50 protein-coding genes and 2 tRNA genes (2 of these 52 cut by a window edge) are annotated in these 57671 nt (G+C 60.2%); 35 read left to right on the forward strand and 17 right to left on the reverse strand.

Annotated elements, in window-relative coordinates; translation table 11 throughout:
• The 9 genes from BW995_RS01425 to mce form a co-directional block, all read left to right on the forward strand.
• A protein-coding gene (locus BW995_RS01425; protein WP_076398255.1) for an NADH-quinone oxidoreductase subunit J crosses the window boundary here: on the forward strand, window positions 1-347 show its 3' portion. It extends 256 nt beyond the left edge of the window; the window shows 347 of its 603 coding nt (coding positions 257-603); its start codon lies off the left edge, out of view; the stop codon is at window positions 345-347.
• The gene (gene nuoK, locus BW995_RS01430) at window positions 347-658 is read left to right on the forward strand and encodes an NADH-quinone oxidoreductase subunit NuoK (RefSeq protein WP_076398257.1); all 312 of its coding nucleotides are present in this window, start codon (window positions 347-349) and stop codon (window positions 656-658) included. Before BW995_RS01425 ends, nuoK begins: the two co-directional genes overlap by 1 nt.
• A 9-nt stretch (window positions 659-667) precedes the next feature.
• Entirely contained in the window at window positions 668-2602 is a 1935-nt protein-coding gene (gene nuoL / locus BW995_RS01435) for an NADH-quinone oxidoreductase subunit L (RefSeq protein WP_076398259.1), read from the forward strand.
• A gap of 11 nt (window positions 2603-2613) precedes the next feature.
• Window positions 2614-4128, forward strand: a complete 1515-nt coding sequence (locus BW995_RS01440; RefSeq protein ID WP_076398260.1) for an NADH-quinone oxidoreductase subunit M — start codon at window positions 2614-2616, stop codon at window positions 4126-4128.
• Between the two features lie 28 nt (window positions 4129-4156).
• Entirely contained in the window at window positions 4157-5596 is a 1440-nt protein-coding gene (nuoN, locus tag BW995_RS01445) for an NADH-quinone oxidoreductase subunit NuoN (RefSeq protein WP_076398262.1), read from the forward strand.
• Between the two features lie 18 nt (window positions 5597-5614).
• On the forward strand, window positions 5615-6385 hold the full coding sequence (locus tag BW995_RS01450) for a biotin--[acetyl-CoA-carboxylase] ligase (protein ID WP_175616952.1): 771 nt from the start codon (window positions 5615-5617) through the stop codon (window positions 6383-6385).
• Window positions 6386-6727: 342 nt separating this feature from the next.
• Complete coding sequence (locus BW995_RS01455; RefSeq protein WP_076398263.1) at window positions 6728-7501, forward strand: type III pantothenate kinase; 774 nt, start codon at window positions 6728-6730, stop codon at window positions 7499-7501.
• Entirely contained in the window at window positions 7498-9180 is a 1683-nt protein-coding gene (locus BW995_RS01460; protein ID WP_076398265.1) for a ribonuclease J, read from the forward strand. Before BW995_RS01455 ends, BW995_RS01460 begins: the two co-directional genes overlap by 4 nt.
• 81 nt (window positions 9181-9261) lie before the next feature.
• Entirely contained in the window at window positions 9262-9666 is a 405-nt protein-coding gene (gene mce, locus BW995_RS01465; RefSeq protein ID WP_076398267.1) for a methylmalonyl-CoA epimerase, read from the forward strand.
• Between the two features lie 155 nt (window positions 9667-9821).
• On the opposite strand, the gene BW995_RS01470 is transcribed toward mce, so the two are convergent.
• The gene (locus tag BW995_RS01470; RefSeq protein WP_245821206.1) at window positions 9822-11156 is read right to left on the reverse strand and encodes a globin-coupled sensor protein; all 1335 of its coding nucleotides are present in this window, start codon (window positions 11154-11156) and stop codon (window positions 9822-9824) included.
• Between the two features lie 540 nt (window positions 11157-11696).
• Here BW995_RS01470 and BW995_RS01475 point away from each other — a divergent pair.
• From BW995_RS01475 to BW995_RS01500, 6 genes are all read left to right on the forward strand, one after another.
• Window positions 11697-11781, forward strand: a tRNA-Leu gene (locus BW995_RS01475).
• Between the two features lie 129 nt (window positions 11782-11910).
• Window positions 11911-13236, forward strand: a complete 1326-nt coding sequence (gene tig / locus BW995_RS01480) for a trigger factor (RefSeq protein ID WP_076398270.1) — start codon at window positions 11911-11913, stop codon at window positions 13234-13236.
• 333 nt (window positions 13237-13569) lie between these two features.
• On the forward strand, window positions 13570-14214 hold the full coding sequence (gene clpP, locus BW995_RS01485) for an ATP-dependent Clp endopeptidase proteolytic subunit ClpP (RefSeq protein WP_076398271.1): 645 nt from the start codon (window positions 13570-13572) through the stop codon (window positions 14212-14214).
• Between the two features lie 255 nt (window positions 14215-14469).
• Entirely contained in the window at window positions 14470-15741 is a 1272-nt protein-coding gene (clpX, locus tag BW995_RS01490; RefSeq protein ID WP_076398273.1) for an ATP-dependent Clp protease ATP-binding subunit ClpX, read from the forward strand.
• Window positions 15742-16104: 363 nt separating this feature from the next.
• A complete protein-coding gene (lon, locus tag BW995_RS01495) occupies window positions 16105-18507 on the forward strand; it encodes an endopeptidase La (protein WP_076398886.1) in 2403 nt (800 codons plus the stop codon).
• Window positions 18508-18925: 418 nt separating this feature from the next.
• Window positions 18926-19474 carry a MarR family winged helix-turn-helix transcriptional regulator gene (locus tag BW995_RS01500; RefSeq protein WP_076398274.1) on the forward strand — a complete coding sequence of 183 codons (549 nt, stop codon included), beginning with the start codon at window positions 18926-18928 and terminating at the stop codon, window positions 19472-19474.
• A 139-nt stretch (window positions 19475-19613) separates the two neighbouring features.
• Here the strand turns inward: BW995_RS01500 and BW995_RS01505 are convergent, their stop codons facing one another.
• Window positions 19614-19817: a heavy-metal-associated domain-containing protein gene (locus tag BW995_RS01505; protein WP_076398276.1), complete on the reverse strand. Its 204-nt coding sequence runs from the start codon at window positions 19815-19817 to the stop codon at window positions 19614-19616.
• Window positions 19818-19933: 116 nt separating this feature from the next.
• Here BW995_RS01505 and mnmC point away from each other — a divergent pair, with 116 nt between their 5' ends.
• Window positions 19934-21973 carry a bifunctional tRNA (5-methylaminomethyl-2-thiouridine)(34)-methyltransferase MnmD/FAD-dependent 5-carboxymethylaminomethyl-2-thiouridine(34) oxidoreductase MnmC gene (gene mnmC, locus BW995_RS01510; protein ID WP_175616953.1) on the forward strand — a complete coding sequence of 680 codons (2040 nt, stop codon included), beginning with the start codon at window positions 19934-19936 and terminating at the stop codon, window positions 21971-21973.
• Between the two features lies 1 nt (window position 21974).
• Here mnmC and BW995_RS01515 read toward each other — a convergent pair whose 3' ends face one another.
• Genes BW995_RS01515 through BW995_RS01525 form a run of 3 tightly spaced genes read right to left on the reverse strand, consistent with a single transcriptional unit; the run spans window position 21975 to window position 24205 of the window.
• Window positions 21975-22403, reverse strand: a complete 429-nt coding sequence (locus tag BW995_RS01515; protein WP_076398278.1) for an ArsC/Spx/MgsR family protein — start codon at window positions 22401-22403, stop codon at window positions 21975-21977.
• Between the two features lie 23 nt (window positions 22404-22426).
• Window positions 22427-23320, reverse strand: a complete 894-nt coding sequence (gene draG, locus BW995_RS01520; protein WP_076398279.1) for an ADP-ribosyl-[dinitrogen reductase] hydrolase — start codon at window positions 23318-23320, stop codon at window positions 22427-22429.
• Window positions 23321-23344: 24 nt separating this feature from the next.
• On the reverse strand, window positions 23345-24205 hold the full coding sequence (locus tag BW995_RS01525) for an NAD(+)--dinitrogen-reductase ADP-D-ribosyltransferase (RefSeq protein ID WP_076398281.1): 861 nt from the start codon (window positions 24203-24205) through the stop codon (window positions 23345-23347).
• A 362-nt stretch (window positions 24206-24567) separates the two neighbouring features.
• On the opposite strand from BW995_RS01525, the gene nifH reads away from it, so the two are divergent.
• The 11 genes from nifH (at window position 24568) to BW995_RS01580 (ending at window position 34811) form a co-directional block, all read left to right on the forward strand.
• A complete protein-coding gene (gene nifH / locus BW995_RS01530; RefSeq protein WP_076398282.1) occupies window positions 24568-25467 on the forward strand; it encodes a nitrogenase iron protein in 900 nt (299 codons plus the stop codon).
• Window positions 25468-25593: 126 nt separating this feature from the next.
• Window positions 25594-27042 (forward strand): nitrogenase molybdenum-iron protein alpha chain, encoded by a 1449-nt coding sequence (gene nifD, locus BW995_RS01535; RefSeq protein WP_076398284.1) that lies wholly within the window; start codon window positions 25594-25596, stop codon window positions 27040-27042.
• Window positions 27043-27070: 28 nt separating this feature from the next.
• Window positions 27071-28609 (forward strand): nitrogenase molybdenum-iron protein subunit beta, encoded by a 1539-nt coding sequence (nifK, locus tag BW995_RS01540; RefSeq protein WP_076398285.1) that lies wholly within the window; start codon window positions 27071-27073, stop codon window positions 28607-28609.
• A gap of 250 nt (window positions 28610-28859) precedes the next feature.
• Window positions 28860-30263, forward strand: coding sequence for a nitrogenase iron-molybdenum cofactor biosynthesis protein NifE (gene nifE / locus BW995_RS01545; RefSeq protein ID WP_076398287.1), 1404 nt, complete (start codon window positions 28860-28862; stop codon window positions 30261-30263).
• Window positions 30264-30276: 13 nt separating this feature from the next.
• Window positions 30277-31725 carry a nitrogenase iron-molybdenum cofactor biosynthesis protein NifN gene (gene nifN / locus BW995_RS01550; protein WP_076398288.1) on the forward strand — a complete coding sequence of 483 codons (1449 nt, stop codon included), beginning with the start codon at window positions 30277-30279 and terminating at the stop codon, window positions 31723-31725.
• Window positions 31697-32200 (forward strand): nitrogen fixation protein NifX, encoded by a 504-nt coding sequence (nifX, locus tag BW995_RS01555; protein WP_076398290.1) that lies wholly within the window; start codon window positions 31697-31699, stop codon window positions 32198-32200. The genes nifN and nifX overlap by 29 nt, the downstream gene beginning before the upstream one ends.
• A 22-nt stretch (window positions 32201-32222) precedes the next feature.
• Window positions 32223-32702, forward strand: coding sequence for a NifX-associated nitrogen fixation protein (locus BW995_RS01560; RefSeq protein WP_076398292.1), 480 nt, complete (start codon window positions 32223-32225; stop codon window positions 32700-32702).
• Window positions 32703-32717: 15 nt separating this feature from the next.
• The gene (locus BW995_RS01565) at window positions 32718-32924 is read left to right on the forward strand and encodes a CCE_0567 family metalloprotein (RefSeq protein ID WP_076398293.1); all 207 of its coding nucleotides are present in this window, start codon (window positions 32718-32720) and stop codon (window positions 32922-32924) included.
• 225 nt (window positions 32925-33149) lie between these two features.
• Window positions 33150-33440, forward strand: a complete 291-nt coding sequence (gene fdxB / locus BW995_RS01570) for a ferredoxin III, nif-specific (protein ID WP_076398295.1) — start codon at window positions 33150-33152, stop codon at window positions 33438-33440.
• 15 nt (window positions 33441-33455) lie between these two features.
• Complete coding sequence (locus tag BW995_RS01575; RefSeq protein WP_076398297.1) at window positions 33456-34088, forward strand: nitrogen fixation protein NifQ; 633 nt, start codon at window positions 33456-33458, stop codon at window positions 34086-34088.
• A 348-nt stretch (window positions 34089-34436) separates the two neighbouring features.
• A complete protein-coding gene (locus BW995_RS01580) occupies window positions 34437-34811 on the forward strand; it encodes a PilZ domain-containing protein (protein WP_076398298.1) in 375 nt (124 codons plus the stop codon).
• A gap of 257 nt (window positions 34812-35068) precedes the next feature.
• Here BW995_RS01580 and BW995_RS01585 read toward each other — a convergent pair whose 3' ends face one another.
• Window positions 35069-36751 (reverse strand): methyl-accepting chemotaxis protein, encoded by a 1683-nt coding sequence (locus BW995_RS01585; RefSeq protein WP_076398300.1) that lies wholly within the window; start codon window positions 36749-36751, stop codon window positions 35069-35071.
• Window positions 36752-37279: 528 nt separating this feature from the next.
• Between BW995_RS01585 and BW995_RS01590 the strand changes: the two genes are divergently transcribed.
• Window positions 37280-37603: a peptidylprolyl isomerase gene (locus BW995_RS01590; protein ID WP_076398302.1), complete on the forward strand. Its 324-nt coding sequence runs from the start codon at window positions 37280-37282 to the stop codon at window positions 37601-37603.
• A gap of 120 nt (window positions 37604-37723) precedes the next feature.
• Here the strand turns inward: BW995_RS01590 and gltA are convergent, their stop codons facing one another.
• Both gltA and gltX read right to left on the reverse strand, forming a co-directional pair.
• On the reverse strand, window positions 37724-39028 hold the full coding sequence (gene gltA / locus BW995_RS01595; RefSeq protein ID WP_076398303.1) for a citrate synthase: 1305 nt from the start codon (window positions 39026-39028) through the stop codon (window positions 37724-37726).
• A gap of 74 nt (window positions 39029-39102) precedes the next feature.
• Window positions 39103-40524, reverse strand: a complete 1422-nt coding sequence (gene gltX, locus BW995_RS01600) for a glutamate--tRNA ligase (protein WP_076398305.1) — start codon at window positions 40522-40524, stop codon at window positions 39103-39105.
• A gap of 264 nt (window positions 40525-40788) precedes the next feature.
• Between gltX and BW995_RS20360 the strand changes: the two genes are divergently transcribed.
• The 3 genes from BW995_RS20360 to BW995_RS01615 all read left to right on the forward strand — a co-directional run bounded on the left by BW995_RS20360 (window position 40789) and on the right by BW995_RS01615 (window position 43380).
• Window positions 40789-42840: a ComEC/Rec2 family competence protein gene (locus BW995_RS20360; RefSeq protein ID WP_076398306.1), complete on the forward strand. Its 2052-nt coding sequence runs from the start codon at window positions 40789-40791 to the stop codon at window positions 42838-42840.
• 52 nt (window positions 42841-42892) lie between these two features.
• Window positions 42893-43189: an HU family DNA-binding protein gene (locus BW995_RS01610; protein WP_281251116.1), complete on the forward strand. Its 297-nt coding sequence runs from the start codon at window positions 42893-42895 to the stop codon at window positions 43187-43189.
• 115 nt (window positions 43190-43304) lie between these two features.
• Window positions 43305-43380 (forward strand) — tRNA-Val (locus tag BW995_RS01615).
• 317 nt (window positions 43381-43697) lie between these two features.
• Here the strand turns inward: BW995_RS01615 and BW995_RS01620 are convergent.
• The 6 genes from BW995_RS01620 to BW995_RS01645 form a co-directional block, all read right to left on the reverse strand.
• The gene (locus BW995_RS01620) at window positions 43698-45005 is read right to left on the reverse strand and encodes a divergent polysaccharide deacetylase family protein (RefSeq protein ID WP_139332714.1); all 1308 of its coding nucleotides are present in this window, start codon (window positions 45003-45005) and stop codon (window positions 43698-43700) included.
• Window positions 45006-45395: 390 nt separating this feature from the next.
• On the reverse strand, window positions 45396-46139 hold the full coding sequence (gene lexA, locus BW995_RS01625; protein ID WP_076398309.1) for a transcriptional repressor LexA: 744 nt from the start codon (window positions 46137-46139) through the stop codon (window positions 45396-45398).
• A 156-nt stretch (window positions 46140-46295) separates the two neighbouring features.
• A complete protein-coding gene (moaC, locus tag BW995_RS01630) occupies window positions 46296-46772 on the reverse strand; it encodes a cyclic pyranopterin monophosphate synthase MoaC (protein ID WP_076398311.1) in 477 nt (158 codons plus the stop codon).
• A gap of 2 nt (window positions 46773-46774) precedes the next feature.
• Window positions 46775-47593, reverse strand: coding sequence for an indole-3-glycerol phosphate synthase TrpC (gene trpC, locus BW995_RS01635; RefSeq protein ID WP_076398313.1), 819 nt, complete (start codon window positions 47591-47593; stop codon window positions 46775-46777).
• Between the two features lie 4 nt (window positions 47594-47597).
• Window positions 47598-48626, reverse strand: coding sequence for an anthranilate phosphoribosyltransferase (gene trpD, locus BW995_RS01640; RefSeq protein WP_084194494.1), 1029 nt, complete (start codon window positions 48624-48626; stop codon window positions 47598-47600).
• A gap of 1 nt (window position 48627) precedes the next feature.
• A complete protein-coding gene (locus BW995_RS01645; RefSeq protein WP_076398316.1) occupies window positions 48628-49233 on the reverse strand; it encodes an anthranilate synthase component II in 606 nt (201 codons plus the stop codon).
• 814 nt (window positions 49234-50047) lie between these two features.
• On the opposite strand from BW995_RS01645, the gene BW995_RS01650 reads away from it, so the two are divergent.
• Entirely contained in the window at window positions 50048-50503 is a 456-nt protein-coding gene (locus BW995_RS01650; RefSeq protein ID WP_076398318.1) for a hypothetical protein, read from the forward strand.
• Window positions 50504-50569: 66 nt separating this feature from the next.
• On the opposite strand, the gene BW995_RS01655 is transcribed toward BW995_RS01650, so the two are convergent.
• The 3 genes from BW995_RS01655 to BW995_RS01665 all read right to left on the reverse strand — a co-directional run bounded on the left by BW995_RS01655 (window position 50570) and on the right by BW995_RS01665 (window position 55242).
• On the reverse strand, window positions 50570-52300 hold the full coding sequence (locus BW995_RS01655; RefSeq protein ID WP_076398319.1) for a carbamoyltransferase C-terminal domain-containing protein: 1731 nt from the start codon (window positions 52298-52300) through the stop codon (window positions 50570-50572).
• 127 nt (window positions 52301-52427) lie between these two features.
• Entirely contained in the window at window positions 52428-53564 is a 1137-nt protein-coding gene (locus tag BW995_RS01660) for a type I restriction endonuclease (RefSeq protein WP_076398321.1), read from the reverse strand.
• 298 nt (window positions 53565-53862) lie between these two features.
• Window positions 53863-55242: a hydroxyacid-oxoacid transhydrogenase gene (locus BW995_RS01665; RefSeq protein ID WP_076398323.1), complete on the reverse strand. Its 1380-nt coding sequence runs from the start codon at window positions 55240-55242 to the stop codon at window positions 53863-53865.
• 448 nt (window positions 55243-55690) lie between these two features.
• Here BW995_RS01665 and BW995_RS01670 point away from each other — a divergent pair, with 448 nt between their 5' ends.
• The 3 genes in view from BW995_RS01670 to BW995_RS01680 are tightly spaced (at most 18 nt apart) and all read left to right on the forward strand, a layout consistent with a single transcriptional unit that may run on beyond the window.
• Window positions 55691-56872, forward strand: a complete 1182-nt coding sequence (locus BW995_RS01670) for a Re/Si-specific NAD(P)(+) transhydrogenase subunit alpha (RefSeq protein ID WP_076398325.1) — start codon at window positions 55691-55693, stop codon at window positions 56870-56872.
• A gap of 7 nt (window positions 56873-56879) precedes the next feature.
• Window positions 56880-57305: an NAD(P) transhydrogenase subunit alpha gene (locus BW995_RS01675; RefSeq protein WP_076398327.1), complete on the forward strand. Its 426-nt coding sequence runs from the start codon at window positions 56880-56882 to the stop codon at window positions 57303-57305.
• 18 nt (window positions 57306-57323) lie between these two features.
• Window positions 57324-57671: the start of an NAD(P)(+) transhydrogenase (Re/Si-specific) subunit beta gene (locus BW995_RS01680; protein WP_076398889.1), read on the forward strand. The gene runs 1041 nt beyond the window's last position; only the first 348 of its 1389 coding nucleotides appear in the window; it begins with the start codon at window positions 57324-57326; its stop codon lies off the right edge, out of view.

A 57671-nucleotide genomic window follows, 5' to 3' on the forward strand; every position in this document is an offset into this window, starting at 1 on the left:
AGGGGCTGGCGGAATACGTTCCGCTGGGCGCCGTCATCGGCCTGATCCTGCTGGTCGAAATTGCGACCGTCGGCGGATCGTGGCTGTTGAGCCCGGAAATGGAACAGGTGCGCGGTGCCGTTGCCCGGACCGACATCACCAACACCCAGGCGCTGGGGAACCTGATCTACACCGATTATGTCTACCTGTTCCAGGCTGCCGGTCTGGTTCTGCTGGTGGCGATGATCGGGTCGATCATGCTGACGCACCGCGTCCGTCCGGGGGTCAAGAAGCAGAAAGTCGCCGAGCAGCTGGCCCGTGGCCGGACTGTCGAGGTGAAGAAGGTTCCGACCAGAGGGGGCATTTGATGCTTGAGATCGGTCTGGGTCACTATCTGACCGTCGCCGCCATCCTGTTTACGCTGGGTGTGTTCGGAATCTTCCTCAACCGCAAGAACGTCATCATCATCATGATGTCGATCGAACTGATGCTTCTTGCTGTCAACGTGAACCTGGTGGCTTTCTCCAGCTTCCTGAACGATCTGGTCGGTCAGGTGTTCACGCTGTTCATCCTCACTGTCGCCGCTGCCGAAGCAGCCATCGGTCTGGCTATCCTGGTTGTGTTCTTCCGCAACCGTGGGTCCATTGCCGTTGAAGACATCAACCAGATGAAGGGCTAAGGGGGACCGATGTACGTCGCAGCCATCTTCCTGCCGCTTCTGGCGGCCATGGTCGCCGGCTTCTTCCGTCACTGGCTCGGCGACCGGGGTGCCCAATTGGTCACTACCGGCGCGGTGTTTGCCTCGGCGGCGCTGTCAGCGGTTATTTTTTACCAGGTCGCCATTGGTGGGCAGCCGCAGACCATCGAACTCCTGAAATGGATTTCCTCGGGTGATCTGCAACTGTCCTGGGCGCTGAAGTTCGATACCCTGACCGCAGTCATGCTGATCGTGGTGACCTGGGTGTCGTCCTGTGTGCACCTGTACTCGTGGGGCTACATGCACCATGACAAGTCGGTGCCGCGCTTCATGGCTTACCTGTCGCTGTTCACCTTCATGATGTTGATGCTGGTGACCGCCGACAACCTGATCCAGATGTTCTTTGGCTGGGAAGGCGTCGGTCTGGCTTCTTACCTGCTGATCGGCTTCTGGTACGAAAAGCCGTCGGCCAATGCCGCCGCCATCAAGGCGTTCGTGGTCAACCGCGTCGGTGACTTCGGCTTTGCCCTGGGCATCTGTGCGGTGTTCTTCCTGTTCGGCTCGGTCAATCTGGATGACATCTTTGCCTCGGTGCCGCAGTTTGCGGAAACCTCGGTGGTGTTCTTCGGGATCGAGTGGCATGCCCTGACCATCATCGGCTTCCTGCTGTTCATCGGCGCCATGGGCAAGTCGGCCCAGCTCGGTCTGCACACCTGGCTGCCGGACGCGATGGAAGGCCCGACCCCGGTGTCGGCCCTGATCCACGCCGCCACCATGGTGACCGCCGGTGTGTTCATGGTATCGCGCATGTCGCCGCTGTATGAATATGCCCCGACCGCCCTGGCGATCATCACCGTTGTCGGTGCCACCACCGCTTTCTTTGCCGCGACCATCGGCTGCGTGCAGAACGACATCAAGCGCGTGATTGCCTACTCGACCTGCTCGCAGCTCGGTTACATGTTCTTTGCCATCGGCGTGTCGGCCTATCAGGCCGCCGTGTTCCACCTGATGACCCACGCCTTCTTCAAGGCCCTGCTGTTCCTTGGCGCCGGTTCGGTGATCCACGCCATGTCCGACGAGCAGGACATCCGCAAGATGGGCGGCATCTGGAAGGCCATTCCGATCACCTACACCGTGATGTGGATTGGCAACCTGGCTCTGGCCGGTATCTTCCCGTTCGCCGGGTACTTCTCCAAGGACACCATTCTGGAAGTGGCCTATGCCGCCAACAGTGGCGTCGGTATGTATGCCTTTGTGCTGGGTGTGATGGGGGCCGGGATGACCGCCTTCTACTCCTGGCGTCTGCTGATCATGACCTTCCACGGCAAGCCGCGCGCTGACGAGTACGTGATGAACCACGTCCACGAAAGCCCGTGGGTGATGCTGACCCCGCTGCTGGTGCTGACCGTTGGCGCCCTGTTCGCCGGTTGGGTTGGCTATGACTGGTTCGTTGGCGAGCTGCGCGAAACCTTCTGGGGTCATGCGATTGCCGTCCTCGAACACAACGACAGCATCCATCATGCCCACGAACACACTCCGGGCTGGGTGAAGCTGTTGCCGCTGGTGGTGTCGGTGAGCGGTATTGCGCTGGCCTACGTGTTCTACATGTTTTTCCCCGGCATTCCGGCCGCTCTGGCCCGCTGGCTGCGCCCGGTTCACCTGTTCCTGCTCAACAAGTGGTACTTCGACGAGCTGTACGACATCGTCTTTGTCCGGACCGCCCGCGCTCTTGGCCGTGGCTTCTGGCAGGGTGGTGACGGTGCGCTGATCGATGGCGTCGGCCCGGATGGGGTGGCGGCTGCGACCCGTGACATCGCGCGCCGCGTCGGCCGCCTGCAGTCGGGTATGCTCTATCACTATGCCTTTGCGATGATTATCGGGGTCGCTGCGTTCGTCACCTGGTACATGGTTCACAAGGCGGGATAAGGTAAGGACAGATGACTGACTTTCCGCTTCTCTCCGTAGTCACCTTCCTCCCGCTGGTCGGCGTGTTCTTCATCCTGTTCATTCGCGGGGCTGAAGAAACCGTATCGCGCAACGCATTCAGCGTTGCGCTGCTGACCTCGGTGGTGACGTTTGCGGTCTCCCTGTTCGTCTGGACAGGCTTCAACCCTGCAAGCGCAGACTTCCAGTTCGTCGAAAAGGCGGCCTGGATGCCTGCGTGGAACATCAACTACCATATGGGCGTTGACGGGATTTCGATGTTTTTCGTCATCCTGTCCACCTTCCTGACCCCGCTGTGCATCCTGTCCGCCAAGGGCGCGATTTCCAGGCGGATGAAGGAATACATGATCGCCTTCCTGGTCCTCGAGACCTTGATGATCGGCATGTTCTGCGCCCTCGACTACATCCTGTTCTACGTCTTCTTTGAAGGCGTGCTGATCCCGATGTTCATCATCATCGGGGTGTGGGGTGGCCCGCGCCGGGTGTACGCAGCCTACAAGCTGTTCCTGTACACCCTGTTCGGCTCGGTGCTGATGCTGGTGGCCCTGATGGCGATGTACTTCACCGCCGGGACCACCGACATTCCGACCCTGATGCAGACCAATTTCCCGCGTGACATGCAGATCTGGCTGTGGCTGGCCCTGTTCGCATCCTTCGCCGTGAAGGTGCCGATGTGGCCGGTGCATACCTGGCTGCCCGATGCCCACGTGGAAGCCCCGACCGCCGGTTCGGTGATCCTGGCTGGCGTGCTGCTGAAGATGGGGGCCTATGGCTTCCTGCGCTTCTCGGTGCCGATGCTGCCGCTGGCCACCGACATGTTCTCGCCGCTGATCTTCACCCTGTCGATCGTTGCGGTGATCTACACCTCGCTGGTGGCGCTGGTGCAGAAGGACATGAAGAAGCTGATCGCCTACTCGTCGATCGCTCACATGGGCTTTGTGACCATCGGTATCTTTGCGCTGACCCAACAGGCCATCGAAGGCGCGATCTTCCAGATGCTGGCCCACGGCGTGGTGTCCGGTGCGCTGTTCCTGTGCGTCGGTGTGGTCTATGACCGCCTGCATACCCGTGAGATCGGCCGTTACGGCGGTCTGTCGAACAACATGCCGAAGTACGCGATGGTGTTCCTGTTCTTCACCATGGCCTCTGCCGGTCTGCCGGGGACTGCCGGTTTCGTCGGTGAATTCCTGGTGCTGGCCGGTACCTTCCAGGCGAACACCTGGGTGGCCCTGTTCGCAGCGACCGGCCTGATCCTTGGTGCTGCCTACATGCTGGTGCTGTACCGTGGCATCTGCTTTGGCAAGCTGACCAAGGACGACGTCAAGGCGATGCTGGACATGAGCCCGCGTGAAATCGCCCTGTTCGTGCCGCTGATTGTTGCGACGCTGTGGATGGGGATTTATCCCTCCACCTTCCTGGAGCCGATGCATGCTTCGGTCCTGCATCTGATCGAACACTATCAGACGGCGCTGGCAGCGGTTGATCCGTCTGCCGTGGCGGCCCGCTGAGTCGGGATCTGGGAAAGGGAACAAGAGAATGACCTCACTTGCCAACCTGAGCCTTGCCGCTCCCGAGCTGCTGATGGCCGCCGCCGGTCTGGTGTTGTTGATGATCGGCGTCTATCAAAAGGGCGATGCCACCCGTCTGGTCGGCTGGCTGGCCGTTCTGGTGATGGTGGTTGCCGGTGTCCTGGTCCTGAAGGGTGCTGGCACTGATGCCGGCACCACCTTCAAGGGCATGTTTGTGACTGACGCCTTTGCGGTTTACGCCAAGGTGATGGTGCTGGGGGCCTCGGCCCTGTCGCTGATCCTGTCGCTGGGCTGGCTGGCGCAGGAAGAGATCAAGAAGTTCGAATACTCGGTGCTGGTGCTGTTTGCCACCCTCGGCATGCTGATGATGGTGTCGGCCAACGACCTGATGTCGCTGTACATCGGTCTGGAGCTGCAGTCGCTGGCCCTGTACGTGGTTGCCTCGTTCAAGCGCGACAGCGTGAAGTCGACCGAAGCCGGCCTGAAGTACTTTGTGCTGGGCTCGGTGGCTTCGGGCATGATGCTGTACGGCATGTCGATGATCTATGGCTTCAGCGGCACCACCAACTTTGAAGTCCTGGCCGAAGTCCTGTCGGAACATCAGGCAACCGGCGTGGTTGTCGGTCTGGTGTTCGTGATGGCTGGTCTGGCGTTCAAGGTGTCGGCGGCGCCGTTCCACATGTGGACCCCGGACGTCTATGAAGGGGCACCGACTCCGGTGACTGCCTTCTTTGCGCTGGCCCCGAAGATTGCCGCCATTGCCCTGTTCGTCCGTGTCATGACTGGCCCGTTTGCCGATCTGATCGGTGCGTGGCAGCAGGTGATGTGGATCATTGCCGTCCTGTCGATGATCGTCGGTTCGTTCGGCGCCATCGGTCAGCAGAACATCAAGCGCCTGATGGCCTACTCCTCGATCGGTCACATGGGCTATGCCCTGATCGGTCTGGTGGTTGGCAATGAAGAAGGCGTGCAGGGGATCCTGATCTACCTCGCCATCTACGTGTTCATGAACATCGGTGCCTTTGCGATCATTCTGTCGATGCGGCAGAAGGGTCGTGCCCTGGAAGGCATCAGCGATCTGGCCGGTCTGTCAAAGACCTCGCCGCTGATGGCTGCCGCTCTGGCGATCTTCATGTTCTCGATGGCCGGTATCCCGCCGATGGCTGGCTTCTTTGGCAAGTTCTATGTGTTCATCTCGGCGGTACATGCCGGCATGTACTGGCTGGCGGTGATCGGTGTGCTGACCAGCGTCGTCGGGGCGTACTATTACCTGCGTATCGTCAAGGTGATGTACTTCGACGAACCGACGGAAGCCTTTGATACGCCGCGTCTGGCCAACCGGGTTATTCTGCTGGTGGCTGGTGTGTTCACGCTGTTTTACATCGTGTACCCGTCGCCGCTGCTGCTGACCGCTCAGGCTGCTGCCAAGTCGCTGTTTGCCTACTAAATGAGTGATGTGACGGGAATGGTTCAACAGACCAGTTCTCTGATATCGGGCGAGGCGCTACCCCATGGGTGGCGCCTCGTTGTTCTATCAGAGGTAGACAGCACCAACGACGAATTGCGCCGCCGTGCCAGCGAAGAGCCGTTTGATGGCCTGGCGGTGGTGGCCGAACGGCAAACCGCTGGTCGTGGACGGCGAGGGCGGGTATGGGCCAGTCCACGGGGGAACCTGTATCTCTCTTTGCGCTTGCGACAGGCTGACAGTCTGGCGGAAACGGCCTTGCTATCGTTCGTCTCTGCGGTGGCTTTGGCTGATGCCATTGCCGAGCTGGCCCCGCAGGTGCCGCTGGCGCTGAAGTGGCCGAACGACGTTCTGGTGGCGGGCTGCAAGGTCTCGGGCATCCTGCTGGAAAGCGATGGACCGGCGATCATTGTGGGGATCGGGGTCAACCTGACCGAAGCGCCGGAAGCCACTCAGGCGCTCTATCCGCCGACATCGTTGCGACAGCAGGGGCTGACGATCACCGTTGCCGAGTTTGCGCCGGTGTTTCTGCGTCACTTGTCCGAAATGGTTGCCCTGTGGCGTCGTGGCGGGATGGCCGCCATCCGCCCCCTGTGGCTGGCACGGGCGCATGGAATTGGCGGCCGCCTGATTGCCCGCCTGCAGGATGGGCAGGAACTGGTCGGGGTCTTTGAAGACCTGTCACCGGATGGAGCCTTGCTGCTGCGGTTGCCTACTGGCGAACTGCGCTCGATCCTTGCCGCCGACGTGTTCTTTGAGCATCAACCGTAAGGTGCTTTTGCCGTCTGATTGCTTTAAAGTTCACTTCACATTTTTCCATCGCCGGGAGCTTATTGGTTATCATTCTTCTTGCGTCCGTGCTAATGGATGAAGCGCCAATACTCTGTTCGCTCCGCGTGTGCGACACCACGATTTGCTCCCCTGTCCAGGCCGCCTGTGGCTGGTCATGATCTGTTTCGGTGCCAGGTCTACTTTGGTGCCTCGCATGCCTCCAGAGCCTTTTTCGTTCCCCCAGGGTAACGACAAAGACTCTGGCCTCCTGTTTGTTCTGCAAATACGCCGCCGCAGATGATCTCATCTGCTCGGGATTTGCTCTAGTTGGAGTCTTCGGCCATGTTGCTGGTCATTGATTCGGGTAACACCAATATCGTTTTCGCGATCTACGATGGCGAGGAAGTCAAGGGCGAGTGGCGGTCTTCGACCCGTGCCGACCGGACTGCGGACGAATATGGTGTTTGGTTGTCGCAATTGATGACCTATCAGGGAATTGATCCGCTGGCGGTCAATGCCGCGATCATTGCCTCGGTGGTGCCGGCCAATGTGTTCACCCTGAAAACGCTGTGCCGCCGGTATTTCCGCGTCGAGCCGCTGGTGGTGGGGGAACCGTCGGTCGATCTTGGTCTGAATATCTGCATGGACCGACCGGAAGAGGTCGGTGCCGACCGACTGGTGAATGCGGTTGCCGCGCACAACAAATACCCCGGCCCGTTGATCATCATTGATTTCGGGACGGCAACGACGTTTGATGTGGTGGACGGGGAAGGGAACTATCATGGCGGGTGCATTTGCCCCGGCATCAACCTTTCCCTCGAAGCCCTGCACATGGCGGCAGCCCAGTTGCCGCGTGTCGCGGTCGGTCGTCCGAGTCAGGTGATCGGAAAAGCCACCGTTCCGGCGATGAAATCTGGTATCTATTGGGGCTACATCGGCTTGATTGAAGGGCTGGCAAAGCGCATATCAGAGGAGTTTGGCCAGCCAATGACCATCGTTGCCACTGGGGGACTGGCTCCGTTGTTCGTCGAAGCAACCGATGTCATCAAATATCTCGATCAGGACCTGACACTTCGGGGCCTCCTGGAAATCTATCGTAGAAACGTGACCTTATGAAATCATCAGACCTGCCACAGCTTCGTTCTGCTCCCCACGATCGTCTGGTCTTCCTGCCGCTTGGCGGGACGGGCGAGATCGGTATGAACCTTAACGTTTACGGCTATCAGGGAAAATTCCTGATCGTGGACATGGGCGTGACCTTCGGGGATGAAACAATCCCCGGCGTCGACGTGGTGATGCCCGACCACCTGTTCCTCGAGGAGCAGGCCGACAATCTGCTGGGTATCGTGATCACCCACGCGCACGAGGATCATATCGGGGCGCTGGCCTACCTGTGGCCGGATTTGCGTTGTCCCGTGTATTGCTCGCCTTTCGCTGCGGCGTTCCTTGAAACCAAGCTGAAAGAAGAGCGGCTGGATGGCGATGTGCCGGTCCATGTCGTCCAGCAAGGGGGCCGGGTCACGCTGGGCCCGTTCGAGGTCGAATTCGTCCCGGTGACGCATTCGATCCCGGAAGCCAACATGCTGGCGATCCGCACCGATCTGGGCACCATCGTTCATACCGGCGACTGGAAGATCGACCCCGAGCCGGTGGTGGGGCGCTTCATGGATCTGGACCGCCTGCGCGCCATCGGCAACGAAGGTGTGCTGGCGTGCATCAGCGATTCCACCAATGTGCTCAATCCCGGCCATTCGGGGTCGGAAGGCGCGGTGCGGGAAAGCCTGATCAATGTGATTGGTCAGTACAAGGGCCGGATCGCGGTCAGCTGCTTTGCCTCCAACGTTGCGCGTCTGGACAGCCTGATCCATGCCGCCCGCAAAAACGGCCGTGAAGTCTGTCTGGTCGGGCGGTCACTGTGGCGCATTGTCGATGTCTGCCATCAGGTGGGCCTGCTGGAAAACTGTGGCCGCCTGCTGGAAGCCGAACAGGCAGCTGATCTGCCGGATTCCAAGGTGATGTACATCTGCACCGGCAGTCAGGGCGAAGCCCGTGCGGCGCTGGCGCGTATTGCCTGGGGCAGCCACCCCTACGTCAAGCTGGGCAAAGGCGATGTCTGCCTGTTTTCCTCGCGCGTCATTCCGGGCAACGAAAAGTCGATCTTCAAGCTGCAGAACCAGCTGGTGCTGAACGGCGTCGAAGTGGTGACCGACCGCGAGAAATTCATCCATGTGTCCGGGCATCCGGCCAAGGAAGAAGTGGCCGAGCTGTACGGCCTGCTGCGTCCGAAGATGGTCGTTCCGGTGCACGGCGAAGCCCGCCACCTGCAGGAACACGCCGATTTCGCCCTGACTCTGGGGGCGGAAGATGCACTGGTGATTGCTGACGGCGAAGTGGTCGAACTGGCTCCGCACGGGCCCAGGGTGATTGCGACCGCCAATATTGGCCGTCTGACCATTGAGGGTGAGCGCATCGTTCCGCTTGACAGCCCGGTGCTGCGTGATCGCAAAAAGATGACCATCAATGGTTCAGCGGTGGTGACGCTGGTGCTGGATCATGGCGGGCGGGTTCTGGGTGAGCCGCTGGTGACCACCCATGGCCTGCTGGTGCCGGAAACCGAGGATGGCGAAGAGGTCGATCTCGGCGGTCTGGTGCAGGATGCGGTCGAACGGATGGATCGTCGTGCCCGCGGGAGCGATGATGATGTGCGGGAAGTGGTGCGCCGGGTGATCCGCCGGGTGTTCCACAACGATCAGGGGCGCAAGCCGGTAACGGATGTGCATCTGGTCCGCCTGTAAAAAAGACAGGCCGAAAAAAGGCCGAGGGGTATAACCACAAAGTTCCCGACCATGGGGGCTGGAACAACAAGAGAGCGAGCTATGATTGGACGTTTGAATCATCTGGCGATTGCCGTTCCCGATCTCGAAGCGGCGGCGGCGACCTATCGTGGCGTGTTGGGGGCAAAGGTATCCGAAGCGGTGCCGCAACCCGATCACGGCGTGACGGTGATTTTTGTCGAACTGCCGAACACCAAGATCGAACTGCTGCATCCGCTGGGAGACAACAGCCCGATTGCCGCTTTTCTGCAAAAGAATGCTGCGGGTGGCATTCACCACATCTGCTACGAAGTGGATGACATTCTGGCCGCCCGCGATACCCTGAAGGCCGAAGGCAAGCGCGTTCTGGGCGACGGCGAGCCGAAAATCGGTGCCCATGGCAAGCCGGTTCTGTTCCTGCACCCCAAGGACTTTAACGGGGCACTGGTGGAGCTGGAGCAGGCCTGATGCCTGTGTGCATGCTCTAAAGACAGCAAAAAGGCGCCGGGGAGTTTCCCTCGGCGCCTTTTGTTTTTGGAGCAGGTCACAGTACCGGGCAAAAAACACCAAGATCATGGAGCGCTGCTCCATACCTCGCCGGTGCCTTCTGGTATCCGCATACCTTACAGCGAGCGAATATCCTGCAGGAACAGATCGACCTTGGCGCGCAGCTTTTCAGACTGTGCGGACAGTTCGCGCGATGCTGCCAGAACTTCGTTGGCGGCATGACCGGTTTCAGAACTGGCCTCGGTTACGTTGCAGATGTTGCTGGTGACGTCGCTGGTTCCGCTGGAGGCTTCCTGCACGTTGCGGGCGATTTCGCGGGTCGCAGCACCTTGCTCTTCGACCGCTGCGGCAATGGCCGAGGCGATTTCGTTGATCTGGGTAATGGTAAACCCGATGCTCTGAATGGCATGAACGGCCCCCTTGGTGGCGCTCTGTACATTCATGATCTGGGTCGAAATTTCCTCGGTCGCACGGGATGTCTGGCTGGCCAGTGTCTTGACCTCGTTGGCGACGACGGCAAAACCCTTGCCAGCGTCACCGGCACGGGCGGCTTCGATGGTGGCGTTCAGGGCCAAAAGGTTGGTCTTGCTGGCAATGTCATTGATCAGCTTGACCACTTCGCCGATTTTGTCGGCAGCCTGGGCCAGACCGTTGACCAGCTCGTTGGTTCGGGCGGCCTCATCCACGGCACCTTGCGAGATGCGGGTTGATTCCGCCACCTGTCGGCTGATCTCGCTGATCGAGGCATGTAGCTGCTCGGCAGCAGCGGCCACCGTCTGCACGTTTCCGGCGGCGGATTCTGCCGCGTTGGCAACGACGGTTGCCTGCTGGCTGGTGGCCTCGGCCGTTGCGGCCATGCTTTGCGATGTTGATTGCAGCTCGGTCGCCGCAGCGGCAACAATTTCGACCATTGAGTGAACTTCATGCTCAAAGACGTTGGCATGCTGGTTCAGTGTGTTGGCGGCAGTGCTGCGGGCGGCGTCGATATAGACCGAGATGGCTAGGTCCATGTCAAGGAAGACGGCCTTGTTGATCGCGGTGATCATCAGGGCGGCCTTCTCCGGCTTTTTGCGATAGACCTGATGGACGATGGTGATCAGATGGTTGAGCGTAAAGACGTAACCACCCATGTACCAGCGGGGTTCCAGACCGACCTTTTCATGGACCCGACCAATGGTGGTGATCTGGGCCATGTACTGGTCGTTGAATTCGCCGGTAAAGACGTTGTTCAGCCAGTGGTGACGCTGCATGCGGCGGGCGTGATCCAGACTCTGCTGGCCACCGAAAATGCGAACCAGATTGGCATGCCGTCCGACGTATTGGTAAAAGACTTCCAGAATGCTGTCGATCTTCGGCTCAAGGATGACGCGGAACTCGCGGAGTTGCTGGCGAGTGGCCTCATCAATCTGCAGGAATGCCAAGCGGCCTGCGCGGTCCAAATCGTCGGTCACGGGAGCTCCCCCCTTGTTTTGAAAACCAGAAGTCATACCAGTCTGAGACGAGTTACGTCATAAGAGTCGCGTCCGGCCCCTGATTATACCGGCAATGCCACTCCCCTTGCATGCTGACGCATTACCTAGCAGAGCGGCTATGCTTTGCACAGGGGGAAACCACTCATAACTTAAGGGATACTACTTTCCCCAAGCGGTGATCGTGACACGCTTTTTTGTCAAAATGGAAGTGTTCTAATGGTAGGGCCCTGTGCATTTCGTGCATGGCCTGCTGCTGTGGGCTGTGCCATGGATGATTGCCATCGTGATGATCAGGGGCAAAATATGGCGGATCTGTCGCCAAAAAAGCAAAAAAGTGGGGGAAAACGGCTGGTGGTGACATTCTTCTGTTGCGAAGGTGGGGCTCTATTGTCTATGTGATAGGCCTTCAGGATGCTGGTTGCGGCGTGGTCTGCGCTGGCGTCCCGGCCCTTTGCCTTTGTGGCTGTCTGGCGCGGTGTAACGCTGCCGGACGTGACTGCAGGGTGATCGATACAGCGCGCGGGCGTGGTGAAACTGGTAGACACGCCAGATTTAGGTTCTGGTGTCGCAAGACGTGGGGGTTCGAGTCCCTTCGCCCGCACCATTGTATTCGGGGCTGACGAGTTTCCCTGACGCACGCTTGATGATCGCAGGGCTTGTTCTATTCACCGGCGGCCAGCCTGGACGGGTTGGTTGCTTGACGCAGATGACTAACACACTTTCGGGATGATCCATGCAGGTCACTGAAACCGCCGCCGAAGGCCTGAAGCGCGAATTTAAGATCGTTGTTCCGGCTGCCGATATCCAGGCCAAAGCTGAAAGCCGCCTGCAGGCGCTGTCGCAGCAGGTTCGCATCCCCGGCTTCCGTCCGGGCAAGGTGCCGATGCCGCTGATGAAGCAGCGTTATGGCGCATCCGTGCTGGGTGAAGTGCTGGAACTCGCCGTGCAGGAATCCGCCGACGCCGCCCTGGCCGAGCGTTCGCTGAAGCCGGCTCTGCAGCCGAAGATCGAAGTGACCTCGTTCGACGAGGGCAAGGATCTGGAATATACCCTGTCGGTCGAAATCCTGCCGGAAATCGCCGAGCTGGACCTGAAGACCGTGAAGCTGAACAAGCCGAAGGTCGTCGTGGCTGACAGCGAAGTCGAAGAAGCCCTCGGTCGCGTTGCGGAAAGCCGCAAGGTGAACGTGGTGGTCGAAGACGTGCGCGAAGCCGTGAAGGGTGACGTGCTGGAAATCGATTTCGTCGGCAGCGTCGATGGCGTTGAATTCCCGGGCGGCAAGGGCGAAGGCTATGACCTCGAGCTGGGCTCGGGCACCTTCATTCCGGGCTTTGAAGACCAGCTGATCGGCGCCAAGGTTGGCGACGTCGCCAACGTCTCGGTGACCTTCCCGGAAGAGTACCACTCCAAGGATCTGGCCGGTAAGGCCGCCGTGTTCGTGGTGACCGTCAAGGCGCTGAAGGCTGCTTCGCTGCCGGCTCTGGACGATGAATTTGCCAAGGGTCTGGGTCTGGAAGACCTGGACGGCCTGCGCAATGCCATCAAGGGCCAGATCGAAAACGAATACAGCTCGATGGTTCGCAATCGCGTGAAGCGCGACCTGCTGGACGCGCTGGCTGAAAAGGCTGACTTCCCGGTTCCGGCCGGCATGGTGGGCCTCGAGTTCGACGCGATCTGGAAGCAGATCGAAGACGCCAAGAAGAACGACAGCCTTGACGAAGAAGACAAGGGCAAGTCGGACGACGAGCTGAAGACCGAATACACCACCCTGGCCGAACGCCGCGTGCGTCTGGGCCTGCTGCTGGCCGATCTGGGCCAGAAGAACTCTGTGCAGGTCACGCAGGAAGACATCAACCGCGCCGTGATGCAGGAAGCCATGCGCTTCCCGGGTCAGGAACAGGCCGTGTTCCAGTACTTCCAGAACAACCGTCAGGCTCTGGATTCGCTGCGCGCTCCGCTGTACGAAGACAAGGTCATCGACTTCATCCTTGGCGCTGCCGATGTGACCGAAGTCGAGATGACTGCCGAAGACCTGGCCAAGCAGGACGACGCTGCCTGAGCCAGACAACACGACAAGGTGAAAGGTGCGATGCCCAGATGCTGTTTTTGATAAAAACAGTGCGACTGCAAAAAATTGCATCTTTTAGCCATTGAAAGAAGGGGGATACCTCGCCAAGATTGGGGTATCCCCCTTTGTTGTGTCCGGGTGCCGGATAATTGTCCCCCCTCCCTTTCCGGCACTGCCTGATGGTCCTATATCCAGAGACTGTTGCGGGTTGCCCCGGACACCCCCACCCCGATTGCCCCGGCATGCTGTTTATATGCATGGGGTCTGATATCTGTCATGGTGCCATCCTTGCGTGGCGCGTCACCCAGATTGAAAGGCGCTAGAATGAGAGAGCGGGATCCTTACGACGTTTATATGAACACTCTGGTGCCGATGGTTATCGAACAGACCAACCGTGGTGAGCGGTCGTTCGACATCTATTCGCGCTTGCTGAAGGAACGCATCATTTTCCTGACCGGTCAGGTCAATGATTATGTGTCGAGCCTGATTTGCGCCCAGTTCCTGTTCCTGGAGTCTGAAAACCCGAGCAAGGACATTGCCTTCTACATCAACTCCCCCGGTGGGGTGGTGACGTCGGGGCTGGCGATGTATGACACCATGCAGTACATCCGTTGCGACGTTTCGACCCTGTGTATCGGTCAGGCGGCGTCGATGGGGTCGCTGTTGCTGGCTGCCGGTGCGCCGGGCAAGCGCTATTCCCTGCCGAACTCGCGCATCATGATCCACCAGCCGTCCGGCGGGTTCCAGGGGCAGGCGACCGACATTGAAATCCACGCCCGCGAAATCCTCAGCCTGCGTGCCCGCCTGAATGGCATTTATGCCCAGCACTGCGGTCGCGATGTCGAAGATATCGAGCGCGCGATGGAGCGTGACAACTTCATGCCGGCAGAAGATGCCAAGGCTTTTGGTCTGATTGACGAAGTGGTTGCCGCCCGTCCGAAGGGCAGCGACGACGCTTCGGCATCCTGAGCCGGTTCGGTTGGGGCGGGCCGGTGACGGTCCGCCCTGCCGTCGCGGGGGACAGGGGGCAGTTCTCCGCTGTATGACGGCTTTTTGTCATTGTGTGTTGGTCAACGCTCCGGCTAACATTATGAAGAGAAGAAAGGGCCTCTCGGCCCGGTGTTTCTGGATGATATGCCGATCAGATCTTCGGGACGGTCCCGGATCAGCGAAACTCTTTCGCAGACTGCATATCGACAGGCCACCGCAAGGAGTGGAGATACAATGAGCAAGTCCTCTGGCGGCGACTCAAAAAACACCCTCTATTGCTCGTTCTGCGGAAAGAGCCAACATGAGGTGCGCAAACTGATCGCGGGGCCGACCGTGTTCATCTGTGATGAATGCGTCGAGCTGTGTATGGATATCATTCGCGAAGAACACAAGACGACCCTTGTGAAATCCCGCGATGGTGTGCCGTCGCCGCGCGATATCATGGCCGTCCTTGATGACTATGTGATCGGGCAATCCCACGCAAAGCGGGTGCTGTCGGTTGCGGTGCATAATCATTACAAACGTTTGTCGGCAGGCGGGAAGGGCAGCGAAGTCGAAATCGCCAAGTCCAACATCCTGCTGGTCGGTCCGACCGGTTGCGGCAAGACCCTGTTGGCCCAAACCCTGGCCCGCATTCTGGACGTGCCGTTCACCATGGCCGATGCCACCACCCTGACCGAAGCCGGTTACGTGGGGGAAGACGTCGAAAACATCATTCTGAAGCTGTTGCAGGCGGCGGATTACAACGTCGAGCGTGCCCAGCGCGGGATCGTCTATATCGACGAAATCGACAAGATTTCCCGCAAGTCGGACAACCCGTCGATCACCCGCGACGTGTCGGGCGAAGGCGTGCAGCAGGCCCTGCTGAAGATCATGGAAGGCACCGTTGCCTCGGTTCCGCCGCAGGGGGGCCGCAAGCATCCGCAGCAGGAATTCCTGCAGGTCGATACCACCAACATCCTGTTCATCTGCGGCGGCGCGTTCGCCGGTCTGGACCGGATCATCGGCATGCGCGGCAAGGGCACCTCGATCGGCTTTGGTGCCGATGTGCGTGACCCCGAACAGCGCAAGACCGGCGAGCTGTTGCGTGAAGTCGAACCGGAAGATCTGCTGAAATACGGCCTGATCCCGGAATTCGTCGGTCGTCTGCCGGTGCTGGCAACGCTGGAAGACCTGGACGAAGCCGCGTTGATCCAGATCCTGACCGAGCCGAAGAATGCTCTGGTCAAGCAGTATCAGCGCCTGTTCGACATGGAAAACACCCGCCTCAGCTTCAGCGACGACGCCCTGAAGTCGATCGCCACCAAGGCTATTGCCCGCAAGACCGGTGCCCGTGGCCTGCGGTCGATCATGGAAGCGATCCTGCTTGATACCATGTTTGACCTGCCGGGTCAGGAAGGTATCGAGGAAGTGGTGGTCAACAAGGAAGCTGCCGAACAGCGCGCCAAGCCGTTGGTGATCTATGCTGATCGGGCTGCGGACGGGGTTGGGTCGACCAGCGCCTGATGCAGAACCCCGCAAGGGGCACGCTGTTGTCAAGGACGGGGCCGTTTGGCCCCGTCATTCCCCCGAACTGGCAGCAAACGTGTGATAAAATGATTGCTTTACAGGAATGCGTTAAGGGTTTTCTGTTCTGATCACCCTACAGGCGGCAGATTAGCCCACAAGGGGGCTGCCAACTGTGAAAAATGGGGGCATACGTCGTCGCTGGGGCTTTCCTGGGACGGCATTTACAGCCGTCAAGTCTGTTGTAGCCGTAAATGCTCCCTATATCATGATCCAGTCCCCCGCACGCCGCAGGGGATGGATAGTGTAAGACAGCGCGGGCCGTTACCGTCAGGTTAAGGTCTTGCCTTAGTGACGAGGTACATTGTGACCGGCCGAACTCAAACATTCCCGGTCCTGCCGTTGCGGGACATTGTCGTTTTCCCTCATATGATCGTGCCGCTGTTCGTGGGGCGCGACAAGAGCGTGCGTGCTCTGGAAGACGTCATGGCCGATGACAAGCAGATCCTGCTGGTCGCCCAGAAGAATGCTGCGCAGGATGATCCTGGCCCCGACGACATCTATGCGGTCGGGACCGTTTCGACGGTTCTGCAGCTGCTGAAGCTGCCGGACGGGACCGTCAAAGTGCTGGTCGAAGGGGGCGAACGCGCCAAAATCGCGCGCTATACCGACCGCGAAGAATTTTTCGAAGCCGAAGCCGAACTGCTCGACGATCAGAGCGATGACAGTCAGGAGCTGGAAGCTCTCGCCCGCTCGGTGATCTCGCAGTTCGAACAGTATCTGAAGCTGAACAAAAAGATTCCGCCGGAAGTGCTGGTGTCGATCAACCAGATCGAAGACCCCGCCAAGCTGGCCGATACCATTGCCTCGCACCTGTCGCTGAAGATCGCCGAAAAGCAGGAACTGCTGGAAAGCGCGACGATCTCCGAGCGCCTGGAACGGGTCTATGGTCACATGGAATCCGAAATTGGCGTGCTGCAGGTCGAAAAGAAGATTCGCAACCGCGTCAAGCGCCAGATGGAAAAGACCCAGCGCGAGTACTATCTGAATGAGCAGATGAAGGCCATTCAGAAGGAACTGGGTGAAGGCGAAGACGGCAAGGACGAAACGGCCGAAATCGAAGAGCGGATTCAAAAGACCCGCCTGTCGAAGGAAGCCCGTGAAAAGGCCGATGGCGAGCTGAAGAAGCTGCGCTCGATGAGCCCGATGTCCGCCGAAGCAACCGTGGTGCGCAACTATCTCGACTGGATCCTGTCGATTCCGTGGAAGAAGCGCTCCAAGGTTGATACCGACCTGAAAAAGGCCAAAAAGATCCTCGATGTGGATCACTATGGGCTGGAAAAGGTCAAGGAACGCATTCTTGAATATTTAGCGGTGCAGGCGCGGACCAGAAAGGTCAAGGGCCCGATCCTGTGTCTGGTCGGCCCGCCGGGCGTGGGGAAAACCTCGCTGGGCAAGTCGATCGGCAAGGCGACCAATCGTACCTTTGTCCGCATGAGCCTTGGTGGCGTTCGCGATGAGTCCGAAATTCGCGGCCATCGCCGGACCTACATCGGCTCGATGCCGGGCAAGGTCATTCAGGGCATGAAAAAGGCCAAGACCTCCAACCCGCTGTTCCTGCTGGACGAAGTGGACAAGCTGGGGGCCGATTGGCGCGGCGATCCGTCGTCTGCCCTGCTCGAAGTGCTGGACCCGGAACAGAACGCCACCTTCCAGGATCACTATCTGGAAGTGGACTATGATCTGTCGGACGTGATGTTCGTCTGTACGGCCAACTCGCTGCGTATGCCGCAGCCGCTGCTGGACCGTATGGAAATCATCCGTCTGTCCGGCTATACCGAAGACGAGAAGGTGGAAATTTCCCGCCGTCACCTGATCCCCAAGCAGATGGAAGCCCACGGGCTGAAGGCTGAGGAGTGGTCGGTGTCGGAACAGGCCCTGCGTGATCTGGTCCGCTATTACACCCGCGAAGCCGGGGTGCGTAATCTGGAACGTGAAATCGCTGGTCTGGCCCGCAAGGCGATCAAGGATATCATGATGAAGGGTGTCACCAAGGTGACGGTGACACCACGCAATCTGGAAAAGTTCGCTGGTGTGCGGAAATTCCGCTATGGCGAAGCCGAAATGGAAGATCTGGTGGGTGTTGTCACCGGTCTGGCGTGGACCGAAGTCGGCGGTGATCTGCTGTCGATCGAGGCGATCACTGTGCCGGGCAAGGGCAAATTCACTCTGACCGGCCAGTTGGGCGACGTGATGAAAGAGTCGATCGAGGCGGCGCGGTCCTATACCCGTTCCCGTGCGGTCAGCTTTGGAATCAAGCCGACCATCTTCGACAAAAAGGACATCCATGTGCACGTCCCCGAAGGGGCAACGCCAAAGGATGGCCCGTCGGCAGGGATTGCGATGTGTACCGCCATCGTTTCCACTCTGACCGGTATTCCGATCCGGGCTGATGTGGCGATGACCGGGGAAATCACCCTGCGTGGTCGTGTGCTGCCGATCGGCGGTCTGAAGGAAAAATTGCTGGCGGCTCTGCGCGGTGGCATCAAGACCGTGCTGATCCCCAAGGATAACGAAAAAGACCTGACCGAGATCCCGGACAATGTGAAAAAAGGTCTGAAGATCATTCCGGTGTCGGTGGTTGACGAAGTGTTGGCCCACGCCCTCAGCAGGCCGGTCGTTCCGATCGAGTGGCATGAAGAGGAAGAGGTCGCCGCAGTCAAGACCGAGGTCGAAAGCGAAGAAGCTGCGGCTCGTCCACATTAGAGTGGTGAGCGCGGTTCCTGTCACAGTGCACGACGGTTGGTGGAAAAGAGTGGGCTAGCGCCCAAACCGTTCTGGGGATAAGTCCCCCGAACCGCCATTTTTTCTTTGACTATCAAATCAATGGGGTCCGGGGCCTCAAGGCCCCGGCGAGGTGTGGAGCGGCGCTCCGCATTCTTGTTTCCCTACGGTCGTGTTTGCGGACAAAAAGCCCCGGTGAGGAACGCTCACCGGGGCTTTTTTTGGGTGTGCTGTGCGTGCAGGGCATGGCGGGATGATTTGGTTGCACTTTTCGGCGGCAAAAGAGTCTTTTATGCTGACAGCTCTGTCATTAAGGTACAGGTTTCGTCTGAAACGATGTGCCGCACACATCCATGCCAAGGCTGTTCGGCCCAGATCAGCCTGATATCAGGAAATTACCATGGCCCGCGCCCCTCTGAAATCACCTGTCCCTTTGGTGGACGGGCAGCAAGACCCCTTGGCATTGGATCATTTTGTGCCGTACCGTGTATCGGTGCTGTCGAACATCATCAGCCGTTCGGTGGCACAGTTGTATGCATCCCAGTTCGAGCTGACCATTCCGGAATGGCGGGTGATGGTGGTGCTGGGGCAGGAAGAGGCCATTGGCGAGACGATGTGCGCCAATTCCGTCGCCATGCGGACGGCGATGGACAAGGTGCAGGTCAGCCGGGCGGTGTCGCGGATGTTGCAGGCCGGGTTGATTGACCGGGCGATTGATCGTGATGACCGGCGGCGGTCTGTTCTGCGCCTGACCGAAAAGGGCCATCAGGTTTATGCCGAAATCGTTCCGGCAGCTTTGAAATATGAAGCCGAGTTGCTGGCAACGCTGAGTGATGAGCAGCGCGACAGTCTGAACAACCTGATTTCGGTCCTGACGACTGCCGCTCGTGATCTGGAAAGTGCGGTTCTGGGCCGCCGCGCTCGCGCTGTGGTGCGCGACGAGGAATAATGCTGTAAGGCAACAAGGATGTGGAGCGCTGCTCCACACCTCGCTGGGGCCTTTAGGCCCCAGACCCCATGGACTTGATATTGAAAGCGAAAACGGGGGCCTTAGGCCTCGAACGGGTCTCGGCAGCAGGCTTGCTGCGTCAGAGCACCGGCCCCATGAAATCAAAGCCAGCGGCATCGACAGCGCGGCGGACGGCATCGTCGCTGGCCGGTTCGACGCTGACGGTTTTCTTGTCGAGATCGACAACCACGTTCGCTGCCGGAATTTCCTTCAGGATGGCTTGCCGGACGCCATTGGCGCAGCCTTGGCAGGTCATGCCGCCGACGCTGTACAGCTTTTGCATTTGTCTCTCTCCTGTTCAGGGGTGTGGGTTTTTATCTCTCGGATAAAGGTCGGTTTGCAGTATAAAGCAAGCGTGAAATACCTGCCATGCCTCTATCAATAAAGGTTCCGGCGCTGATGATGTCAGATACCCCCATTTCCGATGATGCCCTGACCGGCGAAGGCCTGGGTCTGCCCGGAATTGAATGGGGGGAAGACGGAGTGCCGCGGTCGCAACGATTCGACGACGTTTATTTTTCCCTGCACGATGGATGGGCCGAAAGCCGCCATGTCTTTCTGGATGGCTGTGCCTTGCCCGCCCGCTGGCGGGGATGCGAGCGGTTTGTGGTGGCGGAAGCGGGCTTTGGCACCGGGCGCAATTTCCTGCTGACCTGGTTGAGCTGGCGATCTGATCCGCAGGGATCAGCTACCCTGGACTTTATTTCGGTCGAAGGCTTTCCGCTGACGCAACAGGATTTGCAGCGGGCTTTGGTGGATTTGCCGGACCCGGCGATGGCTCCGTTGGCGGCTGAACTGGTTGCGGCGTGGCCGGTGCGGCAGCCGGGCTTCCATCTGCGCCTGTTTGATGGCGGGCGGGTGCGGTTGTTGCTGCTGTTCGGAACGGTGGCCGAGGTGTTGCCGCAACTGGCTGTGCCACCGGGAGGGCTGGTGGATAGCTGGTATCTGGACGGCTTTGCCCCGGCAAAGAACCCGGACATGTGGAGCGATGACGTGTTTGCGCAAGTGGCGCGGCTGTCGCGCCCCGGTGCCCGCTTTGGCACCTATGCCGCCGCAGGATTTGTGCGGCGAGGGCTGGAGCAGGTGGGCTTTGCCGTCGAGCGGCGGGCCGGGTTTGCCCATAAGCGGGAATGTCTGGCGGGCCGCTTTGTCGCAAAGCTGACGGAACAGCACACTGCGCCATGGTTTGCGCCTCCGGTCCCGCTGGCTGCCGGGGCGCGGGTGGCGATTGTTGGCGCCGGGGTGGCGGGATGCGCGCTGGCGGCGGCTTTGTCGCGGCGGGGGCTGGTCCCGCTGCTGTTTGACCGGCACGGACAGGCAGGAACCGAAGGGTCAGGTAATCCCTGTGGCTTGCTGAAGCCTCGGTTGACCGCCGATGGCGGTGTGCATGGGCGCTTTTACAGTCAGGCGACCCTCTATGCGATGGCCTTGTTGCCGGAAACCCTGTGGGTGGGCAAAGGGATTTTCCATCTGGCACGCGATGCCGAAGAGGCCGCACTGGTGCAGCGGTTGGCCCGCACCCTGCCGCCGGGGCACGCGGTGCCGATGGATGCCGGGCAGACGCAGCAGGTCTGTGGGGTGGAGGCCCCGTTTGGTGGGCTGTGGTTCCCCCATGCCGGGGCCATTCGTCCGCCAGAGGTCTGCCGCTGGCTGCTGGAGCAGGCAGAGCCGTTCATTCCGGTGCGTACCGCAACCGCCGAGCCTCCTCAGCCGCTCCCCGATGGTGGCTGGCTGGTGGCTGGCGAACAGGTCGAGGCGGTGGTGCTGGCCGCCGGGCCATTCAGTCGCTTGCTGTGGCCGGATGCCGAGCTGCCGATCCATGCCAACCGGGGGCAGATCAGCCTGTGGTCGGAACCGGACAACGGAACCGGCTCGTCACCATCGGCGGCGCTGTCGTTTGGCGGCTATCTGTCGCCACGCTTTACCGATCTGCAAAACCGGGCGGTGCGGGTACTGGGGGCGACCTATCGCCGCTGGCCCGATCTGGCCGATGATCAGTGGTCCGTGCTGGACGACACCGACCATCAGGCGGTTAACGATCTGTTGCAAAGCCACCTGCCTGCGCAGGCGGCGGCTTTGGCGACCGGAGACGGGCGCATCGGCGGACGGGCGGCCTTGCGGGCGACCATCGCCGACCATATGCCGCTGGCCGGGCCGCTGTTTTCCGCTCCCGATTTCCGCGCCGACTTTGCCGATTTGCACCACGGGCGGCGCTGGTCGGCCTATCCGCAGGCCCGCTGGACGGCGGGGCTGTACATTCTGGGCGGTCTGGGCTCACGCGGTTTTCAGACCGCGCCCCTGCTGGCCGAGCATCTGGCGGCGATGATGGTGGGTGCACCCTCACCGCTGCCACAGGATTTGTCCGAAGCCGTGCATCCGGCTCGTTTTCTGGTGCGCAGCCTGCGCAAGCCGCCCGCCCGCAAGAAACGGGCTGAGTAAGTTATTCCCTGCCGTGCTTGCAGGGATTGCCTTTGGCGAGATTCGGACAGGTTTCGACATCACCGACGTGCTCGGGTTCTCCCAGACCAATCCAGGCATCAATGGCCTCGGGGTCAAAGCCACAGCGCCGTTCCCCGGCCACCTCGATCAACGGGCGACGGATCAACAGCGGTTCGGCCAGCATCATCGCCAGCGCACTGTCGGCGGTGGCCGCAGTGGGATCGACCTCGCCGGATTTGACCCGGGGGGCGGCCTTGTTGAACCAGTCGGCGACCGGCTTGTCAGTGAAAAAGGGCCGCAAGCTTTCTGCCGTCCATGGATGGGTCAGCAGGGAATGGGCTTCGACCGTATGGCCCGCGGCCTCCAGCAGGGCTTTCTGGCGGGTGTTGTTGCGGCAACCGGGTTTTTCGTAAAAAACGACGTGAACCATGGCGGGATTCTCCGGGGTCAAAATTACAGGGAAACACCGGCCAGCTTGAGCAGGGCGGTGGTCTGCTGGTGAATTTCACTGGCAACAGCCGGGTCCAGCTTGGACAGCCAGCTACGGGGAATGGCATCAACACCATAGGTGGCCCCGGCCAGCATGCCGGCTATGGCGCCGGTGGTATCGGCGTCACCGCCCTGATTGACCGTTTCGACCAGACAGCTTTTGAAGCTGTCGGTCATGAAATAGCAATGCTGGACGGTTTGCATCGTATCAATGATGTAGGCCGATGCCTGACCGCGATAGGGCTCGAAGCGAAAGCTTTTGTGGCGGGCGAGCAGGGCATTGGACTCTTCGCGCACCGCCTTGACACCACCGCCCGCCAGCAGGCGGTGAATCATCCGCCCCAAGGTCAGCGTCGCACTGTCGGACAGTGGGTGGTTGTGGGTGGTGTGGGCCTGCGCCAGCGTCCACTCTTCCAGAGCCTGCGGATTGTTGACCGTCGCCAGCGCCACCGGCAGGGTGCGCATCGCCGCACCATTTCCAGCATCGCCTTCGTGATATTCGGTACGGGTGGTTCCGTGCAGGATATACCGCTGGATGCCCCGGCGAACGGTGTTGCCGACATCGACCGGCTTGCTGCGCAGCCAGTCGGCAAAATGCTCGCAGACAACCGCTGTGTCCATGCCTTGACGGCTGATCAGGGCGCGCCCCAGACTGAGGCTCATCTGGGTGTCGTCGGTCACTTGCCCCGGCTTCAGGCGCAGCCAGCCGCCGCCGATGATTTTCTGGTGAACGCCATAGTGCTGCTGGATCTCGCCCCGGGTCATGAACTCGACGGTCGCGCCCAAAGCGTCACCGACGGCCAGCCCCATATAGGCACCGACGGCACGTTGATACAGGCTGATGGATGTGTCGGACATCGTGGTCGGGCTCCTGTGGCGGAATCAGAGGTAACTGGTCTGAACGCGGTAATCGCCGCCGATCACCAGATATTCGCCTTCCCCTTTCAGCGGGTGAGACGACAGCAGGGTGTTGAAGAACACCACTTTGCATTTGGGGACGCGGGCGGTGAGGATGGTGTCGCCGAAACATTCGGCGATGTGTCGTTCCGAGGAAAACGACACCAGACTGTTGATGCGGATGATGACCGTGCGGCGGTCTTCGCGTTCGACCAGCTGGTGTTCGGTATAGTCGTTGACCCCCCGGTACAGGGTCAGGTGTGGCTGCCCCGGTTCAATGAAGCGGTCGAGGCAGTACTGGCAGAACTCGTACATGATATCGAGCTGGGTATGGATGGCGTTGTTGTGGAACCGGCTGGCCATCTTTTCTTCGACATACCCGGCCCACGCCGGTGAGGCAAATTTCAGGATCGGGCTTTTGTGAAAGGTTGGAAACAGGCCAAAGCGGCTTTCCACCCAGCCTTTCATCACCGCGCCTTCGCGCGAATTGTTGTCGTATCCCCAGCCTTTCAGCAGACGCAGATAGCTGGAGCGGAACCGGCGGGCACCGGTGTTGCCGCCGCGGGTTTCGCGCTGTTCCGGGTCCAGCCCGAACATCGCCTCCATATAAAGACGAAACGCCTCGCCAGCGTCTGCGAGGGTTTCGGCCTCGCCCAGCATTTCCCCGAACAGGCTGCGGTTCATTTCGCGCACCCCGTTGATATGCAGGGCCTGGGGATGGTCGTTGAACAGGTGTGATCCCAGCAGGGCTGTCGGCAAGCCGACAAGGTTGGTCGAATGCCCAATATAAGGAAGGCTGCTTTCCACGCCGCGGGGCGGGGGATTGATGGCGGGGGTGTCGACCATGCACGATCCTTATCCATGGAAAAAAAGGCGATGTGGCGACCCCGGACAGCCGCCGGGGCAACCCTTTCACGATGCAAAAAACATGCCCTTATGAAAATTAAGTGTTTACCCGCCTCCGCTGTCGTCCTGTGGCGGCAGACGTGTGACGGGTGCGACACTGTGTCGGTGTTTTGTCGGGTTCACAACACGGTGTTTTCTGGATGTCATATTTTTTGTAAGGATATTAATGCGATGAAATTAAACGATTATTTTTTTATTTCGGCAGTTTTCAGGAATTGGCACGCCACCTGCATTGGCTGTTCTGCGTGGCGGGGGCCGGTGCCCCCCTGATGATCGACTAGATGAAAGATAAGGAGATCCCCATGAGCGACCTTCGTCAGATCGCGTTCTACGGCAAGGGCGGTATCGGCAAGTCCACCACCTCCCAGAATACCCTCGCTGCTCTGGTCGAACTGGACCAGAAGATCCTGATCGTCGGCTGCGACCCGAAGGCTGACTCCACCCGCCTGATCCTGAACACCAAGCTGCAGGACACCGTGCTGCACCTGGCCGCCGAAGCCGGTTCGGTCGAAGACCTGGAACTGGAAGACGTGCTGAAGATCGGCTACCGCGACATCAAGTGCGTGGAATCCGGTGGTCCGGAGCCGGGGGTTGGGTGCGCCGGTCGTGGCGTTATCACCGCCATCAACTTCCTGGAAGAAAACGGCGCCTATGACGATGTGGACTATGTGTCCTACGACGTGCTGGGTGACGTGGTGTGCGGCGGTTTCGCCATGCCGATCCGTGAAAACAAGGCCCAGGAAATCTACATCGTCATGTCCGGCGAAATGATGGCCCTGTACGCTGCCAACAACATCTCCAAGGGCATTCTGAAGTATGCCAACACCGGTGGTGTCCGTCTGGGCGGCCTGATCTGCAACGAACGCCAGACCGACAAGGAAGTGGAACTGGCCGAAGCCCTGGCGGCTCGCCTCGGTTCCAAGCTGATCCACTTCGTGCCGCGTGACAACATCGTGCAGCACGCCGAACTGCGCCGCATGACCGTCATCCAGTATGACAGCGATTGCCAGCAGGCTCAGGAATACCGTCAGCTCGCCAACAAGGTCCATAACAACTGCGGCAAGGGCACCATCCCGACCCCGATCAGCATGGAAGAGCTGGAAGACATGCTGATGGAATTCGGCATCATCAAATCCGACGAGCAGGCGCTTGCTGAACTGCAGGCCAAAGAAGCCGCCGCCGCTGCTGCTGCCGCGAAGTAAGCACCCGTCACGCGCCGGGGTGGCCCCAGTGCCGCCCCGCGATGTGAAGCGGGTTACGAGAGGTCGCCGACGTGGGTGCTCTGCGTGACGGGCGGTCCTGAGTCAAGGGGTTAGGAGGGGTAGGCCATGAGCCTCGACTACACGAACAAAAAGGAATTCCACGAGAAGCTCATCGAAGAGGTTCTCGCCGAATATCCGCAGAAGTCCGCCAAGCGCCGCAGCAAGCACCTGGGTGTTTCCGACGCTTCCGCCTCGGATTGCGGTGTGAAGTCCAACGTCAAGTCCGTGCCCGGCGTGATGACCATTCGTGGTTGCGCCTACGCCGGTTCCAAGGGCGTGGTGTGGGGTCCGATCAAGGACATGGTCCACATTTCGCACGGTCCGGTTGGTTGCGGTCAGTATTCGTGGTCCCAGCGCCGCAACTACTACATCGGCAAGACCGGTGTGGACAGCTTTGTCACCATGCAGTTCACCTCCGATTTCCAGGAAAAGGACATCGTGTTCGGTGGCGACAAGAAGCTGGAAAAGCTGATCGACGAAATTCAGGACCTGTTCCCGCTCAACAACGGCATCTCGATCCAGTCGGAATGCCCGATTGGCCTGATCGGTGACGACATCGAAGCCGTTGCCCGCAAGAAGAGCAAGGAATACGACGACAAGATCATCGTTCCGGTCCGCTGCGAAGGTTTCCGTGGCGTGTCCCAGTCGCTGGGTCACCATATCGCCAACGATGCCGTCCGCGACTGGCTGTTCGACAAGACCGATCCCGTGTGGGAAACCGGCCCGTACGACGTCAACATCATCGGCGACTACAACATCGGTGGTGATGCCTGGGCCTCGCGTATCCTGCTGGAAGAGATCGGCCTGAACGTGATCTCCCAGTGGTCGGGCGATGCCACCATCTCGGAAATGGAACGCGGGCCAAAGGCCAAGCTGAACCTGATCCACTGCTACCGCTCGATGAACTACATCTGCCGCCACATGGAAGAAAAGTACAATATTCCTTGGATGGAATATAACTTCTTCGGCCCGTCGCAGATCGAACAGTCCCTGCGCGCCATTGCCGCCCAGTTCGACGAAACCATCCAGCAAAAGGCCGAGGCGGTGATCGCCAAGTACCGTCCGCTGGTTGATGCCGTGCTGGCCAAGTTCAAGCCGCGCCTGGAAGGCAAGACCGTCATGCTGTACGTCGGCGGCCTGCGCCCGCGTCACGTCGTGACTGCCTATGACGACCTGGGCATGGAAATCGTCGGTACCGGCTATGAATTCGCCCACAACGACGATTATCAGCGCACCTCGCATTACGTCAAGGACGGCACCCTGATCTATGACGACGTTTCCGGTTACGAACTGGAAAAGTTCATCGAAAAGATCCGGCCGGACCTGGTTGGCTCGGGCATCAAGGAAAAGTACCCGGTCCAGAAGATGGGCATTCCGTTCCGTCAGATGCACTCGTGGGATTACTCGGGTCCGTACCATGGGTACGACGGGTTCGCCATCTTCGCCCGCGACATGGATCTGGCCGTGAACAACCCGGTCTGGTCGCTGTATCAGGCCCCCTGGAAAGCCGCCTGAGGCTTGACGGTACGCAAGGAGAACGGGAATGCCCCAGAGCGCAGATAAGATCCTTGACCACCTCCCGCTGTTCCGCGAGCCGGAATATCAGGAACTGTTCAAGAACAAGAAAGAAAAGTACGAGTGCGGCCACTCGGACGAGAAAGTCGCCGAAGTCGCCGAGTGGACCAAGTCGTGGGAATACCGCGAAAAGAACCTGGCCCGTGAAGCGCTGAGCGTCAACCCGGCCAAGGCTTGCCAGCCGCTGGGTTCGACCTTCGCCGCCGCCGGTTTCGACCGTACGCTGGCCTTCGTTCACGGGTCGCAGGGCTGCGTTGCCTACTTCCGCTCGCACCTGTCGCGTCACTTCAAGGAACCGTCGACGATGGTTTCCTCGTCGATGACCGAAGACGCCGCGGTGTTCGGTGGCATGGCGAACATGGTCGATGGTCTGGCCAACGCCTATAGCCTGTACAAGCCGGAAATGATCGCCGTTTCCACCACCTGCATGGCCGAAGTCATCGGTGACGACCTGCACGCCTTCATCGAGCAGGGCCGTCAGAAGGGCTCGATCCCCGAAGACTACGACGTGCCGTTCGCTCACACCCCGTCGTTCGTCGGCAGCCACGTTACCGGCTACGACAACATGATGAAGGGCATCCTGGAGCATTTCTGGGAAAAGCAGGAACGCACCGCCGGTACCGCCCTGAACGTCATCCCGGGCTTCGACGGTTTCGCCGTCGCCAACAACCGCGAAATGAAGCGGATGCTGGACCTGATGGGCGTCGAATACACCATCCTCTCGGACGTGTCGGAAGTTTACGACACCCCGTCTGACGGTGAATTCCGCATGTATGCCGGTGGCACCACCAAGGATCAGACCAAGGCAGCCCTGAACGCTGCGGCGACCTTGTCGATGCAGGAATACTGCACCCCGAAGACCCTCGAGTACATCGCCAGCAAGGGCCAGACCGTTGCGTCGCTGAACTACCCGATCGGTGTTGCCGGGACTGACGCCTTCCTGATGAAGGTCGCCGAACTGACCGGCAAGGCCATCCCGGCCGAGCTGACCAAGGAACGCGGCCGTCTGGTTGACGCCATGGCTGACTCGATGTCCTGGCTGCACGGCAAGACCTACGCCGTTTACGGTGACCCGGACTTCTGTCTGGCGATGACCCAGTTCATCCTGGAAACCGGCGGCGAACCGAAGCACGTCCTGTGCACCAACGGTTCGAAGTCGTGGGCCAAGAAGGTTCAGGCCCTGTTTGACAGCTCGCCGTATGGCAAGGGCTGTCAGGTGTGGGCTGGCAAGGACCTGTGGCACCTGCGCTCGCTGCTGGCCACCGAGCCCGCCGATTTCATCATCGGCAGCTCGTATGCCAAGTATCTGGAACGTGACCTGCAGATCCCGTTGATCCGCCTGACCTTCCCGATCTTCGACCGCCATCACCACCACCGTTTCCCGACCTTCGGGTATCAGGGTGGCCTGCGGGTTCTGGTGACGATCCTCGACAAGATCTTCGACACCATGGATCTGAACACCAACGTTGCTGGTGAAACTGACTACAGCTTCGACCTGACCCGCTAAACCGTGTCAGGCAGCTTACCCGGATACGGCCAGAGGGAAACCTCTGGCCGTGTTCGTTTTTGGGGTCTCGGCAAATGCTTTTTCCCAACAGTGTCGTATGTCGCAGACCTGACAAACGTCCGGTATCAGACAACGAATTTTCTGTGTGTATTTTCACAACTATATGAAAATAAACAATATTTATAATTGGCACAGCGTTTGCTATGACGGTTGCATGACCTCCTTCCCCCCACTGCCCGGAGGACCAGCAATGCTCAAGCAGAAACTCGCGGATGTGTTCAATGAACCCGGCTGTGAGAAAAATCAGGCCAAAAGCGACAAGGACCGCAAGAAAGGCTGCACCGTCAAGGGGCTGACCCCCGGCGCGGCGGCGGGTGGCTGTGCGTTTGACGGGGCAAAGATTGCCCTGCAGCCGGTCGTTGACGCGGCGCATATCGTGCACGGTCCAATCGCCTGCGAAGGCAATGCCTGGGACAACCGCCATGCGGCCTCGTCGGGGCCAGAGCTGTACCGGATGGGCTTTACCACCGACATGTCTGAACTGGACGTGATTTACGGCGGTGAAAAGAAACTGTGGAAGGCGATCAAGGAAGTTATTGCCAAGTACGATCCGCCGGCGATTTTTGTCTATCAGACCTGTGTGCCGGCGCTGATCGGTGACGACGTGATCAAGGTCTGCGCGACGGCGGCGGAAAAGTTTGGCAAGCCGGTGATCCCGGTCAATGCACCGGGCTTTGCCGGGTCAAAGAATCTGGGCAACAAGCTGGCTGGCGAGACGCTGCTGGACTATGTGATCGGCACCGAAGAGCCTGATGACGCCCGCCCGACCGACATCAACCTGATCGGGGAATACAATCTGGTCGGCGAGCTGTGGCAGATCACCCCGCTGTTTGACGAGCTGGGGATCCGCATCCGCGCCGGGATCACTGGCGATGCCCGCTATCATGATGTGGCGTGCTCGCACCGGGCGGCGGTGAACATGCTGTTGTGTGGGCAGGCGATGATGAACGTTGCCCGCAAGATGGAAGAACGCTGGGGCATTCCGTACTTCGAAGGCTCGTTCTACGGCATCGAAGACACCTCGGCCTCGCTGCGGACCATTGCCCGCCTGTGCGTCCAGCAGGGTGCCGATGCCGACCTGATCGAGCGTACCGAAGCGCTGATTGCCCGCGAGGAAGCCCGCTGCTGGGAGCGCATCCGCAGCTTTACCCCGCGTTTGCAGGGCAAGAAAGTGCTGCTCTATACCGGTGGCCACAAGTCGTGGTCGGTGATTTCGGCCCTGCAGGAAATGGGCATGGAAGTGGTCAAAAGCAGCGTGCGCAAGGCCACCGACAGCGACAAGAGCAAGGCGCTGGAGCTGATGGATGGCGATGCCGAGGCGCTGGTGGGGGCAATCCCCAATCCGGAAATGTACCGGATGCTGCGCGCGGGCGAGGCCGACATCATGCTGTCGGGCGGGCGGACCCAGTTCGTCGCCCTGAAGGCGCGAACGGCCTGGCTGGATATCAATCAGGAACGCAATTACGCCTACGCTGGCTATGACGGCATGGTCGAGCTGGTGCGCCAGATGGACAAGGCGGTGAACAATCCGGTGTGGCAGCGGGTCCGCCGCCCGGCGCCGTGGGATGCAGACTTCACCGGCTTTGATGCGTAAGGGGGACCAGACAATGACCATTTATCCTCCGGCCAACGTGCTGGTGCAAAAGAAAGCCTGCTCGGTCAACCCGCTGAAGTCTTCGGCTCCGCTGGGGGCGGCGATGGCCTTCATGGGGATGGACCGCTGCCAGCCGCTGTTCCACGGCTCGCAAGGTTGTACGGCTTTTGGTCTGGTGCTGCTGGTGCGGCATTTCAAGGAAGCCATCCCGTTCCAGACCACCGCCATGAACGAAATCACCACCATTCTCGGCGGCATTGACAACGTTGAACAGGCGCTGGTCAACGTCGCCAAGCGGGCCAAACCGGCACTGATCGGGATTTGCTCGACCGGCCTGACCGAAACGCGCGGCGAAGATGTCGCCCCGGAACTGCGGCTGATCCGCCAGCGGAATCCTGAATTGCAGAATACGGCGGTGGTCTATGCCTCGACCCCCGATTACGTCGGCGGCATGCAGGAAGGCTGGGCTAAGGCGGTGTCGGCCATCATCGAAGCCTTTGTTCCGGCCCGCAACCAGGCCGCGCCGCTGACCCCGATCCGGGGGCAGGTCAATATTCTTGCCGGTGTCCACCTGACGGCAGGTGATCTGGAAGAGCTGCGCGAGATCACCGACGCCTTCGGGCTGGAAGCGATCATCCTGCCGGACCTGTCCGGCTCGCTGGACGGGCATGTCCCGGATACCTATTGCGGTACCTCTTACGGCGGAACCTCGCTGGAAGACGTGGCCTGCATGGGGGCGTCAGTGGCGACGCTGGCCTTTGGCGAGCACATGCGCAAACCCGCCGAGGACCTGGAAGCCAAGACCGGCGTGCCGTCGCGGCTGGTGCTGAATGCCACCGGGATCGAGGGTTGCGACCGCCTGATGGTGATGCTGTCGGAAATTTCCGGTCGGCCCATTCCGCCCCGTTTCCGGCGTCAGCGCAGCCAGTTGGTGGATGCGATGCTGGATGCACACTTCCACTTTGGCGGCAAGACGGTGGTGATGGCGGCGGAACCAGATCTGCTGCTGGCCTATTCGACCCTGTTCAACGATCTGGGGGCGGTGATCCCGCTGGCCGTATCGACCGTTTCCACCCCATCGCTGCAACGGGTACCGGCGGCGACGGTGCAAATCGGTGATCTGGAAGACCTGGAGCTGGGGGCCAAAGAGCACCATGCCGACCTGCTGGTGACGCATTCCCATGGCCGTCAGGCTTCGGCCCGCACCGGTATCCCGCTCTATCGCGTTGGCTTCCCGCAGTTTGACCGTTTGGGCTCGGCTCATCGCGCCACGCTGGGGTATCGCGCCAGCCGCGACATCGTGTTCGAGGTCGGCAATCTGTTCATCGAGGCGATGCCCAACCACCTGTTGCGGCACGGCCACGACGAACACGGCGACCACTCTGTTCATCACGAAGGGGCCTGCGGTTGCCCCGGCACTTTGGAGGCCAGCCATGGCTGTTCGCACTCTGCGTCTTGTTGAAGAGGGAGACAGCGTGATGCTCGACCGTCGGCCCGTGAAAGGGGGACACATGCGCGTTGCCTTTACCACCAGCGACATGAAGACCGTCAACGCGCACTTCGCGGGCGCCAAGACCATCGCGGTCTATGAAATCAGTCAGGATGACTCGCGGTTTGTCGAGGCCCTGCAGTTTGAAAACAAGTCCGGCGAGGAAGGCAAGCATGGCGATGATGGCGAAGAGCGCATCAATGCCCGCATCCGCTCGCTGGAAGGCTGTGCCCTGCTGTTCGTCAAGGCGATCGGCGGCCCGGCGGCGGCCAAGGTGGTGCGTGCCAACGTCCACCCGATCAAGCTGCCGCAGGAAGAAACCATCGCCGACGTTATCGAGCGGGTGCAGGGCATGATGAAGGGCAATCCGCCGCCGTGGTTGCGCAAGATCATGCTGCAAACCGGTGGTCAGGTCGACGAGATGGCCTTCATGGACGACGAAGAATAATTTTGGAAAAAGGATACGCCCGATGAGTCAGGATGTGATGGAACTGTCCGCTGAAGAACAGGACGTGTTCAAGACCTCGGCCTTTTTGCAGGAACTGGTGAAACAGGTTCGTGCTCAGGACACCTACGGGACCTGGGAAGGCAAAAGCGATGCGGTGGTGCTGGCCGACTTCATTGTCACCAAGGAACAGCGCAAGCAGATGCCGATCATCGGCGATCCCGACCCGGATGTGATCTGGCGCATCGAGCGGTTCTACAACGCCGTTGGTCTGGCGCTGGAACGGCAGACCGGCCTGATTGCCGGGCCGATGATCAAGATCGGTCACGAGGGCTTTGGTCGTCTGCTGATGACCACCGGTCGTCTGGTGGTGATCAGCAAGACCCTGCGCGATGTCCATCGCTTTGGCTTTGAAACCTACGTCAAGCTGGCCGAGGCCGGTGACAAGACGATCGGTGAGGCCATCGGCTGGATTGAAAAGCATCCGGACGTGGCGCGAGCCTGAGTGGGGACCAGAAGCATGAGCGATATCGACGCCCTGAAGGAAAAGCTCAAAAAGCTGTCGGCGCGGGCCACCAGCCGCAAGATGGATCTGCACGACCTGTCGGAAGAATTGCCGGTGAACTGGCAGAACATCATGACCGTCGCTCAGGCCACCCACGACGCCTTCGCCGAGCTGGAAGCCCTGCGCAAGGAGCTGAAGGCCGCTGAAAAGGCGAGTGCCTGAGGACTGCGGAGCAGCGGATCATCTTTTCCATCAACAGGTTACCCGCCCAAGAACGCGGGAGCCTGACCGGTGGACCAGAGCATTGTGCGAAAAGTGGGAACCGGTTTTCGCATAAACAATGCGACAGAACAAAAGGTTAGACCCGCGTGCCTGTGTCAGGCTTAACGCACGTGGGTCTATTGTCCCCGCACGGGGAGTCTGGAAAACAAAGAGGGGTAAAGTGCAATGGCTGAGTTTCTGACCCGGGGCGGCACGCCCTGGACGCCGGAGTATCTGTTGGCAATCAACGCCGAGACCTGCATTGGCTGCGGGCGGTGCTTTAAGGTCTGCACCCGTGGGGTGATGGAACTGATGGGCATCAATGACGATGGCGAGATGTGCGACCCCTTTGACGACGACGAGGATATCGTTCGTAAAGTTATGACCGTCTCCAACTCCGGTGACTGCATCGGATGTGGATCGTGTGCCAAGGTCTGTGGCGCCAGCTGCCAGACCCACGGCAACGAAGCCCTGTAACACGGAGGCGGTCCCATGACGGAGACGGTGTATCAGAGGCTCATGGCGGGCGTTGGCTTGGGGGAGCACTTCGACCGGCATGTTTTTGCCAGCCTGATCGCCGTCGTCCGTAGCGATCCGGCGACATCCCAGGACATGCTAACGCATGCCTTGGGGGTGTCGCCGGACGCTCTGTCCAGTCTGTTGCGGCATTATTTCCCGCAAGCGGTCGAGTTCATGCCGACCGGGGCTGGTACGCAGGTGCCCGAGATTGACGAAGCCCTGGAAGAAGAAGATTTGCGCGCCTTTATCCTCAGCCATCGTGCTGGTGTGCGTGAGGAAGAGGTGTGGCTGGCGGCGATGATCGCCCGCCGTTCGCTGTGCGAAAATCACTTGTGGCAGGATTTGGGCCTGCGCAGCCGGGACGAGTTGAATGCTCTGCTGCGGCAGAATTTTCCGTCGCTGGTCGCCTTGAACAGCGAAAACATGAAATGGAAGAAATTCTTTTATCGTCAGTTGTGCCAGACCGACGGCGTGGTGTTGTGCAAGTCGCCCAATTGTCAGACGTGCAGTGATAGTGCAGTCTGTTTTGGCGAGGAAAGTGGCGAGCCGGTTATTTTCCGGATGATGCCGATGGTGCCGCAAGAAAGTGGCGTTTCCCTGCTGTGATTTTTGGAGCTGTGAGCGTTACATGTGACGCGAGAAGACACGACAGTTGGCAGGAAAGCGCAGGCTGCTGCCTGAGGCCTCTGGCCTCGAACGCTCACTTGGGCCTGAGGCCCCGAAGCCCCATTTTTTCTTGGACTATCAAATCAATGGGGTCCGGGGCCTCAAGGCCCCGGCGAGGTGTGGAGCAGCGCTCCATGATCCTGTTTTCTGTTTGTCGTGTACTGTGATGTGAATCATGTTCACGGCTCTCACTAAAAATATCGAATATGTGTCTCTTGCTGTGCGCAGTTGATATGCGCGGAGGGGGCCTTTAAGGTGAGGCGTCCGTAGTGAGGAAGGGACGAAAGTATGAAAGAGCCAACAGGCAGTGAGCGCCGGATTTTTGACCGCTGGTCGCTGGATGGTGCCGCGCGGGTCATTTTTGAAAATCAGTATGATTTTTCATGCAAAATCAAGGATATGTCGGCAAGTGGTGTCTCGGTTGATACCGATATACGCCCGGAAATCGGTGATCGTGCCGTGGTCTATGTCAAGGGCGTTGGGCGTCTGCATGCCGAGGTCGTACGGGTGCGGGAACAGGACGTCGCCCTGCATTTCGTCGTCGATAACGACCGCCAGCGCGCCATTCTGGAGCGTCTGGAGCGGGAAGTGGTCTCTGGAATCGAACGTCATCTGGTCGAGACGCTGAACTCGCTGAGTGAGTCCGAAGACGAACCGGAGTGAGTTTTCCGAAACCTCTCAGGGGCTTGGACGGCTCCGGCGAGGTGTGGAACAGCGCTTCACAGGACACGACAGTTGGTGGGATCAGTGCGGGCTACCGCCCGAACCCGTTTGGTGGCGATGCCCCCAAGCCCTCATTTTTCTTTGATTATCAAAGGAATGGGGTCCGGGGCCTCAAGGCCCCGGCGAGGTTTGGAGCAGCGCTCCATGATCTTTCTGTTTTCTGTCGTGTACTGTGGTCACATTTAACGCACAATGCTTTAGCCGTTGCGCAGCGTCCGGACGAACTCTTCAACCTGACGGTGCAGGTGATTGGACTGTTCCTGCAGGTGTTCGGACAGGCCCCGCAGTTGCACAGCCGAAGCCCCGGTGGACTCTGCGGCCTGCCCAACGCCTGCGATGTTGCCAGTGACTTCGGCAGCACCGGTGGCGGCACGCTGGGTGTTACTGGCAATTTCACTGGTGGCCGCACCCTGTTCTTCGACCGCGCCAGCAATGGACGAGGTTACCTCGCGGATGGTGTTGATGATCTCGACAATCCGGCCGATCGAGGTCACGGTTTCGTCGGTTGCGGTCTGGATTTCGGCGATCTTGCTGCCGATTTCGCCGGTTGCCCGTGCGGTTTGGGCGGCAAGCTGTTTGACTTCCGAGGCGACCACGGCAAAGCCCTTGCCAGCCTCACCAGCACGGGCGGCTTCGATGGTGGCATTCAGGGCCAGCAGGTTGGTCTGGGCGGCAATGGTGTTGATCAGGTTGACCACATCCCCGATCCTCATCGCGGCTTCGGTCAGCACGTTGACGCTGTGCTCGGTCTTGGTGGCTTCCTCGACGGCTTCGTGGGCAATGCGGGCCGAAGTGGTGACCTGCATGTTGATTTCCCGGATCGAGGCGGACAGCTCTTCGGCACCGGCGGCAACGGTCTGCACGTTGGTCGAGGCTTCTTCGGCGGCTCCGGCGACGACCTGGCTTTGGCGGGTGGTTTGCTCGGCGCTGGCTGACAGGTCACGGGCGGCGCCGGAGACGTCATTCGACGAGCGCACCAGAGTATCGACCAGACTGCCCATCGCCTGCTGGAAGCTGTCGGCCATACGGTTGCGTTCGGCCACAGCGGCCTTTTGCGCCTGTTCCTCCAGGCGGGCCTGTTCTGCCCGCAGGTGCTCGGATTCACGCAAGGAGTCACGGAAAACCATCAGGGCACGGGCCATATTGCCAATTTCGTTGCCGTTCTCAGTGGACGGAATGTTGGCCTGCAGATTGCCCTTGGAAATGGCCATCATGGCGGTGGTCATGTCCGTCAGGGGTTTGGCAACGCCGCTGTGGGCGAAAAAGATGCTGCCAACGCCGATCAGGGTTCCAATGCCCAGTACAATCAGGGTCCAGATTTTGGAGCTGTCATAGGAAAGCTGACTGGCCTTGTAGCTGCTATCGGCACCGTCGGCATTCAGTTTGATCAGATCGACCAGAATGTTGGAAAACGCATCATAGGTGGCTTGCATGTCACCTTTGAACAAGGCGGTTGCTTCAGCGTTCTTGTTTTGGCGGCTGAGATCAAGCATGCGATCATGAATTTTCATGTACTCGGCGTATTTCGTGGAAAATGTTCCATAAATGCGGCGTTCTTCTTCCGACGAAATCAGCTTTTCGTATGTTTTCCGGTTGTTCTCGATGGTTGAAAGGGCGCTGTTGATGTCTTTTTCAACCTCAGCCATTTCCTTTTCATTGATGGTCAGGATATGGCTTCCCTCTGCGATGCGCAAATCAGAGGTATTGGTATTTAGTGTATTGATGATCGAAACACTGGGCAGCCAGTTGGTTGCAATCTCTTTGGTGTTGTCATTCGTGGTACTGATCTGGCGGTTTGAGAACCATCCCTGGAACAAAACAATGCAGAGCAGCAGGGCGATGATCGCCGCCAGGACGGTTTTTAGTTTGATGCTCTTCATGACGGCCTCATTGGCGAGATGGAAAGATGCTGTGTATATTTGTGCATATTTGGTATACAGGGATTCTTCTGGAGGGTCCAGAGAAGAATTACGACGCTAGGGTCAGTACCTCTTTTTCCCTCAAGGCAAAGATGTCCATTGCCATCAGCAATAACAAGCCAGGGCATAAAAAGTATCATCTCTTGAAAAATCGGTATTGTTGTGTGGATTTTCTGTCCGGTTCCGTGGAAAGGGGGAATATGTGCAGATCTGACAGGGTATTCTAGATCGGCGTGCGTTAAACCTGACGCAGGCATGCTGCTCTACCCTTTTGTTTTGCCGCAGTGATTTTGCGCAAAACCGGGACCATTTTTGCGCTCACTGCTCTATCTGACAGAAAAGGCTGTGGGGCCCGTCCTTTCCATGCTGCCCGGCCATTTTGGCCAGAGGCAGTCCTCACGGCGTGGTGTGTTTGTGGTTGCTTCTTTCAGGGGAATGCCGCATACCCGTGCCTTCCTTTTTACCCCTCCACACGCCCAGGAGACGATCATGGCGGCAACGATCCGCGCTTCTCATATTCTGCTGATGCATAAGGACGCTCAGTCGTCTTTGAACGAGCGTACCCGCGACCAGGCTCTGGCTGATATCGAAGCCCTGAAGAGCAAGATTCAGGCTGGCGAAGCCAGCTTTGCGGATGTTGCCTATGCCCATTCCGATTGCCCGTCGGGCGAAGATGGCGGCGATCTGGGGCCGTTCCGTCCGGGCATGATGGTGCCGGAATTCGACAAGGCTGCTTTTGCTCTGGATGTCGGGCAGATGTCGGGCGTGGTGGAAACCCCGTTCGGTTATCACCTGATCCTGCGCACCGAATAAGTCGGAGCATCCGATTATTCAGCCAATAAAAAGGCAGCTCCCCGGTGCGGTGAGCTGCCTTTTTATTGCTCTGTGCCAAAGCCATTCCCATGGTATGGGAATGGCTGATGGCGACAGTATTTACTTGCGTTCGTCGAGCGCGACGAATGTCTTGTCGAATTCGCCGGTGAACAGCTGACGCGGACGGCCGATCTTCTGGTGCGGATCTTCGATCATTTCCGACCACTGGGCGACCCAGCCGGTGGTGCGGGCCAAGGCGAACAGGCAGGTGAACATCGATACCGGAATGCCCATCGCGCGGAAGATGATGCCCGAATAGAAGTCGACGTTCGGGTACAGCTTCTTTTCGATGAAGTATTCGTCTTCGCGGGCGATGCGTTCCAGTTCCACCGCGACCTGCAGCAGCGGTTCGTTCTCGACGCCCAGCTCGGCCAGAACTTCGCGGCAGGTTTCGGCCATGATCGTGGCGCGCGGATCATAGTTCTTGTAGACGCGGTGACCAAAGCCCATCAGACGGAACGGATCGTTCTTGTCCTTGGCCTTCTTGACGAATTCGGGGATGCGGTCAACGGTGCCGATTTCGCTCAGCATCTTCAGCACGGCTTCGTTGGCGCCACCATGGGCAGGGCCCCACAGCGAAGCAATACCGGCAGCGATACAGGCGAACGGGTTGGCGCCCGACGAACCGGCCAGACGGACGGTCGAGGTCGAGGCATTCTGTTCGTGGTCGGCGTGCAGGATCAGGATGCGTTCCATGGCGCGGGCCAGGGTCGGGCTGACCTTGTAGTCTTCGCACGGGGTGGCAAACATCATGTACAGGAAGTTCTCGGCATAGCTGAGATCATTCTTCGGGTACATGAACGGCTGGCCGATGCTGTACTTGTAGGCCCAGGCGGCAATGGTCGGCATCTTGGCGATCAGGCGATGCTGGCTGACCATGCGGTTGTACGGGTCCGAGATGTCGGTGCTGTCGTGGTAGAACGCCGACAGGGCGCCAACCACACCGCACATGACAGCCATCGGGTGGGCGTCACGACGGAAGCCCTGATAGAACTTGGCGAGCTGTTCATGAACCATCGTGTGACGGGCCATGGTGCCTTCAAAGGCGGTCAGTTCGGCCTTGTTCGGCAGCTCGCCGCGCAGCAGCAGGTACGCGACTTCGAGGAAGTCACAGTTTTTCGCCAGATCATCGATGGCATAGCCACGATGACGCAGCACGCCCGCATCACCATCAATATAGGTGATCTTGGATTCGCACGAGCCGGTGGAGGTGAACCCCGGGTCATAGGTGAACATGCCGGTGTCGCTGTAGAACTTGCGGATGTCCACCACGCTGGGGCCAGTGCTGCCGTCCAGGATAGGGAACTCGTAGGACTTGCCAGTCCGGTTGTCTACCAGCGTGACCGTGTTCTTTTCGTTCGACATTCGCTACCTCTCAAGAGTTGGGCGCTGGCCGGGGAAGCATCTCCCCGGCACGGGCTACTACTGCTCGCTGTTGATTAACTCTGTAACTGTGGGCCTTCCAGCGCATCCTGGATACGGGCCAGGCTGGCTTGCCTGCCCAACAGTTCCATAACTTCAAAAATAGGGGGAGAAACGGTCGAGCCTGACAGCGCAGCCCGCAGGGGCTGGGCGGCCTTGCCCAACTTCAGGTCATGCTCCTCGGCGTAAGTGCGCACGAGGGCTTCCAGGGCCTCACGGTCCCAGGAAACTTGGTCATCCGCCATCAGGGCTGCCAGATCGGCCAGAACACGCAGGCCGGATTCATCCAGCAGCTTCTGCGCCTTTTCGTCGATCGGCAGCGGGCGGGGCCGCACATAAAAGGCGGCGAGATCGGCCAGTTCCACCAGCGTCTTGGCGCGCGCCTTCATGCTGTCCATGCCCTTCAGCAGCAGGGCGCGGGCGTCATCATCCAGCGGGGCACCGGTCAGGGTTTCCAGTCGCGGGGCGATCAGGTCCACCAGACGCTGGTCATCGGCCTCACGCATGTAAATGCCGTTGAGGTTGTTCAGCTTGGCCATGTCAAAGCGCGACGCCGAGCGACCGATGCCACCCAGTTCGAACCATTCGATGGCCTGCAGGGTGGAAATCACTTCCTCGTCGCCATGACCCCAGCCCAGACGCAGCAGATAGTTGCGAATGGCTTCGGGCAGATACCCCATGTCGCGATAGGCTTCGGCCCCCAGCGCGCCATGGCGCTTGGACAGCTTGGCCCCGTCCGGGCCGTGGATCAGCGGGATGTGGGCGAATTCGGGAACATCCCAGCCCAGCGCACGATACAGCTGCACCTGACGGAAGGTGTTGGTCAGGTGGTCGTCGCCACGGATGACGTGGGAAATGTTCATGTCGTGGTCGTCAACCACCACCGACAGCATGTAGGTCGGGGTGCCATCGGCGCGCAGCAGGATCATGTCGTCAAGCTGGCTGTTGGCGATGGTCACTTCGCCCTGCACATGGTCGCGCACGACGGTGCTGCCGTCCTGCGGGGCCTTCAGGCGCACCACCGGCGGGATGCCGGCGGGGGCATCGGACGGGTCGCGGTCGCGCCAGCGGCCGTCATAGCGCATCGGCAGGCCCTTGGCCTTTTGCTCTTCGCGCATGGCGGTCAGTTCGTCGGGGGTGGTGTAGCAGTAATAGGCCTTGCCCTGTTCGATCAGGGTCTGGACAACCTCGGCGTGGTGGGCGGCGCGCGAGAACTGGAACACCGGTTCCTCGTCCCAGTCCAGCCCCAGCCACTTCAGGCCGTCAAAAATAGCCTCGACGGCTTCCTGGCTCGAACGGGCACGGTCAGTGTCCTCGATACGCAGCAGAAAGCGACCGCCGTGATGGCGGGCAAAAAGCCAGTTGAAGAGAGCGGTGCGGGCACCGCCGATGTGGAGGAACCCCGTCGGGGAGGGGGCAAAGCGGGTTACAACTGTCATTTGGCCTGTCTAAAGCCTATCCTTTCGGGTTGCACGCATCCTGCCTTCGTCTTGAGCGATTGGCAAGGCGTGACCTCTGTAGCATATTCCTTGCGCGCTTGCAGCATGGGGTTTTCGCTTTTGCATGAAGGCTTGGTCATAAAGCTGCCTTTTTGGCGGGTTATTTTTCTAAAGGCCCTGATTCTGCCGCAAATTCTGGCAAAAAACTGGGGGGCAGATCAAGCGCGTTTCGCACTGTGGCTAGCGCCTTGTTGGGGGACGGGCGTGGCGGGATATTTTTTTCTGCCCACCGAGCCACCCGCATGGGTGGGCGGGGCGTTGGCGGGGGGGCTTGCCCTGATCTGCGGGTGGGCCTGGTATGAAAAGACGCGCTGGCTATGGCTGTGGTTGCCGCTGTTGATGGTGGCGGGAGGCCTTGTGTCGGGGCAGGTCAGAACGGCTCTGGTGGCGGCCCCGGTTCTATCCAAGTCATTGCCATCATTGGAGATATATGGGGTTGTTGCCGGGCTGGAGCAGTACCGGGGCCAGTGGCGGATGACGCTGGAATCCGTTCGCATTCCACGGCTTGCCCCCGAACGGACTCCGATTCGCATACGTTTGACCGTTCGCACGCTGGCTGATGCCCGCGTTGGCAGTCCGGTCCGCATTCTGGCCCGCCTGTCCCCCCCGGCGCAGCCGACGGTGCCGGGGGGATTCGATTTTGCCCGGCAGGCGTGGTTCGCCCGCCTCGGCGCGGTGGGGTTTGCTTTGGGGGCTCCGGTGGTTCTGCCCGACGCCGAGCCGCCGGGGTGGGCAGAGCAGGCGGCATGGCGGATCGAACGCTGGCGTCTGGCCATTGACCAGCGGCTGCGCGACGGGGTGGGCGGTGCCGAAGGCGCGATGGCTTCGGCTCTGACCACCGGGTTGCGCAACAGTATTCCGCTCGACCTTGTGCAGGCATACCAGATGTCCGGGCTCAGTCATTTGATCTCGATTTCCGGCCTGCACATGAGTCTGGTTGCCGGAGTGATCTTTCTGGTTCTCCGTGCCGCCATTGCGTTGGTACCATGGGTTGCCTTGCGATGGGACAGCAAGAAAATCGCTGCCATCGGCTCGGTGATGGGGATGGCGTTCTACCTGCTGCTGTCCGGGGGTGAAATTCCGGCATTGCGGTCGTTCCTGATGGGCGGCTGTGTGATGCTGGCGATATTAATCGATCGTTCTGCTTTGTCTTTGCGGGTGCTGTCGGTGGCGGCGGTGCTGGTGCTGATTCTTCAGCCGGACTCCCTGATCGGGCCGAGCTTCCAAATGTCGTTTGCCGCCGTCCTTGGGCTGATTGCCGCCTATGAACTCTTTTCTCCGTGGGCGGGCGAATGGCGGAGGGGAAAGCAGGCGCAAAGCCCGCGATGGTGGTCGTTGTGGGGGCGGACGGTGTGCCTGTATGTCGGCGGCATGGTGCTGTCGTCGGTGGTGGCGACGATCATGACCGCCCCCTATGCGGCCTATCATTTCCACCGCTTTAACGCCTATGGCGTGGTGGCCAACCTGCTGGCCATCCCGCTGGCGTCGTTTCTGGTGATGCCGGGGTTGGTGGCGGGGTTGCTGCTGATGCCGCTGGGGCTGGATGGACTGGTTTGGCCGGTGGTGAAGGTCGGTCTGGCGGCGATTGCGCTGGTGGCGGAAACGGTGTCTTCCTGGCCCGGTGCCGCGCTGGAGGTGCCGCGCATGTCGATGCTCGATCTGGGGCTGATTTCGTTCGGCGGGCTGTGGCTGTGCCTGTGGCAAGGGCGCTGGCGCTGGTGGGGGATGCCGCTGGTTGTGATCGGCGGCCTGATGCCCTGGACCCGCTCGCCGCCGGTGCTGGTCCTCGGGCCGGACATGATGACTGTTGCCGTGCACGATGATCAGGGGCTGCGCTTCGTCGGGCCGTCGCCAGACCGGTTCTATCGTCGCACCTGGGAAGCGGTGTGGGGAGAGGGCGAGCAGCGGTCGAGGGAACAGATACCCCTGTCCGGCGGCGGGATCGCGCGCTGTGATGGCTTTGGTTGTCGTCTGGAGCGCAATGGCCGGGCGGTTGCCGTGCCGTTGTCAGCGCGGGCGGTGGTCGAGGACTGTCTCCATCGGCAAAAAATGCTCAATCCGACCGGCTATTATCGCCCGGAGTGTACTGCGCAGGTGCTGTTGAGCCGTGCCCGTCTGCGGGAAAACCGTGTGACGTTGGTGTTCATGGCCGACAACGGTTTTCTGAGCTTTGAAACGCTGCGCGACTGGCAGGGGCAACGGCCATGGTCGCCCAACCCGCGCGCTTTTTCCCGCGCAGCGGAATACGACGATTGACGCCCCGAAAAGCCACGGCATACACTCGAGGCGTAAAAATATAAGCTTTGCAATATGCAAAGAGGGAGGTTTCGTGAACAAGAATGACCTGATCAGCGCCATCGCCGAGCGCAGTGAGCTGTCCCGTGCCGATGCCGCCAAGGTGGTGGAAGGCGTGCTGACGGCGATTACCCAATCCTTGCAAAAGGGCGAAGATGTCCGTCTGGTCGGCTTTGGCACCTTTGCCCTCGCCACCCGTGCGGCCTCGGTCGGGCGCAATCCGCGCACCGGCGAGGAAATCCAGATCCCGCAGTCCAAACAGCCGAAATTCAAGGTCGGTAAAGCTCTGAAAGACGCTTTGCAGACCTGATGCGGTGCGCTCGGGGTGGCTGTCCGGCTGCCCCGAGTGGGTACATTCCTTCCGTGCCGAAAAGGGCTTGCTGAACAGCCGGAAGACTGCTAAAACCCCGCCGTCCACAGTGACCGGGCGGTTAGCTCAGTTGGTAGAGCATCTCGTTTACACCGAGAGGGTCGGCGGTTCGAGCCCGTCACCGCCCACCATTTGATTTCATTGAAAATTTTACGGTTCCATGGCTGCTGATGCGCAATCATTTGTGCGCACGGTGTAGGGACGAGTGATTTTTTGTCGCTGTCATTGCAGCCTTTTCCCCTAACGGTGTGAGCTTTCACTGTGAAGCCGCAGTACAAGACCGTTGGGTAACAAGAGCAGGCTGCCGCCTGAACTGCTTGGGGGATAATTCCCCCAAACCCCCATTTTTTCTTTTATTATCAAAGTTATGGGGTCTGGGGCCTTTCGGCCCCAGCGAGGTGTGGAGCAGCGCTCCATGATCCTGTTTTATTAGGCCTATTCACTCGCCTCAATCCACCTGCCCATTCCGCTCGCGGACGATGGTTGACAGCGGCACCAGCACCAACCCCTTTTGCCCCAAGGACGGCAGCCAGCTTGCCAGGGCGGCGATGGTCTGGTCGCGGGGGTGGCCGATGGCGATGGCATAGCCCTGCTTGTGGGCGATTTTTTCCAGTTGTGCCAACTGGGTCATCACCGAGCTGACGCTTTCGTCATTGTCGAGGAACACATCCCGCCCGATATGAGGAATACCAGCCTGGGCGGCCATCGCTTCGCCGACGCTTTTGGGCGAGGTGCGTGAGTCGAGCCAAAAGACGCCACGGGCTTTCAACGCCTGCATGACTTCGCGCATGCCCGGAGCATTCTCGGTGAATTTGCTGCCCATGTGATTGTTGATCCCGACATAACCATCAAAGTGTGACAGCCCCAGATCAAGGCGGCGCTTGATCTCGGCATCGTCAAGGCCAACCCGCAGGGCGTCCGGGCCGGGGTCGACGTTCTTTGCCTGCGGCTCCATCGGGAAATGGACCATCAACTCATGGCCTTGCTGGCGGGCGTGGCGGGTCTGTTCGGGCAGATTGTGCCCATAGGTCAGGTACGACGTGGTCAGCGGTCCGGGCAGGGCTACAATCCGGGCGCTGCGTTTGACATCGACGCCCATGTCATCGATGACGATGGCGATCTGGGCTTTGCTGCCAGTGGCCGGGGGTGGGGTGGCATTTTTAAGCCATGCGGGCGAGGGCATGCCGCCTGCCAATTGCTCGCCGGCCTGTTTGGTGGCGGGCTTGGCTGCTGGAGCTGGCTTTGGTGTCGGTGCCTGGGGTGCTGCCGGAGGGGGTGGGGGCTCTTGAATGCTGAGGGTGTCGGTGATCCGAACGCCGGGAGTGTTGGGCTCTTCGTACAGATGCCCATTGTAGCCCATCGCAGACGATGGAGTGCTGGTGTCGTCCTGGGGGGCTGCTGCCGGGGGCAACGGCTGGGCCGGGGCTGCCAGTGGCTCTGTAACGGGCACAGATGTAACGGGCACGGATGGCGGTGGCGGTGCGGCAGACGCCCCTTCGGCCCCGATCACCCGCTGACCATCGTTGGACAGGGCGCTGGACAGGTGGATCGGCGGTGGCAGGCTTGTGGCGGCACTTTTGGGCGAGGGACTGCTCCACAACGCCCAGCCGCCGAGGGCCAGACTGGTGGTAATGCACAAGGCGAGCACGAAGACCGTCGCCGGGTGTTGCAACAATCGGCGCCACAGGGGATGGGCGGTCAGGCGTGAAGAGGTCGCTCGGGTGTCAGGGGAGCGAGAGTGTTTCCGGCTAGCCACAATGCTTCCTTACAGCCACGGCAACGCAGGGTGCTTGATACGACGGGATGGTCATTTTTCATCATCTATCGTATCAGGCAAAGCGATAGCCGAGCTTTCAGCCCATTTCAACAGAAAAGGCGGAAAACAATTCGACAGCGTTCCGTGCCTGCTCAAAGATGAGGAGAGTGCTGCGGGATGAAAGCGCAAGGGGGCTGCGAAATAACCACATAAATTCTGTTGCTGTGGTCTTTATGTCAAATGTGTAATCAAGACTTCTCTTTTTCCAGGCCCGTCGGGGCTGCGCAGGATGGTCGACAATAAAGAGCGGGACAATACCAACACTGGGGTCCGGGGCCTCACGATCCCGGCGAGGTATGGAGCAGTGCTCCACACCCTTGCCCCGGACAATCAGGAAACGTACTGGCGGATCAGGCCGACCAACTGGCCCTGCACGGCGACGCGATCCGGGCCGAACAGGCGGGTTTCATAGGCGCGGTTGGCCGGTTCCAGCGCGACAGTATTGCCCTTGCGGCGAATGCGCTTGAGGGTGGCTTCCTGACCATCGACCAGCGCGACAACAATGGTACCGTTTTCGGCGGTCTGGCATTCGCGGATGACCACCGTATCGCCATCGAGAATACCGGCTTCGATCATGGAATCCCCTTCGATGGTCAGGCAGTAATGCTTGCCCTTGCCGACCATCGCCGCCGGAATGTCAACGGTGGCGGAGCCGTCGCGCAGGGCTTCGATTGGGGTCCCGGCGGCAATGCGCCCGAACAAGGGCAGCGACAGGGTTTCATCGGGGATGGCGCGCGGGGCCGATCCGAATTGTCCCCGCACCACCGTCCGGGCGTCGGGGGCAGGGGGATGGATCGGCAGCGGCTCGGCATTCAGCACCAGCGGCGGTGGAACGCGGACGCTGTTGTCTTCGACGGTGTTTTCCGGCAGGCGCAGGATTTCGATCGCGCGGGCGCGATGGGCGAGGCGGCGGATAAAACCGCGTTCCTCAAGCGCTGTGACCAGACGATGGATGCCGGATTTCGACTTCAGGTCGAGGGCATCCTTCATTTCATCAAACGACGGAGAAATCCCGGTTTCCCGCAAGCGTTGATCGATGAAGACGACAAGCTGGTGCTGTTTTCTGGTCAACATGATCCGCTTCTCCGCTGTTCCCGAACTGGCCTGCCACACCGTTTTCACGCAGCATGGCAGGAACAAAGACCAAACGCCTTGATAATGTTCTAGGTTAGTTCCGGGAAAGCGTCAACCGTCAGGATGCGGCGTAGTTCTTTTTCCGTACCTTCTGCCCTAACCCCGCTGATAGGTACCTGACTTGCCGCCCGACTTGTGTTCCAGCCGGATGTGCTCGATCACCATCCCCTTGTCGACCGCCTTGCACATGTCATAGACGGTCAGGGCCGCGACCGAAACGGCGGTCAGGGCTTCCATTTCGACCCCGGTGCGGCCCTTCAGCTTGCAGGTGGCGGTGATTTCGACGGCGTTGTCATCGGGCAGCAGGCGCAGGTCAACGGTCACTTTGGTCAGGGCCAGCGGATGGCACAGCGGGATCAGGTCGGGGGTTTTCTTCGCCCCCATGATCCCGGCCAGTTGCGCCACCGACAACACATCGCCCTTGCTGGCTTGCCCGCTGGCGATCAGGGCCAGCGTTGCCGGTTCCATCCGCACCAGCCCCTTGGCGACGGCAACGCGCTCGGTGATGTCCTTGTCCGAGACATCGACCATCCGCGCATTGCCGTGGTCGTCAAAATGGGTCAGGTCGCCCATGGTCAGGCTGCCGCCGGAGGCTGCAACAGGGCGGCGGTGGCCTGCGCCACGTCATCCTGTTTCATCAGCGATTCCCCGATCAGGAAGCGCAACGCCCCCGCCTTGGCCATGCGATACAGGTCCGCCGGGGTCTTCAGGCCGCTTTCGGCGACCAAAGTCCGGTTCGGCGGCAGCATCCTTGCCAGCTCCTCGGTGGTGGACAGATCGGTGACCAGCGTTTTCAGGTTGCGGTTGTTGACCCCGATCAGGCGGCTGTTCATCACGCTGAGGGCGCGTTCCATTTCCTCGGCGTCGTGGACTTCGACCAGCACATCCATGTCGAGCGAAAAGGCCAAGTCTTCCAGCTCGCTCGCCAGATCGTCATTCAGGGCGGCCATGATCACCAGAATGCAGTCGGCCCCCATGGCGCGGGCTTCATAGACCTGATAGGGGTCGATCATGAAGTCCTTGCGCAGCACCGGCAGCGCGCAGGCGGCGCGGGCCTGTCGCAGATAGTCGTCATCGCCCTGGAAATACTTGATGTCGGTCAGGATCGACAGGCACGAGGCACCGCCAGCCTGATAGGCTTGCGCCAGAGCCGCCGGGTTGAAGTCCGGGCGGATCAGCCCCGCCGATGGCGAGGCTTTCTTGATTTCGCAGATCAGGCCATAGCGCTGCTGGGCCACATGACGGGACAGGGCGTTCACAAAGCCGCGCGGGCGACCGTCACCGCTGGCCATCGCTTTGGCGGCGCGTTCGACCTCGGCCAGCGGGCGCTGGTCCTTGCAGGCGGCAACGTGCAGGGCGGTGTCGGCGCAGATTTGGGCGAGAATGTCAGCCATGGATTCAGACCTCCTGAGCGGACCGTTGGGTGACAGCGATCAGGCGTTGCAGGGTGTCCCACGCCCGGCCATCGTCGATGGCAGCGGCAGCCATCGCCACCCCGTCGCGCAGAGTGGCAACCTTGTCGGCCACCATCAGCGAGGCGCTGGTGTTGAACAGGACGATGTCACGATAGGGGCCGTGGGCTCCCTTCAGCAGGGCGGTCAGGGCGGCGGCATTGTGGGCGGCATCGCCGCCCTTCAGGTCGTCGGGGCTGGCCAGCGGCAGCCCGACATCCTCGGGGGTGATGGTGTAGGTGCTTACCGTGCCGTTATGGTATTCGCCGACATGGGTCGGGCCGGTGGTGGTGATTTCGTCCAGCCCGTCCGAGCCATGCACCACCATCGCCCGCTTTGAGCCCAGCTTGCCGAGCACGATGGCAATCGGCTCCACCCATTGCCGGGAATAGACGCCCAGCAACTGGCGGGCGGCACCTGCCGGGTTGGCCAGCGGGCCGAGCAGGTTGAAAATGGTGCGGGTGCCCAGTTCCATGCGCACCGGGCCGACGTGGCGCATGGCCGAGTGATGGCGGGGAGCCATCAGGAAGCCGATGCCGACATCACGAATGGCGTCTTCGACGTGGGCCATTTCGGCTTCGAGGTTGACCCCCAGTGCGGCGAGCACGTCGGCGGAACCGGACTTCGACGACATCGCCTTGTTGCCATGCTTGGCTACCACCACCCCGCAGGCCGCCGTCACCAGCGCGGCAGCGGTGGAGATGTTGTAGGTCCCCGAGGCATCGCCGCCGGTGCCACAGGTATCAATGGCCCCCTCGGGGGCACAGACCTGGGTCGCCTTGGCGCGCATGATGCGGGCGGCGGCGGTGATTTCCTCGATGGTTTCGCCGCGCATGCGCAGGGCCATCAGGAAGGCCCCCATTTGCGCTGCCGAGGCTTCGCCGGACATGATGATGTTGAACGCCAGCTCGGCGTCAGCTTCGGAGAGGGTCTCCCCCAGGGCGAGGCGGGGCAGGAACTGTTTCAGGCCGGACATCTCAGGCAGCATCCTTCGTGCGGGTCAACGGCTGGCCGCCCTGGGCCAGGGTCAGGAAATTCTTCAGCATGGCGTGGCCGTGCTCGCTGGCGATGCTTTCGGGGTGGAACTGCACGCCGTAAATCGAGAACTCTTTATGCTCCATCGCCATGATCAGGCCGTCGTCCGTTTCCGAGGTGATGCTCAGGCAATCGGGCAGGCTGGAGCGTTCGACGATCAGCGAGTGATAGCGGGTGGCCTGGAACGGGGACGGGATACCGGCGAAAATGCCGTGCCCGTTGTGGGTCAGGGTGCTGACCTTGCCATGCAGCGGCTCTGGGGCACGGATGACCTTGCCGCCAAAAGCCTGACCAATCGACTGGTGCCCCAGACAAACACCGAACAGCGGGATATGCCCGGCGGCGCGGGTGATCAGCGGCAGGCAGATGCCCGCGCGGTCCGGGTCACACGGACCGGGAGACAGAATGATCCCCTGCGGTGCCATGTCGATCACCTGTTCGACGGTCAGGGCATCGTTGCGGTACACGGTGACGTCGGCCCCCAGCTCGCCCAGATAATGCCAGAGGTTATAGGTAAAGCTGTCGTAGTTATCGATCAGAAGAAACATTCCGTCACCTAACGCATTGTAATGGCTGACTCATCTATCGTGTCGTTACCGTTTGGACCCGGTAGGTCATCCGATTGAGACGCCGCTGTCGTTGTGCCGCACGGGCCTGGATGGGCGGCAGATTACCGCGCAGGCGATGACTTGTCACCACTCGCGATGCCGTCGATCCGTGCAGCCCTTTTGGACTGCACTCATATTACCCATCTGTCGCGATGGCGATGGCGGGAGATGTGACCGGGGGGCAGCTATGACCTATGTCGCCGGACAAAGTGTTACCCATGTTTCCGGTTGCACAGGCATCAAGGCCCCGGCGAGGTATGGAGCAGCGCTCCATGATCCTGTTTTTGTTTGTTGCAGGCTGAAAATACAAAACCCGCCATCGTTGTGGCGGGTTTTGCATGAATGGCGTCGCGTTGGGCGGCGCTCTTTCCTTTGGCGGTGTTTCCCGCGCTAAAGGGCTGTTTGTTTCAGCCCGCCGCGATCCGGTGTCCCCTCGTCGCGTTGCCGCGTTGACCGCGGCATCCTCCCTAAACTCAGGCGTCGTTCCATGTGTGTGTCATTGGACCGGCCCTCTTTTTGAACAACGCAAAGATATGCGTCTAAAGTATCGTTGTCACGCAAAAAAGGCATGGCTAGGGCGATTCCGGTAAAAAACCTGATTTCAGGGGTGTTTGTGGATAAATCATCCTGCATGCCGGCATCGTTCCGAGCACGTTCGGTGGGCGAAAGGCTTTCTTAAGGCAGTGACGCTATAACAGAATCCACTGTCGTGGGCCTTTGGTTGGACCAATCTGCACGCAAGGAGGATGCACCCATGAAGCATATCAGTGTTGCCGGGTCAGGTCGGATAGCCCTGCTGTCGGGGGTGTTGCTGGGGATGCTGCTGGTCAGCACTGCGCAGGCGCAGGGCAGCGGCGTGCGGGTGGCGACCGACCGCGAGACCTGTTTGCAGGCGGCGGGTGCGTCGGTGCCGTCGGCCACCTATACGCCGGGGGTTGATGCCTATGGTAACGCGGTGGCCCCTGCCGAGGGCGACGGCGGCGGGGTTGATTCCCAGTGGCTGGCGGAATCGGTGACCATCGTGCTGTCGGTGGACATGGCCAAACGCTATGGCATTGGCAACAACGGTGCTTCCTTTGGGGCGGAGGCTCCGCTGGGGCAAGTGACCCTGCGCAACGGGCAGGTGTATGTTAACGGGCGTCCGCTGCAAGCCAATGATCAGGCGGCATTCCTTGATGCCTGCAACCGTTTGCCGATGCGTCGCAAATAGTCGCAGATAAAAGACAACGGGGCAAAGGCCGCTACAGCCTTTGCCCCGTTGTGCGTCTGGCCCGGCTTATCCGCGTTCGTACAGGCCGCCGTTGGTGACCAGAAAATCCACCCGGCCATCGGTCAGGGCGCGGATGGCTTCGGCGGGGGCGTTGACGATCGGCTCTTCGTGAACGTTGAAGCTGGTGTTGACCAGCACCGGCAGGCCGCTTTCGGCTTCGAAGGCGGTCAGGATGTCGTGGTACAGCGGGTTGTCCTGATGGCGGATCAACTGCGGACGGGCCGAGTGGTCAACGTGGACCACGGCGGCAATCTTTTCGCGCCACTGTTCCTTGACCCCGGTGGTGATGGTCATGAAGCGGCAGGCATAGGCGTTGACCGGGGTGACGTCAAAGACCTCGGTGGCCTTTTCTTCCAGCACTACCGGCGCAAACGGCATGAACTCGGTGCGCGACAGGCGGCGGTTCAGTTCGTCGTGGGTGTCGCGGCGGGACGGATTGGCCAGAATGGTGCGAGCCCCCAGCGCGCGCGGGCCGAACTCCATCCGGCCCGTGTAGATGGCTCCGATACCGCCCTGTGCCAGCCGGACGGCAGCGGCCTGTGCCGGAGTGTCGGAGACCTTGACCACTCCGGCGGTCTGCGCCAGCACCGCGTCGGCCTGTTCGGAATAGTCGCGGCCCCAATAGACGTTATCCAGTCGATAGCGGTTGTCCAGCCAGCGGGCGAGGCCATCCCGGGCGAGCAGGAAATCAAGACCCGCGCCCAGCGACAGGCCTTCGTCGCCCATCGGCGGCACCACGAACACTTCTTCGACCCCGGCCTGTTCGGCCAGCAGGCGGTTCAGCTTGACGTTGGCGAACACGCCCCCTGCCAGCCCCAGACGCTTGTGCGGATGGCGGACGAGGATGGTGCGCACGGCCCGCAGGATGAAGTTTTCCAGCAGGTCCTGCACCGAGCAGGCAATGTCTTCCTTAGAGCCGCCGTCGCAAATGGCGGTGATGCCTGCGTGCATGGCGTCCAGAGACGGCCAGTCGCAGGTGATTTCCCCGCTGTCGTGAACAGTGAAGTGCGCTGCCATGGCGTCCTTGAACACCGGCTTGCCGTGCGCGGCCAGCCCGGTGACCTTGCCTTCATGGCGCATCATGCGGAACCCCAGCAGCTCGGTCACCACGCCATAGGCCAGCCCGAGACTGTCGTTGTAGGGCGGCTTGAACAGCAGGTCGTCGCCGCCGAACAGGTCCTTGATCACTCCGTTGCGAAAGCTGCGGGCGGAATAGAACGCATTGTCGCCACCACCATCGGCGGTATAGATCAGGGCTTCGGTCCAGTCGGTGAAAAACAGCGCGGGCAGTGCGTGGCAGCGGTGATGGTTGGTGTAATGCACCGTGACGTCAGCCCGCAGCCCGGCATCGCGCAAAAAGGCGGCGTTGTCGAATACGGCGCTTTCATCGGCAATACCGGCTTCCTGCAGGGCCTGTTCCATCATGCGGAACGGCCGCCTGGCCTGACGGCCGCGCAGCACCGTGTCCAGCAGGCGGCGAGAGGCGCTCTGGTTCTTGCGATAATACTGCCGTGGCATCGCTGCCCGGCTGAGGGCGACGGCATCGACCTGCTGGCGGGTCAGTCCGGCCATGTCCAGCAATTCGTCTGCGCAGGCCCACGCCCAGCCATCGGGGGAAACCCCATCGCCCTTTTTGCGGCTCAGGCGTTCCAGTTGAACGGCGCCAAGGACACGATACTCATCGAACAGGACGGCGGATGCGTCATTGCGACCGGGGTAGAGGGCTAGGACGATCATGCAGTCTCGGCGAGTATGAAATGGTTGCGATGGGGCGTAACAAAAAGGCGCAGCCCTCGGACAGAGCTGCGCCTTTTGCATAGCGGCTTGTGGCTCTGGCGTCCAGAGCCTGATGCTGGAATGGTGGTTATCCGCCAGAGGCAACCTGCTTTTTGAAAGCTGCCAACAAGGGGTCATCAATTTCGCGCAAATCTTGCACACTTTGTATGGTCAGCTCCTGCCCGTCCAGAGCGGGGAATGTGAAGCGCATCGAGCCATCGCTCATCTCTTTCAGGTTGAACAAAATGCCAGCGGTGGGGCGACGGTAAAAAACCTTGAAGGTTGTCTTCATGTCCTGATGCTGGATTTCATCGATAGCGCGGAAAAGGTTATCGTCCGAGATGAGGAATGCGAGACGGCGACGAGCATATTCAAATGAAGCTAGTTCTGTCTCAGTAGTGATGATGCCATCAATTGCATTTTTGTTTTCCAAAGGAGTAATGTTTTGTGAGAGTGTTGTCGATGTTTCTGCTATGGGTGTATTTTTTGATTCGAGTGTATGGTTTAAGCCCATTCGAGTTAGTATAGCTCGCTCTATGAAGGCAGACCATGCCGTTACTGCAATTTCGCGGCATTCCTCAACAACCCGTTGCGTTTTGTTGCCCTTGAATCCGGCGTCGTCCAATAGCAGCCGTATCAGGGCATCGCTGGGGGCAGCTTGCCAGTTGGACAGGGACGCGACAAATGCGCCTGCAAGCAGCTTGCGTCGCGCTTCTGCGCCAATGTTTGCCGGATCAAAGCGATCCTTACACAAGTCACGGATACCGCTCAGAACGCGCTCTTCTGCATTTCCAGCTACGATGTCGGCGAGATTAAAGACAAGGAAGGGAGCTTGATCCATGATATTTGGCTCGTCGGTGTCGGCAAAACACTCGTAGCGAGAGCCGTTGGTGAGGATTCCTAATTTGACCGTTGTGCAGGCATTGAAATAGCTGCGCAGTTGACCACGGTCATCAGTGATATTTGCTCCAGATGTTTTGACTTCTATGGCAATAATTGGAGTGCTATCACGGAAGATGGCGTAATCAACGCGGTTTTTATATTTATCAGAAAAATCGGCATGATGCTCTGGGACGACTTCGCCCGGGTCGAAAGGATTGTAGGACAGGGCTGCTAGAAATGGGAGGACCATGAATTGCTTGGTTGCTTCTTCACTGCTACAGCGATCAGCTGCGGCCAAGATTGGCGTGCAACGTGCTACAAGACTTTCTCGGAACTCGTTCATTATCGGACCTCTGTCGTTTTGCGATAGTTTGATTTTTGGCTTTCTCAATAAGAGTAATGATTCAGCTTTGGTGAGCGAAAGTCCATCTTTTTTATGCGTTCATATCCTGTTCTTTTGTATTGTGTGGCGGTGTTGTTGTTGGCTTTGGGGATCTGTTATTGGGGGCTTGAGCGGGTATAGGTATCAAATTTACCCCGTTTGGCTGTCGTCGTTTTCTGGTTTGACGTGATGTCATCTGCCCAGCCAGCCGCGCTTGAGGGGGCGTGCGGCTGGCTGCTTTCCTGCTTTCCGCCTCTCCTCAGCGCCGCTTCTTCCCCTTTTCCTTTTTGCGCGGTGCCGGTGCCGGTGCGGTGGCAGCGGGTGGCGTGTCGTCCCAATAGTGCAGGGCCGCACCGTACAGCTCGGCCAGATCGGCGCGGCTGACCTCGACCGGGGACAGGGTCAGCAGGCGTTGCTGTTGCCAGCAGCCCTCCACCAGCGCCGGAATGTCGCCGTGGTCATAGCCTAAGGCCGACAGGCCGTTGGGGATGCCGGTGGCGCGCATCATCTCCTCCAGACGCTGGGCGAGGTATTCCCCGGCATCGTCAAGGGCGTCTTCGTCGAACTCGACATCGGCCCCCAAAGCCTGTGCCGCCCGCAGGTGGCGCATCGGGTCGCTGACGGCGGTGAAGCGGAACACCGCCGGGGCATTGATCACCACCGACAGGCCGTGTGGGATCATCGCTTTTTCGTCCTGATAGCCGGGGGCATGGTGGTCATGTTTCAGTCCGGCGACCGAATAGCTCATCGCGTGTGGCAGGTGGACACCGGCGTTGCCAAAGGCCAGACCGGCCAGGGTGGCGGCGAAACACAGCCAGTCGCGGGCCTCGGTGTCGGCGGGGTCGTGGACGGCGCGTTCCAGATACTGGCCCCCCAGAACGATCGCGCGCAAGGCACCGCCGTCGCTCCACGGGTTGGCACCCTGATAGGGTGGGCGCAGGGCCGGGCTGTCAGGCCGCAGGCGGCTGGTGAACGGGCGGGCGGTATAACTTTCCAGAGCATGGGTCAGCACATCAAAGCCGGTGCAGGCCACCACGCCCGCCGGGGCGCTGTAGGTGGCAGTCGGGTCCACGATGGCTTTGGTCGGGCGTAGCAGCTTGGAGGATATGCCGGTTTTGACGCGGGCACCGACCAGATCAAAGATGGCGACGGCGGTCGTTTCACTGCCGGTGCCAGCCGTGGTCGGGCAGGCGAGGTGCGGTTTCAGCGGGCCGGGAATGGCTTTGCCGCCGCCGATGGGGGGATTGACGTAATCCAGAAAATCGCCGGTCGGGTGGGTGGCGTACAGGTTGGCGGCCTTGGCGGTGTCGATGACGGACCCACCTCCGATAGAAACATAGCCATCCGGATTGGCCTCTTTCGCGGCGGCAGCGGCAGTTTTGAAAGAGTCGTCAGTTGGCTCTAACTGGGTGATTTCATGGATCACCACATCACAGCCTGCCGCCTGCAGGGATGCCAGTGCGGTCTGTACCGGCGGCAGGGAGCGCAGGCGGCGGTCAGTGACCAGAAAAATCCGCCGCAATCCAAGGGCGATAGCCTCAAACCCCAGTTCCGACAAGGCTCCGTGACCGTATTTCAGGGCAACGGGGTCGATGGTGAACACGCGATCACAGGCGGGGGAATCCGAAGGGGAAGACATGGGGTTCTCCTGAGAGGGGGCCGGGAAGCGGGGGAAAAAGACGGATATAAAATGACTCAGTTTGGCGCTGATAGTGTTTGATCGGGATCGCCCGTGCAGCAAATTTGGTGCACTGCAAGAGGCCGGGGGCGGTTTTACAGAAGGAGCATCCCACCCGAAGGGATGGGAAAGTGGGGGGCGAAGGGCAGCAGTGATGCCACAGTCCTTTTGGGGCAACGTCACTTTTTATCCCGTTCAATACTACAATAGTATTGCTGATTGGGTAGGCAGGGTAGGGTAATCTATCGTGTATCCCCCGGTGTCTGGTAATATTATTATGGAAATATCTAGGAAAAATGTAGTCCTACCCTTTGGGGGCACTTCACAAAGGGCAATCGCGCATGCATGGTGACGCCATGTGTTCGGCACCCCTGTCGGGGGTGTCAAAAGACAATAAAGGGGAAGCCCAATGAAAATCGCCATACCAAAGGAGCGGCGAGCTGGTGAACTGCGCGTTGCCGCAGTGCCGGAAACGGTGAAAAAGCTGATCGCTCTTGGCTACGACGTGGTGGTGGAAACCGGGGCCGGTGACGGCTCGTCCATTCCTGATGCGCTGTATCAGGACATGGGGGCCACCATTGCTCCGGATGCGCAGACCGCTCTGGCCGACGCCGATATCGTGCTGAAGATCCAGCGCCCGCTGACCGCCGCCGAAGGCACCGACGAAGTGGCCCTGCTGAAAAGCGGCGCGGTGCTGATTGCCCAGCTCAATGCGCTGAGCCAGGCCGACACCGTTGCCGCCCTGACCGGCGCGCAAAAGGTGACGTCGTTCGCCATGGAGCTGATGCCGCGCATCACCCGCGCCCAGTCGATGGACATCCTCAGCTCGCAGAACAATCTGGCGGGCTATCGGGCAGTGATCGACGGCGCGGCGGAATTTGGCCGGGCTTTCCCGATGATGATGACCGCCGCCGGGACCGTTGCGCCCGCCCGCGTGCTGGTCTATGGCGCCGGGGTGGCTGGTCTGCAGGCGGTGGCGACGGCCAAGCGTCTGGGGGCGGTTGTTCATGGGACGGACGTTCGTCCGGCGACCCGCGAGCAGGTGGAATCCCTCGGTGGCAAGTTCATCGTCGTTGACGAGGCGATGGAAAAGGAAGCCGAGACCTCGGGCGGGTACGCCAAGGAAATGCCGCCCGAGTATTTCGTCAAGCAAAAGCAGGTGGTCGGCGAGTTCCTGAAAAAGGCCGACATTGCCATCACCACCGCGCTGATCCCGGGCCGCAAGGCACCGACCCTGATCACCGCCGAGCAGGTGGCCGCGATGAAGCCGGGTTCGGTGATCATCGATCTGGCCGCCGAGCAGGGCGGCAACTGCGAACTGACCGAGCCGGGCAAGGTTGTCCTGAAGCACGGCGTCAAGATTGTTGGTCACCTGAACGTGGCGAGCCGTCTGGCTGCTGATTCCAGTGCCCTGTTCGCGCGCAACCTGTACAATTTTGTTCAGCACCTGACTGACAAAACGGCAAAGAGCCTGAAAATTGACTGGGAAGACGATTTGGTCAAGGGTACTTGCGTTACCCGTGATGGGGTTGTGGTCCACGCCCAGCTCGCAAAGCCCGCAGATGGCGCCGCTCCCGCTGCCGCCGGTTAAGGAGGAGATGATGGAAACTACCGTTGCTTTGGGGGCCAAGACCCTCGCGGAAAAGGCGGCGGACCTGGCGCAAAACGCCCAGCTCCTCGCTCAACAGGCTGCCGAGGCCGCTGCGGCTGCCACCGCCCATGGTGGTGCCGCTGCCGGTCCCAGCGAGTTCTGGTATCTGTTCACCGTGTTCGTGCTGGCCTGCTTCGTCGGCTTTTATGTGGTGTGGTCGGTGACGCCGGCCCTGCATTCGCCGCTGATGGGTGTGACCAACGCCATTTCTTCGGTGATCATCGTTGGTGCCCTGATTGCCGCCGGTCCGGCGGACTTTACCGGCTCCAAGGTTCTGGGGTTCTTCGCCGTCGTGCTGGCGGCGGTGAACATCTTTGGGGGCTTCATCGTCACCCAGAGGATGCTCCAGATGTTCAAGAAGAAGACGAAGTAAAGGGGCCGTCCGATGACCATGACCGATTTGACGATGTTCTCGTACATCGTCGCTGCTGTCTTCTTTGTGCTGGCACTGCGTGGACTGTCGAACCCTGAAACCGCCCGGACCGGGAATATTCTCGGGATGGTCGGGATGGGGCTGGCGATCCTCACCACCCTGCTTTCTCCGGTGGTGCAGAGCTATGTGTTCATCATTCTCGCCATCGTGATCGGTGGCGCTATCGGCACTGTTGTCGCGCTGAAGGTGCAGATGACCGCCCTGCCGCAGCTGGTGGCCGCGTTCCACTCGCTGGTCGGTATGGCGGCGGTGCTGGTGGCTTCGGCGGCGCTGTTCGCCCCGGAAAGCTATGGCATCGGCACGCCG

This window comes from Insolitispirillum peregrinum (assembly GCF_900156605.1).
Lineage (GTDB): Bacteria > Pseudomonadota > Alphaproteobacteria > Rhodospirillales > Rhodospirillaceae > Insolitispirillum > Insolitispirillum peregrinum.

What these genes read in the sequence shown, in the direction of transcription:
- nuoK (WP_076398257.1), top strand. Translation starts at nt 347, where the DNA reads ATGCTTGAGATCGGTCTGGGTCACTATCTGACCGTCGCCGCCATCCTG.
- nuoL (WP_076398259.1), top strand. Translation starts at nt 668, where the DNA reads ATGTACGTCGCAGCCATCTTCCTGCCGCTTCTGGCGGCCATGGTCGCC.
- BW995_RS01440 (WP_076398260.1), top strand. Translation starts at nt 2,614, where the DNA reads ATGACTGACTTTCCGCTTCTCTCCGTAGTCACCTTCCTCCCGCTGGTC.
- nuoN (WP_076398262.1), top strand. Translation starts at nt 4,157, where the DNA reads ATGACCTCACTTGCCAACCTGAGCCTTGCCGCTCCCGAGCTGCTGATG.
- BW995_RS01450 (WP_175616952.1), top strand. Translation starts at nt 5,615, where the DNA reads ATGGTTCAACAGACCAGTTCTCTGATATCGGGCGAGGCGCTACCCCAT.
- BW995_RS01455 (WP_076398263.1), top strand. Translation starts at nt 6,728, where the DNA reads ATGTTGCTGGTCATTGATTCGGGTAACACCAATATCGTTTTCGCGATC.
- BW995_RS01460 (WP_076398265.1), top strand. Translation starts at nt 7,498, where the DNA reads ATGAAATCATCAGACCTGCCACAGCTTCGTTCTGCTCCCCACGATCGT.
- mce (WP_076398267.1), top strand. Translation starts at nt 9,262, where the DNA reads ATGATTGGACGTTTGAATCATCTGGCGATTGCCGTTCCCGATCTCGAA.
- tig (WP_076398270.1), top strand. Translation starts at nt 11,911, where the DNA reads ATGCAGGTCACTGAAACCGCCGCCGAAGGCCTGAAGCGCGAATTTAAG.
- clpP (WP_076398271.1), top strand. Translation starts at nt 13,570, where the DNA reads ATGAGAGAGCGGGATCCTTACGACGTTTATATGAACACTCTGGTGCCG.
- clpX (WP_076398273.1), top strand. Translation starts at nt 14,470, where the DNA reads ATGAGCAAGTCCTCTGGCGGCGACTCAAAAAACACCCTCTATTGCTCG.
- BW995_RS01500 (WP_076398274.1), top strand. Translation starts at nt 18,926, where the DNA reads ATGGCCCGCGCCCCTCTGAAATCACCTGTCCCTTTGGTGGACGGGCAG.
- BW995_RS01505 (WP_076398276.1), bottom strand. Translation starts at nt 19,817, where the DNA reads ATGCAAAAGCTGTACAGCGTCGGCGGCATGACCTGCCAAGGCTGCGCC.
- mnmC (WP_175616953.1), top strand. Translation starts at nt 19,934, where the DNA reads ATGATGTCAGATACCCCCATTTCCGATGATGCCCTGACCGGCGAAGGC.
- BW995_RS01515 (WP_076398278.1), bottom strand. Translation starts at nt 22,403, where the DNA reads ATGGTTCACGTCGTTTTTTACGAAAAACCCGGTTGCCGCAACAACACC.
- draG (WP_076398279.1), bottom strand. Translation starts at nt 23,320, where the DNA reads ATGTCCGACACATCCATCAGCCTGTATCAACGTGCCGTCGGTGCCTAT.
- BW995_RS01525 (WP_076398281.1), bottom strand. Translation starts at nt 24,205, where the DNA reads ATGGTCGACACCCCCGCCATCAATCCCCCGCCCCGCGGCGTGGAAAGC.
- nifH (WP_076398282.1), top strand. Translation starts at nt 24,568, where the DNA reads ATGAGCGACCTTCGTCAGATCGCGTTCTACGGCAAGGGCGGTATCGGC.
- nifD (WP_076398284.1), top strand. Translation starts at nt 25,594, where the DNA reads ATGAGCCTCGACTACACGAACAAAAAGGAATTCCACGAGAAGCTCATC.
- nifK (WP_076398285.1), top strand. Translation starts at nt 27,071, where the DNA reads ATGCCCCAGAGCGCAGATAAGATCCTTGACCACCTCCCGCTGTTCCGC.
- nifE (WP_076398287.1), top strand. Translation starts at nt 28,860, where the DNA reads ATGCTCAAGCAGAAACTCGCGGATGTGTTCAATGAACCCGGCTGTGAG.
- nifN (WP_076398288.1), top strand. Translation starts at nt 30,277, where the DNA reads ATGACCATTTATCCTCCGGCCAACGTGCTGGTGCAAAAGAAAGCCTGC.
- nifX (WP_076398290.1), top strand. Translation starts at nt 31,697, where the DNA reads ATGGCTGTTCGCACTCTGCGTCTTGTTGAAGAGGGAGACAGCGTGATG.
- BW995_RS01560 (WP_076398292.1), top strand. Translation starts at nt 32,223, where the DNA reads ATGAGTCAGGATGTGATGGAACTGTCCGCTGAAGAACAGGACGTGTTC.
- BW995_RS01565 (WP_076398293.1), top strand. Translation starts at nt 32,718, where the DNA reads ATGAGCGATATCGACGCCCTGAAGGAAAAGCTCAAAAAGCTGTCGGCG.
- fdxB (WP_076398295.1), top strand. Translation starts at nt 33,150, where the DNA reads ATGGCTGAGTTTCTGACCCGGGGCGGCACGCCCTGGACGCCGGAGTAT.
- BW995_RS01575 (WP_076398297.1), top strand. Translation starts at nt 33,456, where the DNA reads ATGACGGAGACGGTGTATCAGAGGCTCATGGCGGGCGTTGGCTTGGGG.
- BW995_RS01580 (WP_076398298.1), top strand. Translation starts at nt 34,437, where the DNA reads ATGAAAGAGCCAACAGGCAGTGAGCGCCGGATTTTTGACCGCTGGTCG.
- BW995_RS01585 (WP_076398300.1), bottom strand. Translation starts at nt 36,751, where the DNA reads ATGAAGAGCATCAAACTAAAAACCGTCCTGGCGGCGATCATCGCCCTG.
- BW995_RS01590 (WP_076398302.1), top strand. Translation starts at nt 37,280, where the DNA reads ATGGCGGCAACGATCCGCGCTTCTCATATTCTGCTGATGCATAAGGAC.
- gltA (WP_076398303.1), bottom strand. Translation starts at nt 39,028, where the DNA reads ATGTCGAACGAAAAGAACACGGTCACGCTGGTAGACAACCGGACTGGC.
- gltX (WP_076398305.1), bottom strand. Translation starts at nt 40,524, where the DNA reads ATGACAGTTGTAACCCGCTTTGCCCCCTCCCCGACGGGGTTCCTCCAC.
- lexA (WP_076398309.1), bottom strand. Translation starts at nt 46,139, where the DNA reads ATGTTGACCAGAAAACAGCACCAGCTTGTCGTCTTCATCGATCAACGC.
- moaC (WP_076398311.1), bottom strand. Translation starts at nt 46,772, where the DNA reads ATGGGCGACCTGACCCATTTTGACGACCACGGCAATGCGCGGATGGTC.
- trpC (WP_076398313.1), bottom strand. Translation starts at nt 47,593, where the DNA reads ATGGCTGACATTCTCGCCCAAATCTGCGCCGACACCGCCCTGCACGTT.
- trpD (WP_084194494.1), bottom strand. Translation starts at nt 48,626, where the DNA reads ATGTCCGGCCTGAAACAGTTCCTGCCCCGCCTCGCCCTGGGGGAGACC.
- BW995_RS01645 (WP_076398316.1), bottom strand. Translation starts at nt 49,233, where the DNA reads ATGTTTCTTCTGATCGATAACTACGACAGCTTTACCTATAACCTCTGG.
- BW995_RS01650 (WP_076398318.1), top strand. Translation starts at nt 50,048, where the DNA reads ATGAAGCATATCAGTGTTGCCGGGTCAGGTCGGATAGCCCTGCTGTCG.
- BW995_RS01655 (WP_076398319.1), bottom strand. Translation starts at nt 52,300, where the DNA reads ATGATCGTCCTAGCCCTCTACCCCGGTCGCAATGACGCATCCGCCGTC.
- BW995_RS01660 (WP_076398321.1), bottom strand. Translation starts at nt 53,564, where the DNA reads ATGAACGAGTTCCGAGAAAGTCTTGTAGCACGTTGCACGCCAATCTTG.
- BW995_RS01665 (WP_076398323.1), bottom strand. Translation starts at nt 55,242, where the DNA reads ATGTCTTCCCCTTCGGATTCCCCCGCCTGTGATCGCGTGTTCACCATC.
- BW995_RS01670 (WP_076398325.1), top strand. Translation starts at nt 55,691, where the DNA reads ATGAAAATCGCCATACCAAAGGAGCGGCGAGCTGGTGAACTGCGCGTT.
- BW995_RS01675 (WP_076398327.1), top strand. Translation starts at nt 56,880, where the DNA reads ATGATGGAAACTACCGTTGCTTTGGGGGCCAAGACCCTCGCGGAAAAG.